This is a genomic window from Streptacidiphilus sp. MAP12-16, assembly GCF_041262165.1.
GTDB lineage: Bacteria > Actinomycetota > Actinomycetes > Streptomycetales > Streptomycetaceae > Streptacidiphilus.
The window spans coordinates 1-57,671 of sequence record NZ_JBGCBY010000014.1 but is presented as its reverse complement, the minus strand read 5'-3'; the positions used below and the strand labels follow the sequence as shown (position 1 = coordinate 57,671).

At 66.9% G+C, this 57,671-nt stretch carries 49 protein-coding genes; 20 read left to right on the top strand and 29 right to left on the bottom strand.

Annotated features, from left to right (window positions below):
* Positions 1-12 precede the first annotated feature (12 nt).
* Positions 13-672 (top strand): hypothetical protein, encoded by a 660-nt coding sequence (locus tag ABIA33_RS19955; RefSeq protein ID WP_370083572.1) that lies wholly within the window; start codon positions 13-15, stop codon positions 670-672.
* Between the two features lie 123 nt (positions 673-795).
* Here ABIA33_RS19955 and ABIA33_RS19950 read toward each other — a convergent pair whose 3' ends face one another.
* The 3 genes from ABIA33_RS19950 to ABIA33_RS19940 form a co-directional block, all read right to left on the bottom strand.
* A complete protein-coding gene (locus ABIA33_RS19950; protein ID WP_370083570.1) occupies positions 796-1,650 on the bottom strand; it encodes a class I SAM-dependent methyltransferase in 855 nt (284 codons plus the stop codon).
* A 135-nt stretch (positions 1,651-1,785) separates the two neighbouring features.
* Positions 1,786-2,958: a damage-control phosphatase ARMT1 family protein gene (locus ABIA33_RS19945; protein ID WP_370083568.1), complete on the bottom strand. Its 1,173-nt coding sequence runs from the start codon at positions 2,956-2,958 to the stop codon at positions 1,786-1,788.
* A 2-nt stretch (positions 2,959-2,960) separates the two neighbouring features.
* Positions 2,961-6,551, bottom strand: a complete 3,591-nt coding sequence (locus ABIA33_RS19940) for an NB-ARC domain-containing protein (RefSeq protein ID WP_370083566.1) — start codon at positions 6,549-6,551, stop codon at positions 2,961-2,963.
* Positions 6,552-6,805: 254 nt separating this feature from the next.
* Here ABIA33_RS19940 and ABIA33_RS19935 point away from each other — a divergent pair, with 254 nt between their 5' ends.
* The 13 genes from ABIA33_RS19935 (at position 6,806) to ABIA33_RS19875 (ending at position 23,128) form a co-directional block, all read left to right on the top strand.
* Positions 6,806-7,531: an HAD family hydrolase gene (locus ABIA33_RS19935; protein ID WP_370083564.1), complete on the top strand. Its 726-nt coding sequence runs from the start codon at positions 6,806-6,808 to the stop codon at positions 7,529-7,531.
* Positions 7,528-8,586: an alcohol dehydrogenase catalytic domain-containing protein gene (locus ABIA33_RS19930; RefSeq protein WP_370083562.1), complete on the top strand. Its 1,059-nt coding sequence runs from the start codon at positions 7,528-7,530 to the stop codon at positions 8,584-8,586. The genes ABIA33_RS19935 and ABIA33_RS19930 overlap by 4 nt, the downstream gene beginning before the upstream one ends.
* A gap of 26 nt (positions 8,587-8,612) precedes the next feature.
* On the top strand, positions 8,613-9,767 hold the full coding sequence (locus ABIA33_RS19925; RefSeq protein WP_370083560.1) for a hypothetical protein: 1,155 nt from the start codon (positions 8,613-8,615) through the stop codon (positions 9,765-9,767).
* The gene (locus ABIA33_RS19920) at positions 9,761-10,639 is read left to right on the top strand and encodes a radical SAM protein (protein ID WP_370083558.1); all 879 of its coding nucleotides are present in this window, start codon (positions 9,761-9,763) and stop codon (positions 10,637-10,639) included. The genes ABIA33_RS19925 and ABIA33_RS19920 overlap by 7 nt, the downstream gene beginning before the upstream one ends.
* Positions 10,640-10,683: 44 nt before the next feature.
* A complete protein-coding gene (locus ABIA33_RS19915) occupies positions 10,684-11,730 on the top strand; it encodes a hypothetical protein (RefSeq protein WP_370083556.1) in 1,047 nt (348 codons plus the stop codon).
* Between the two features lie 20 nt (positions 11,731-11,750).
* Positions 11,751-12,482: a methyltransferase domain-containing protein gene (locus ABIA33_RS19910; protein ID WP_370083554.1), complete on the top strand. Its 732-nt coding sequence runs from the start codon at positions 11,751-11,753 to the stop codon at positions 12,480-12,482.
* Entirely contained in the window at positions 12,479-13,612 is a 1,134-nt protein-coding gene (locus ABIA33_RS19905) for a hypothetical protein (RefSeq protein WP_370083552.1), read from the top strand. Before ABIA33_RS19910 ends, ABIA33_RS19905 begins: the two co-directional genes overlap by 4 nt.
* Positions 13,609-14,541 carry a glycosyltransferase family 2 protein gene (locus ABIA33_RS19900; RefSeq protein ID WP_370083550.1) on the top strand — a complete coding sequence of 311 codons (933 nt, stop codon included), beginning with the start codon at positions 13,609-13,611 and terminating at the stop codon, positions 14,539-14,541. The genes ABIA33_RS19905 and ABIA33_RS19900 overlap by 4 nt, the downstream gene beginning before the upstream one ends.
* An 86-nt stretch (positions 14,542-14,627) precedes the next feature.
* On the top strand, positions 14,628-16,034 hold the full coding sequence (tyrS, locus tag ABIA33_RS19895) for a tyrosine--tRNA ligase (protein ID WP_370083548.1): 1,407 nt from the start codon (positions 14,628-14,630) through the stop codon (positions 16,032-16,034).
* A 211-nt stretch (positions 16,035-16,245) separates the two neighbouring features.
* Positions 16,246-17,886 (top strand): N-6 DNA methylase, encoded by a 1,641-nt coding sequence (locus tag ABIA33_RS19890; RefSeq protein ID WP_370083546.1) that lies wholly within the window; start codon positions 16,246-16,248, stop codon positions 17,884-17,886.
* Between the two features lie 31 nt (positions 17,887-17,917).
* A complete protein-coding gene (locus tag ABIA33_RS19885) occupies positions 17,918-19,072 on the top strand; it encodes a restriction endonuclease subunit S (protein WP_370083805.1) in 1,155 nt (384 codons plus the stop codon).
* A 3-nt stretch (positions 19,073-19,075) separates the two neighbouring features.
* Positions 19,076-22,153 (top strand): type I restriction endonuclease subunit R, encoded by a 3,078-nt coding sequence (locus ABIA33_RS19880; RefSeq protein WP_370083544.1) that lies wholly within the window; start codon positions 19,076-19,078, stop codon positions 22,151-22,153.
* Positions 22,154-22,318: 165 nt separating this feature from the next.
* Positions 22,319-23,128, top strand: coding sequence for a hypothetical protein (locus ABIA33_RS19875; RefSeq protein ID WP_370083541.1), 810 nt, complete (start codon positions 22,319-22,321; stop codon positions 23,126-23,128).
* Between the two features lie 115 nt (positions 23,129-23,243).
* Here ABIA33_RS19875 and ABIA33_RS19870 read toward each other — a convergent pair whose 3' ends face one another.
* The 10 genes from ABIA33_RS19870 to ABIA33_RS19825 all read right to left on the bottom strand — a co-directional run bounded on the left by ABIA33_RS19870 (position 23,244) and on the right by ABIA33_RS19825 (position 38,361).
* Positions 23,244-26,096 (bottom strand): RNaseH domain-containing protein, encoded by a 2,853-nt coding sequence (locus tag ABIA33_RS19870; protein ID WP_370083539.1) that lies wholly within the window; start codon positions 26,094-26,096, stop codon positions 23,244-23,246.
* A gap of 24 nt (positions 26,097-26,120) precedes the next feature.
* Complete coding sequence (locus ABIA33_RS19865) at positions 26,121-29,450, bottom strand: hypothetical protein (RefSeq protein WP_370083537.1); 3,330 nt, start codon at positions 29,448-29,450, stop codon at positions 26,121-26,123.
* A complete protein-coding gene (locus ABIA33_RS19860; protein ID WP_370083534.1) occupies positions 29,447-30,691 on the bottom strand; it encodes a hypothetical protein in 1,245 nt (414 codons plus the stop codon). Before ABIA33_RS19860 ends, ABIA33_RS19865 begins: the two co-directional genes overlap by 4 nt.
* A gap of 60 nt (positions 30,692-30,751) precedes the next feature.
* Entirely contained in the window at positions 30,752-32,020 is a 1,269-nt protein-coding gene (locus ABIA33_RS19855) for a helix-turn-helix domain-containing protein (RefSeq protein WP_370083532.1), read from the bottom strand.
* Positions 32,021-32,249: 229 nt separating this feature from the next.
* Positions 32,250-32,432: a hypothetical protein gene (locus ABIA33_RS19850; protein WP_370083530.1), complete on the bottom strand. Its 183-nt coding sequence runs from the start codon at positions 32,430-32,432 to the stop codon at positions 32,250-32,252.
* A gap of 25 nt (positions 32,433-32,457) precedes the next feature.
* Positions 32,458-33,579 carry a hypothetical protein gene (locus ABIA33_RS19845; RefSeq protein WP_370083528.1) on the bottom strand — a complete coding sequence of 374 codons (1,122 nt, stop codon included), beginning with the start codon at positions 33,577-33,579 and terminating at the stop codon, positions 32,458-32,460.
* A gap of 424 nt (positions 33,580-34,003) precedes the next feature.
* Positions 34,004-35,170 (bottom strand): tyrosine-type recombinase/integrase, encoded by a 1,167-nt coding sequence (locus tag ABIA33_RS19840; RefSeq protein ID WP_370083526.1) that lies wholly within the window; start codon positions 35,168-35,170, stop codon positions 34,004-34,006.
* Complete coding sequence (locus ABIA33_RS19835; protein WP_370083524.1) at positions 35,170-35,388, bottom strand: excisionase family DNA-binding protein; 219 nt, start codon at positions 35,386-35,388, stop codon at positions 35,170-35,172. The genes ABIA33_RS19840 and ABIA33_RS19835 overlap by 1 nt, the downstream gene beginning before the upstream one ends.
* Positions 35,354-36,817 carry a replication initiator gene (locus ABIA33_RS19830; RefSeq protein ID WP_370083523.1) on the bottom strand — a complete coding sequence of 488 codons (1,464 nt, stop codon included), beginning with the start codon at positions 36,815-36,817 and terminating at the stop codon, positions 35,354-35,356. Before ABIA33_RS19830 ends, ABIA33_RS19835 begins: the two co-directional genes overlap by 35 nt.
* The gene (locus ABIA33_RS19825; RefSeq protein ID WP_370083519.1) at positions 36,814-38,361 is read right to left on the bottom strand and encodes a DNA cytosine methyltransferase; all 1,548 of its coding nucleotides are present in this window, start codon (positions 38,359-38,361) and stop codon (positions 36,814-36,816) included. The genes ABIA33_RS19830 and ABIA33_RS19825 overlap by 4 nt, the downstream gene beginning before the upstream one ends.
* 9 nt (positions 38,362-38,370) lie before the next feature.
* Here ABIA33_RS19825 and ABIA33_RS19820 point away from each other — a divergent pair, with 9 nt between their 5' ends.
* Positions 38,371-38,793 (top strand): hypothetical protein, encoded by a 423-nt coding sequence (locus ABIA33_RS19820; RefSeq protein WP_370083517.1) that lies wholly within the window; start codon positions 38,371-38,373, stop codon positions 38,791-38,793.
* Positions 38,794-38,828: 35 nt separating this feature from the next.
* Here the strand turns inward: ABIA33_RS19820 and ABIA33_RS19815 are convergent, their stop codons facing one another.
* Entirely contained in the window at positions 38,829-39,014 is a 186-nt protein-coding gene (locus ABIA33_RS19815) for a recombinase (protein ID WP_370083515.1), read from the bottom strand.
* Between the two features lie 78 nt (positions 39,015-39,092).
* Here ABIA33_RS19815 and ABIA33_RS19810 point away from each other — a divergent pair, with 78 nt between their 5' ends.
* A complete protein-coding gene (locus tag ABIA33_RS19810) occupies positions 39,093-39,467 on the top strand; it encodes a hypothetical protein (RefSeq protein WP_370083513.1) in 375 nt (124 codons plus the stop codon).
* Between the two features lie 14 nt (positions 39,468-39,481).
* Here ABIA33_RS19810 and ABIA33_RS19805 read toward each other — a convergent pair whose 3' ends face one another.
* From ABIA33_RS19805 to ABIA33_RS19755, 11 genes are all read right to left on the bottom strand, one after another.
* Entirely contained in the window at positions 39,482-41,896 is a 2,415-nt protein-coding gene (locus ABIA33_RS19805) for a tyrosine-type recombinase/integrase (protein WP_370083511.1), read from the bottom strand.
* Positions 41,889-43,256, bottom strand: a complete 1,368-nt coding sequence (locus ABIA33_RS19800; RefSeq protein ID WP_370083509.1) for a tyrosine-type recombinase/integrase — start codon at positions 43,254-43,256, stop codon at positions 41,889-41,891. The genes ABIA33_RS19805 and ABIA33_RS19800 overlap by 8 nt, the downstream gene beginning before the upstream one ends.
* A 20-nt stretch (positions 43,257-43,276) precedes the next feature.
* Positions 43,277-43,471: a hypothetical protein gene (locus ABIA33_RS19795; RefSeq protein WP_370083507.1), complete on the bottom strand. Its 195-nt coding sequence runs from the start codon at positions 43,469-43,471 to the stop codon at positions 43,277-43,279.
* Positions 43,468-43,659 carry a hypothetical protein gene (locus ABIA33_RS19790; RefSeq protein ID WP_370083505.1) on the bottom strand — a complete coding sequence of 64 codons (192 nt, stop codon included), beginning with the start codon at positions 43,657-43,659 and terminating at the stop codon, positions 43,468-43,470. Before ABIA33_RS19790 ends, ABIA33_RS19795 begins: the two co-directional genes overlap by 4 nt.
* Before the next feature lie 105 nt (positions 43,660-43,764).
* Positions 43,765-44,082: a SpdD protein gene (locus tag ABIA33_RS19785; RefSeq protein ID WP_370083503.1), complete on the bottom strand. Its 318-nt coding sequence runs from the start codon at positions 44,080-44,082 to the stop codon at positions 43,765-43,767.
* Positions 44,083-44,105: 23 nt separating this feature from the next.
* Complete coding sequence (locus ABIA33_RS19780; protein WP_370083501.1) at positions 44,106-44,300, bottom strand: hypothetical protein; 195 nt, start codon at positions 44,298-44,300, stop codon at positions 44,106-44,108.
* Positions 44,297-44,962 (bottom strand): DUF2637 domain-containing protein, encoded by a 666-nt coding sequence (locus ABIA33_RS19775; RefSeq protein ID WP_370083499.1) that lies wholly within the window; start codon positions 44,960-44,962, stop codon positions 44,297-44,299. Before ABIA33_RS19775 ends, ABIA33_RS19780 begins: the two co-directional genes overlap by 4 nt.
* Positions 44,963-45,250: 288 nt before the next feature.
* Complete coding sequence (locus tag ABIA33_RS19770) at positions 45,251-45,499, bottom strand: hypothetical protein (protein WP_370083497.1); 249 nt, start codon at positions 45,497-45,499, stop codon at positions 45,251-45,253.
* An 88-nt stretch (positions 45,500-45,587) separates the two neighbouring features.
* Positions 45,588-46,973 (bottom strand): FtsK/SpoIIIE domain-containing protein, encoded by a 1,386-nt coding sequence (locus tag ABIA33_RS19765; RefSeq protein ID WP_370083495.1) that lies wholly within the window; start codon positions 46,971-46,973, stop codon positions 45,588-45,590.
* 5 nt (positions 46,974-46,978) lie between these two features.
* A complete protein-coding gene (locus ABIA33_RS19760) occupies positions 46,979-47,323 on the bottom strand; it encodes a hypothetical protein (protein ID WP_370083493.1) in 345 nt (114 codons plus the stop codon).
* 135 nt (positions 47,324-47,458) lie between these two features.
* Positions 47,459-48,241, bottom strand: a complete 783-nt coding sequence (locus ABIA33_RS19755; RefSeq protein WP_370083491.1) for a GntR family transcriptional regulator — start codon at positions 48,239-48,241, stop codon at positions 47,459-47,461.
* Between the two features lie 30 nt (positions 48,242-48,271).
* Between ABIA33_RS19755 and ABIA33_RS19750 the strand changes: the two genes are divergently transcribed.
* Positions 48,272-48,721 (top strand): NUDIX hydrolase, encoded by a 450-nt coding sequence (locus tag ABIA33_RS19750; RefSeq protein ID WP_370083489.1) that lies wholly within the window; start codon positions 48,272-48,274, stop codon positions 48,719-48,721.
* On the opposite strand, the gene ABIA33_RS19745 is transcribed toward ABIA33_RS19750, so the two are convergent.
* On the bottom strand, positions 48,718-49,269 hold the full coding sequence (locus ABIA33_RS19745) for a nuclease-related domain-containing protein (RefSeq protein WP_370083804.1): 552 nt from the start codon (positions 49,267-49,269) through the stop codon (positions 48,718-48,720). The genes ABIA33_RS19750 and ABIA33_RS19745 overlap by 4 nt on opposite strands.
* A gap of 1,426 nt (positions 49,270-50,695) precedes the next feature.
* Between ABIA33_RS19745 and ABIA33_RS19740 the strand changes: the two genes are divergently transcribed.
* The gene (locus tag ABIA33_RS19740; protein ID WP_370083487.1) at positions 50,696-51,940 is read left to right on the top strand and encodes an HNH endonuclease; all 1,245 of its coding nucleotides are present in this window, start codon (positions 50,696-50,698) and stop codon (positions 51,938-51,940) included.
* 239 nt (positions 51,941-52,179) lie between these two features.
* Positions 52,180-52,941 carry a hypothetical protein gene (locus tag ABIA33_RS19735; RefSeq protein ID WP_370083484.1) on the top strand — a complete coding sequence of 254 codons (762 nt, stop codon included), beginning with the start codon at positions 52,180-52,182 and terminating at the stop codon, positions 52,939-52,941.
* A gap of 380 nt (positions 52,942-53,321) precedes the next feature.
* On the opposite strand, the gene ABIA33_RS19730 is transcribed toward ABIA33_RS19735, so the two are convergent.
* Positions 53,322-54,437 (bottom strand): helix-turn-helix domain-containing protein, encoded by a 1,116-nt coding sequence (locus ABIA33_RS19730; RefSeq protein ID WP_370083482.1) that lies wholly within the window; start codon positions 54,435-54,437, stop codon positions 53,322-53,324.
* On the bottom strand, positions 54,434-55,039 hold the full coding sequence (locus tag ABIA33_RS19725) for a hypothetical protein (RefSeq protein WP_370083480.1): 606 nt from the start codon (positions 55,037-55,039) through the stop codon (positions 54,434-54,436). Before ABIA33_RS19725 ends, ABIA33_RS19730 begins: the two co-directional genes overlap by 4 nt.
* A 396-nt stretch (positions 55,040-55,435) precedes the next feature.
* On the opposite strand from ABIA33_RS19725, the gene ABIA33_RS19720 reads away from it, so the two are divergent.
* The gene (locus ABIA33_RS19720; RefSeq protein ID WP_370083478.1) at positions 55,436-56,059 is read left to right on the top strand and encodes a hypothetical protein; all 624 of its coding nucleotides are present in this window, start codon (positions 55,436-55,438) and stop codon (positions 56,057-56,059) included.
* A 291-nt stretch (positions 56,060-56,350) separates the two neighbouring features.
* Here the strand turns inward: ABIA33_RS19720 and ABIA33_RS19715 are convergent, their stop codons facing one another.
* Positions 56,351-57,340, bottom strand: a complete 990-nt coding sequence (locus ABIA33_RS19715) for a hypothetical protein (protein WP_370083476.1) — start codon at positions 57,338-57,340, stop codon at positions 56,351-56,353.
* Between the last annotated feature and the right edge of the window lie 331 nt (positions 57,341-57,671).

Below are 57,671 nucleotides of genomic sequence, written 5' to 3'. Positions count from 1 at the left end.
TACCCTCACCCAATGCACCGTGTACGTAACGATAAAAGTGCAGGTCAGGCGGGGCTGCGGCCTTCTGCGAGCGAAGCCGACCTGCACGCGATCCTGCACGCCGGACGGATACGGCTGCACCAGCTCGCCCTCGCAGAGCAGGGCCTGGCCAAGCGGTTCTACGCCACTCTCGCCAGCCGCCGCGCGGATCTGGCCGCAGCCACGGCCCGCGCCATCGGGGCCAGCCGGGTCAGAGGGATCGCTGAACTTCAGGCCATGGGCTCCTCCCAGTACGGGACCGCACTCCATGCCTCGGACGTCGACCTCTACGCGCCGATCCCGCCGAACTGCCCAGACCTCGACTCACTGCGAGCCCTGCTGGACGGCCACGCCGAGTACCGCAAGACCAGGTCCGTGCCGACTGCGGGGCCCAGGTATCTGTTCGCCTTCCAGCAGGACGGCGTGGACGTGGACCTCAACCTCGTCGAGCGCGCCGACTACCGGCTGGCCGTCACCGTCGTCCAAGAGATCGCCGCCGCCCTGACCGTGCCGGACCGCATCGCCAACACGTGGATCAAGCACCTTCTCCAGCAACAGGGGCTGGCCGACGCCTACGACCGGTGGAAGGACGCCACGCGGCTGCATCACTCCCCGGTGCTGAGGCTGCTGAGGTCATCAGGGCACGCTGCCTGAAGCCGACTCCACATCCGCCGCAGATCCCGGCAGCGAGAGCCTTCCGGTGGCCACGCTCAGCCGAAGACGAGTTCGCGGAAGCCGTTGCGGAGCGTAGTCAGCGGCTCACGGTCGCTGGTGAGCTCAGTTCCGCGCGGCGAAGAGGATGTGCGTGCCACCGTCTCGGGCCCCGGGGGCGGAGCAGGCGGTGGCCTCGTGGTTGAGGAAGCGCTGCCAGAGCTTCTCGTCCTGCTCCAGGACGGCCAGTGTGTCGACGTGGTGGAGGCTGGCCCAGTTGCTGGCCGAGCCGTCGACGATCTGGCCGTCAACTGCGTGGACCAGGGCCTCGACTTCCTGCCAGGTGAACATCCGGCAGACGTGCTCCAGGCCCGGGACGTGGCGCAGGTCGCCCGTGGCCAGGACCATGTCGCCGACTCCTGTGCCGTGCTCGGCCTCCATGGAGAGGACGCTGCTGAGGCCAGCGCGCCAGGTGCCCCATAGCGACATCACCGAGGCGAGCACCACCCCGCCAGGCCGGACCACCCTGAGCATCCCCTGCATCGCCGTCCGCTCTGCCTCGAAGGCGTAGGAGAGCGGGCCTCCGTAGGCGAGGACGGCGTCGAAGGAGCCGTCGGGGAAGGCGGACAGGTCGCGGACGTCGAGTTCCTCGCGCCGTTCTACGGCGTGCTCTGCGCCGGCGGCGGCGACGAACTCCGCGTTCAGGGCCAGTTGCACAGGTGAGATGTCGGTGACGACGACGGTGGAGCCGAGGGCGGCAAGCTCGACGGTGAACCGGCCCGGGCCGGCGCCGATCTCCAGCACCCGCGACCCAGGGCTGAGGTGGCGGCGCAAGAAGCGACGGTGAACTTCGAACGAGACCCTGCCGGGGAGGTCCTTGACCAGCCGGTCCGCCTCACCGCTGGCGAGGCGGTCGTAGAAGGAGCGGATACCGTCCGCCGAGCCGTACTGGCCGTCCTGCTCCGGCGGGGTGGTCTGCACGCGTGGCTCCCGGCTCTCCTCGTACGAGGCTGCCCGCGGCAGCAGGAGCAGGATGGGCGTCCTGCTGCCGCGGGGGCGGGACCGCGTCGGCGACACCCCGGAAGGTTCACCGGAAAGGCGGCGGCGCAGCAGTCCTCAGTGCTGCGCCGGACTGCAGACCTGAATCAGCCCGTAGGTTCCGCTTGTGCGCCAGGACTCTCCGGTGGAGTCCAGCCGGGCAACCACGGCTGCGTCGAGGCCGACGGCGACGTCCGACTTCAGCGTGCGCAGTGCCGCCACCGGAGAGGGGAAGTGGCTGACCAGCCTGGCGAAAGGTTCGGTGGCGTCCCAGAGCTGGTCGCCGACGAGTCGTCGGTAGTTGAGGTCACCCTTGACGATGGTCAGGGTGGACCCGGCGAGTTCGCTCCTGAGGTCGCTGGGGATGTCGTGGAACGGCAGCGGGGCGAACAGAAACGGGTGCGTTCGGATCGTCAGGGTGCCCTTGGACATCGCGTTCCACAGGCGACGGCCGATCAGTTCAGCTTCCTGGCCCGGTCCAGCGACGAGCCTCTCCACGGTGGCGAGGACGTCGGCGGTGGTCGCGTCGGAGACGTAGTAGGGAGCGGGCTTGACGTAGAGGGCGACCTCAGCAGCCAGACCTGTGGTCAGGAAATGGTCGAGCAGGACGAGGTCGGGCAGCAGCTCTCGCCCGGCGTTGTCGGCGAGCAGGCTGACCTGCGGGCTGTCCGCCGTGGCGAGCATTGCCCGTAGGGCGGCGCTGTCGTCCACCAGCAGGGCGGAGGAGTGATCCCCGGCGGTGGATGCGGTGATCTGGAAGCTGAGGTCCGCCCGGTTTCCCCACAGCGCTGAGGAGAGCAGCGCCTCGAACCGCGCCTCTTCGGGCAGGAGCAGCAGCTCGTCCAGGGCGGCCAGTTCGCTGTCCACTGCGGCGCCGGCCAGCTCGGCGTTCTTGAACGGGGCGAAGGGATCGATGCCCTGCCAGGCGCCGGGGCGGAAGAAGCCGGTGGCCTCCAGCAGTCGACGGTAGAAGTAGCTCTCCGCCCACAGGAACGGAGCCTCGCCCCAGGGGCGTCCGTACAGTCCAGAGCCCCACGCCGCCCACTGCGCGTGATCGTGCGCACTCTCGTCCAGGGGCCGCAGCAGGCCGCTGGTGCTCTCGGCGAGCAGTTGCTCAGCCGCCTGCCGTTCGGCGGGTCCGTACGGCAGGGCGTCCAGTACCTGCTGGATGAGCTTCGGGTGTCGCTCATGGAAGACGTCCCTGGCGAAGGAGCCGGGTGTACCACTCAGGATCACGGGTGCGGTGGGCACGGTCAGGCTCGTCCTTCTCCTCGTCGGAATCCGCCGGAGCCTGCGGGCAGGGCGGCGTCGGCCTGGTCGGCTGCGGCGTCGCCGAGGACCAGGCGCAGTGCTGCCGATCCAGCTGCACTTCCGACCAGCACGCTGCCGACCGCGGAGCTGGCAGCGGCGCAGTTCAGCGACGCATCCACTCGGACCTCGGCGAGCTGGCGCTGGAGGCTGAGTGACCAGGCCCTGACGGTTCCGTCAGCTGCTGCCGACACTAGACGATCAGCATCGTCCGTGAACGCGAGCATGAGCACGCGGCCCGCGTGGCCTGTGAGGTGTCCGACGAACTGCTCTGTATGAACATCGCGGATGTGGACCTCCCCGGTGCCCGAACCCACGGCGATGCGGGAGCCTGCGGCATCGAGGGCGACCGCGCGGGCCCAGCCGCCGGGGTTCACGAAGCGGGTGAGGTGGCGGCCGGTCCTGCCGTCCCAGAGATGCACGGTGCCGTCCCCGCCGCTGGCCGCGAGCAGATCACCTGCGGCGTCGAAAGCCAGCGACCGGACTCGCCCGGCGTGCGCCTGCTGCTCCCAGAGGAGGTCTCCAGTCGGAAGGTCCCAGCAGCGGATACGTCCGTCGCCGGTGCTGGCTGCGAGGCGGGTGCCGGACTGAGGCAGAGCGACGCTCCAACTGCGATGAACATCGTCGTTGAGCAGTAGCGTCCAGCTCTCGTCGTCCAGCGCCCAGACGCGTACCGAGCCGTCGCCGCAGGCAGCTGCGAGGTACTGGCCTCCTGCGGTGGCTGACCAGACCCGGCCCACTCCGCACTGCAGTTCGCGGCGCGGCCCCGCGGTGGAGAGGTCGACCAGCTCCATGCGGCCGTCGCCGTATCCGACAGCGCCGAGCGTGCCGCCGTCGGCGATGTACGTGGACCAGACCGTGTTGGCGCCGTGGGCCAGCACCTGCAGCCCGTCGGGTTCGGACTTCGTCCAGGTTCTGACTGCTCCGTCCTCGCAGCCCGCGATGACTGTGCCGTCTGCGCCACAAGCCAGGGATCTGATCCAGTCGACGCCGGGGGGCATTCTGACCTCGCCGACCGGCCCGGTGGCGTCGAAGGCCCGGATGACGGCGTCCTCGGTGGCTGCCAGCAGAATGCCGGACTGGCTTTCGATGGCCACGGACCGGATCCGGGCGGGAAGGTCCTGTACGCGCCTGACCTGGTTGAGCCTGCCGGTGCTGGTGTCCCAGACCGCGAGCGAGCAGTCGCCGGATCCCGAGAGCAGCAGCGAGCCGGCGGGGGAGAAGGCAACGGAACGGATCCAGTCGCGGTGTCCGGGCTTCTCGTCAAGAAGCGCGCCGGTCGGAAGGTCGTACAGGCGAACGAACTCGTCCTCGCCCGCTGCAGCCACGACCCTGGCCGCGGCATCGACTGACACTGTCCACAGGGGTGTGCCGCAAGCCGCCATGCTGTGGCTGAGCATCAGCCGCTGGATGTCCCAGACGTGCACATGTCCGTCTTCGGCTGCCGAGAGCAGCCGCTGGCCGTCCGGGGTGAAGCACAGGGAGCGAACGCGCCGCTCGTGCCCGGTGAGGACGCCGAGGGCGTGGCCGGTGCGAGGCTGCCAGAGGCGGATCAGACCGTCTTCGCCAGCCGAGGCCAGCACAGAACCATCGGGGGACAGCGCGGTGGCGAACACCCAGCCGGTATGGCCGCGGAAGACATGCAGCGGCGTGCGGGACTTCGAGTCCCAGACCCGGACGGTGCCGTCCTCGCCGCCGGAGGCGACCAGTCCCGCTGCGGTCGCCACGGAGACGACCGCACCCACATGGCCGCTGCCTGCCTCGCCGGATTCGCTTTGCTGGGCCCAGGCCGGCTGGAAGCCAGTGGCGTGCTGGCTGTCACCCGAAGGACTGGCGGGTGCGTCGCCGCCGCGCATTAGGGCCAGCGCCAGTGTCGAAGCCATGTCCTGCGGGGTCTGCATACCGTGCAGCAGATACCCCGCTCCGGTCAGCCTGGTGGCCCTGAGCCAGTCCCCACGCCGTGGATGGCCTGCGGTTCCGTGGGCTCCAGCGGACGCGATGACGACGGCGTCGGCTGCCAGCGACTGGCTGCCGACGAGAGCGGCCTTGCCCGCCACGTAGGAGACGGAGGACAGCAGTTCGACCAGTTCGTCGTCGAGCCCGGCCTCGTGCAGGTGGTACGGAAGCTGCTGCCACATATACGCATGCCGGGGGTCGAGTTGGGGCCAGCCCTGGCCATCAGACCCCCGATACGAGTTGATCAGGGAACGGTGCAGTGCCGTCCACTGATCGCCGACCAGGTGCCGCAGGTAGGAGCGGAAGACGTCGTGGAGGACGACCGCCTGCTGGTCCGCCAGGTAGGCGCTGATCAATGACCGGTCGGCGAGAACGCGGCAGAACTGGCGGACCGCGCCAGCCGACCAGCCGTGGGCGGAGCCCCACCAGTGGTTGAGCACGCTCAACGGGACCGGCACTGTGGCGGGGAAGACCGCCAGCGAGAGGTAGCGCTCCCGGAGCGCGGAGCCACCGGTGATGCGCACCCCTTCGTCGAGGCTCTGCAGGCTGGCAGTGATCGCATGGCCGATCGCGTGGGAACGCTGGTCCGCATCCCATACGTCGAACGCCTGAGGCCCGTAGGCGTAGAGCGCATCCCCCGCCTCCTCGACAGCGGCCTCGACGGAGGCGCCAGCAGAGAGGTCCGAGGAGACGTTGGAGCCCACCACGGTTGCTAGCAGGGGCCATCCGCCGCAGAGGGCTGCCAACCGGTCGGCAGCCGGAGCGGCGAGCTGCGCCACCGCGCGTGTGAGCAGCTCGCTGATCTCCGTTCCTGTCATCGGCCCCAACCGGAGCACCCTGGTGGTGGAGGGGCAGGTGCGGAGGTTCCTGGTGGTCACCAGTCGGACGCAGGAGGGAGCGCCGAGGAGGAACGGCTCCAGGTCCGCGGCCGACCAGACGTTGTCGACAACCAGCAGCACGCGCCGCTCACCGAGGAGCCGTGCGAGGTGGAACCCGGCCTGCACAGGATCGCTGAGGGCGGGGCGACTACCGTCCAGGTGCACACAGAGGTCCGAGATCAGCTCGACGACTCGCGCGGGTGTGCACCCCTCGCCGGTCTCGACCCAGAGGATCTCGGGGAACAGCGCCCTGACTCCAGGATCCTCACAGACCTGGGTGACCAGCGTGGTCTTCCCGAAGCCACCAGGGCCGCACACGGCCAGGGGCGTACTGGCCCCGGCGCTGCCGTCCGTCTGGGCGAGCAAGGCTACGAGGCTGTCGAAGTCTTCTGATCGGTGGACCAAGCCGTGCTCCGGAGCTGGTGCGAGGACGTAACTACCTGAGGCGGGTGCCTGACGTCGGCCTGGTCCGTCAAGGAGCTCCCGGAAGCGCTCCACGACGTCCGGGTCCGCACGGTCGAGCACCGTGTCGAGCATCGCCTGGGAGTCGGGCATGGGAAACAGATGTTCCCCGCCGGCCTCCCATTTGGACACCGTCCGATCGCTGACGCCGAGGTGGGCTGCGAAGGCACGGACAGTCATCCGCAGCGCACCGCGCAGAGCCTTGGCCTCGCGGCCCGACCAGCGCTGTACAGATCCCACTCGAGCCCCCGCAATCGATGGCACTGACGCTAGCAGCGTATTGCGGACTGACCTGCGCCGTACGCCCAACGGTTCAGCGGGAGTTCAGCACGAGTACGACAAGGACTTGCCGGCATCGACGCCGCGATGCGCTGGTCCGATGCGATCCGGTTCGGTGCCGGTTCGACGGCAGTGCAGCACGCGGACCTTCGATTCAGAGCCGGTCGCCGGGCACGCTGTCATTCCATCCACCAGCCTGCAGCGGAAGGAACCTGATGGACAGTCCGCCCCAGTTCACCGCCCTGGTCCTAGACCTCTTCGGAACCCTGGTTCCGGCCCCGAGCACCCGCGAGCGAGCCCTGGCCGTGCACGAGATGGCCTCCGCCATTAAGGTTCCCGAGAACCTCGTCAAGGTCGCGCTCAAGGACAGTTGGCTGCCCCGCCATGACGGCACCCTGCGCACCACCGGCGAGGTGGCCGCCAGACTCACCGCTACCTGCGGCGCACCCAGAGGGCGCGCGCCTCACGTGGAGGCGGTACTGCGGAAGCTGGCGCCCGGAAGACTGCAGGCCGACGCCACGGTCCTGCAGTGCCTGGCAAAGCTGCGACGCTCCGGCCTCAAGCTGTGCCTTCTCAGCGACGCGGCCCCGGACATCGCCGAGGCATGGAGCCGGTCCGCGCTTTCCTCGCACTTCGACGTCGCGCTGTTCAGCTGCCGTGAGCAGGCGGTCAAGCCGTCGCGCCAGCTGTACGCCAAGGCCCTTGAGCGGCTCGACCGCGACCCGCGGTCGGTGCTGTACTGCGGCGACGGAGGCGGTGCAGAACTGGCCGGGGCGGCACACTGCGGACTGCGCGCGGTGCGGGTGGAGAGGCGCGGTGGGCCGACCGCGCTGGCCTTCGGCGCAGAGCCCTCCGCCTGGCGGGGCGTGACGCTGAAGTTGGTCGAGGAACTTCCTACCTGGCTGGCTGGCCTCCCTGTCGGTACCGGGAGCTTCCGGTGAGTGCCCGCAGCGATCTCGTCTGGGAAGCGCGCTCGCCCGGAGCCGGTGAGCCCCTACGTCTCACCGCCGTACGCAGAACCGTCGCGCCGCTGGTGGAGAGCTATACGGAGATCCGGATGCGGTTCTCTGGGCTCTGCGGTAGCGACCTCTGCAAGCTCGACGTCGGCTCTTGGGCCGGTTCGATTCCGCAGGGATGGGTGCCCGGCCACGAGGTCGTCGGCATCGACACCAGGACCGATCGGTGGGTGGCCGTCAACCCGCTGGTCAGCTGCGACCGATGCGCCGAGTGCGCGATCGGCCGCATCCACCTCTGCACCGGCCTCCAGCGCATCGGCTGGGACCTGCCCGGCGGCATGGCGGAGTCCCTTCACATCCCACCCCATAGTGCCGTCCCGCTACCCCCAGACACCCTGGACCCGGTGGTGTTCGTGCTGGCCGACCCGATGGCCGTCGCGCTGCACGGCATCCGCTGTGGGCTGCCCGGACCACCTGCCGACGGGACGCGCCGCCTCGGAGTAATAGGCGCGGGAACGCTCGGCATCTGCACCGCTGTCAGCGCCGTTCACGCTGGGTGGGAGGTATGCCTCGTCACCCGCACAGCCGACCAGGCAGGACGGCTGGGCGCCATCCTGGCCGGGACTGGGATCTCCGTGCTACCGGCAACCGACCTCGCATCCGGATCATGCGACGCCGTCGTCGACGCCGCGTCGGGCCGGTCGGACGCTCCGCTGCTCAGCGCCCTGAAAGCGGTCCGAGACGGCGGGACGGTCCTGATCCAGAACGCCTACGCGCCGCAGGTGGCGCTGTCCGTCCCACTACGGGAGGTGTTCCGGCGCTCGATCACCCTGCGCGGGTCCTACTCCCACTGCCGGGCAGCGGGAGGCGACGACTTCCGCGACGCGATCCGGCTCCTTCATGAGTGCGCAGGCTCTACGTGGGCCACCGCCCTGACGGCCACCCGCTACCCGCTCGCCTGGCTCCCCGACGCCCTGGCCACGCTCCACCCGAATGCCGCGAACCGCCCGATCAAGGTCCTGCTCGCCTCACGCCGCTGACCGCTTCACCGCACCGGAGGTCCATCATGCACGCCTACTCCCTTCCCTCCCTCGTCCACCGGATCAACTCCCCCGACGACCTCGACCCGCAGGAGGTGCACGACGGACTGCTGCACCTGCTCGCGCTCCCGGAGGGGCCGTCCCGTGATGTGATGCTCGGCAGTGTGCTGACAGGGTTACTCCTGCGCGGTCCACGCCCCAGTGAGGTGGAGGCGGCGATCCGGGCCGCCACCCAACTGGACCGCGCCTCCTGGGAGTACCTGGTCCCGCCGCCCGGCATGCACCTGGTCGGCTACACCGGCAGTGGGAAGAAGACCCACAAGACCATCAACATCAGCTCGGCTGCAGCGCTGGTCGCGGCGGCCGGGGGTGCGCACATCGCCAAGCTCGGTTCGCGTAGCGCTTCCTCCCGGACAGGATCACGGGACTTCGTGGACCTGGTGGGCGCCCACTGCACGGACATCCCGCCCCAGGCCATGGTGGACATTGCCGGGGAGTGCGGCTTCGGCTTCTTCTCGATCGAGCACCGGGTGCCCGGATTCGACCGGCGCTACGGGAACCGCTTCCAGGCAGTGCACGCGCTGAGCCTGGGTTTCCCCGCGGTGCTGAGCCCAGTGGCCTGCCAGGGCTTCGTCTACGGGCTCGCCCATCCGGCAGTGGAAGTCTCCGCACAGCTGCTCCACCGGCTCGGCCTCGGCGACATCACCGTTGTCAACTCGTCACCATACGAAGGCAGTCAGACCGACGAGATCATTCCAGGCGGCACGGTCCGAGTCTGCAGGTTGAAGTCCGGCAGCAGTGACGCGGACTTCCCCGGCGCCGTGCGCGAGGCGGCGGACAGCACGTCGTTGCACGGCCTGGGCTACCTCACCCAACGCGCCGACCCGCGGGCCAACGTCGCAGCGGTCGTGCAGCTCCTGGCCGGCCGCGCCCCGACGGCGGCGATGCACACCGTGGCGTTGAACGCGGCCCTGTTGCTGGTCACCTCCGGTGCGGCAGCCAGCCTGCCTGCCGCCCTGGACACGGCGCTCGCCGTGCTGAACGACGGCGCGGCCCTTACGACCCTGCGTAGCTTCGTCCAGCTGACCGGCGGTAGCCCGAGCACCGTGGACGAGCTGCTGACGCTCGCCGACGGCCCTGCCGCTCTCGTCCTCCCCGCCGAGGAGCTGACCGCATGCTGAGCCGTGACGAACTGGGCATCGTCCACCTGGTCCTCAACACCGACTGCAACGCCTGGGCTCTGCCCAAGACGGCTGATTCCCCCGGGGTCTGCCGCTTCTGCTATCGCGAGCGCAATCGGGTCCACACCGACGAGCCGACGGTTCGTCGCGTCATCGACCAGGTCCGTGCCGAATCGGACGCCACTCGGATCGTGTTCACCGGCGGGGACCCGGTGATGCCCTACGACAACCATCTGGAGCCCGCCCTGCGGCACGCCCGCGCTGCCGGCTTCGCCACTAACCTGCACACCAACGGCCTGCTGCTGGCCGAGCGCTATCCGGGACTGCACGAGCACGTGAGCCTCTACTCCCTCGCGATCGACGGCCCCGACGCACGCACTGCCGACTGGTTCCGGGGAGACGGCTACTTCTCCCGCTTCCAGGCCAACGTTGACCTGCTCATCGCCGACCGGCGGCGCCTCGCCTTCAACACCTTCACCAGCGCCGCATCTCTGCCCGAGTTGCCCGAACTCGCGAAGACCATCGCCGCGATCGCCACGCGCACGCCGGTGGAGTACTGGCTGATCTCCCAGTACCGGCCGATCGGCCGCGCTGACGACCGCAAGGCCGCCCTTTACGCCTACAGCCGCGAGGCATTCACCGAAGCCGTCGCAAGCGTCCGGGAGCAGCTGGCCGCCAGTGGAATCCAGGTCTACGACCAGCCGACCCGTGCCGCCACCGACCCCTATCCCTTCCGGGTCTGGGTCTTGGCCGACGGCACGGTCACAGCTGACCTCGGCAGCGTTGCCGCACCTCGGAACACAGTCCTCGGCAACCTCCTCTCCGACGGCTTCGAACCCCTGGTTCGCCGGGCCTTCGCAGCCCGCGCCTGACACCCGTCCTCTCCGTTCCATCCTGACAAAGGAGTGACTGCTCCATGAAGTTCGACTCCGCCTACTACGACGATGTGATCGCCCGCCACAGCTACGAGCGCATCGGCCCCGATGGCACCCCCGACGCGCCCGGCCTCGGTGCCATCGACTTCCCGCTCGCCGACATGAGCCCCAGCGACCTGCGCACCAAGTGGGTCTGCCACACCGGGGGCCGCGACTTCGCCGCCGCCGTCGCCGACGGCAGGCCCACCACCGTGACCACCGGGGTCGGCCTGGGCGGCCCGCCCCACGCCGGCACCGTCTTCCAGCTGCTGAGGGCCGTCGTGCTGCAGCAGCACGGAATGCACGTCCAGATCGTGCTGGGCGACCTCGACTCCTACAACGCCCGCCGTACGCCCCTGGTCGAGGTTCGCCGACTCGCGGACCAGTACGAGGAGTTCGTGCGTCGCATCGGCTTCGACGAGCAGCAGGGGGTCCTGCGCCGACAAGAGGGCTGCACCGACGTCCTGGCCACCGCGTTCCTGCTCTCGCGCCACCTGGACGACGCCGACTTCCAGTGGGCCGAGGAAGACCTCTCCGGCCTCTACCGGAACCACGGCGTCTTCGACCACCTCAGCTACGGCATGAAGCAGGCCACCCTGCTCATGGCCGCCGACTTCGTCCACCTGCTCGCCGAGGGTCGCCACGTGCTGGTCTCACTCGGTGTGGACGAGCACAAGTACGTGGCACTCGCCCGCCGCGGGGCTGAGCGCTGGGGACTGCCCGCCGACCACCTAGGCGGCATCTACACCAAGATGATCCCCGGCCTCGGAGGGCTGCCCAAGATGAGCAAGAGCATCCCCGGCTCCGGCATCACCGCCGCCCTGCCCCCGGACGACATCCGAGCACTGCTCGCCGCCGATCCCGACTCCGGCCCGGAGGACGACACTTCGGCCCTGCTGCAGATGATCGCCTGCCTCCCGGAGACCGACGGAGCCGCCTACGACCTGGCCTCCGAGGCGCGCCGCTCCGGCGGACGTCGGTGGCAGCAGCTCCGCGACGAGCTCACGGAACGGCTGATCGGCATCCTCGCCCTGTGGCCGCAGTCATGACGCGCATGCGGAGGTCCCCCATGGTCGGTACCCCCGAGCCGGCGGCTGCGGTAGCGCCGTACCCCGTTCTTTCGCATCAGCCGCTCGGCGCTGCGGACACGTACTTCATCAGGGCCGACTACCGCCATCGCAGCGCTGTGGAGTACTTCACCGACAGCGCCGACGACGGCGTCGTCTGGCAACCCGACGTCTACCCCTACACCGCCAGCCTCGTGCTCCGCCACTGCGCTGACGCCGTCATCGACCTCGGCTGCGGCCGGGCGGCCAAGCTCGCTGCCCTGGCCGCCGAGCAACCGAGCTGGAGCTACACCGGCGTCGACTTCGGCCCCAACCTGGCCTGGTGCAGCGCGAACCACCCCTTCGGCGAGTGGATCGACGCCGACCTGGAGAAGACCGAGCACCTGCAGATCGACCCCACTCTGCTGCGAAGCGCCATCATTGTCTGCTCCGACGTGATCGAACACCTCCTCGACCCGCTGCCGCTCCTCACCCTCACCAGAAGCCTCCTGACGGACGGCTGCCGCGCCGCGGTGTTCTCCACCCCCGCACGGGAGTTCCGCAGCGGCTACGACGCCCCTGGGCCACCCCGGAACACCAGCCACGTGCGCGAATGGGCCTGCGACGAATTCCAGGCCCTCCTCCGGCATCACGGATTCGAGATCCATTACGCCGGGCTGACCAGGAGCGACGACGCTTCCAACGGCATGTCCACCCAGCTCGTCACCGTCGGGCTGCCGGAGGTACGCAGATGAGCGCCGAGAGCGTTCCCAAGGGCAGCAGTCTGCGCGTGGTCCACCTGCCCGCACGCACCCCGTACGCCCGGAAACTGAACGGCGCAGGGATCCACGCGCTCAACGCCTACAGCGCCACCGAGCTGCCCGAGATCAGCCCGGGCGTCACCGTCCCCCCAGACGTCACCGCATCCTGGCTGCTCAGCCACACCCCGTTGGACTGGCTCGACGTCCTCCACCTCCACCACATCGACCTGGAGACCCCGGCCGAACTGGAACGCCTCCTCGACGCCTGCGCCCGTGCGGATGTCCGGGTGGTCTTCACCGCACACGACACCCAGCCCATGATCGACGGGATGGACTCCTTCGTCTGCCGACTCGGACTGCTCCTCGCCGCCGAGGTTCCCTGGATCTGCCTCACCGAAGGCTCACGAACCGACCTGGCCACCATCCTCGGCGCCAAACTCCCGGCCGCTGTCATCCCGCATGGCTACGTCGTCCCGCCCGAGACCCTGCGCCACCGCGCTCACCGTCCGGCCGGCGCAGGAGTGCGCTCGCTGCTCTACGGCGCCGTCCGTGCCAGCCGCGACCAGGTCTCGCCCGTCGTCAACTGGTCCCTCTCCAACAGCGACGCCAGCCGGGCCCTGCATCTGCTGCTCCGTGCTGCCAGCCCGGCCGACTTCACCAAGGGCGCCACCGGCAAGCTGCCGATGCTGCTCGACGCAGCCCGCAGCGACCCGCGCATCAGCATCACGCTGCGCCCCTACCCAACCGACGCCGAGCTCCTGGAGGCCGCGCTTGGCAGCGATCTCCTGCTGCTCCCCTACCTCTGGGGCACCCACTCCGGGCAGCTGGAGCTGGCCTTCGACCTCGGCCTCATCCCGGTTTGCTCCCGAGTCGGCCACCTCCCCGAGCAGTTCGAGCTGCACCGACAGCACGGCCAGGGCGTCCCGGAGCCGGAGTGGTTCGACTGGACGACCGGCCACCCCAACCTCTTCGGCGAGCGCTTCCTGGCAGCCCTGGAGACCGCGACCACCCGAGCAGCTGCCACCCGGCGCCGCATCGACCACAACTTCCTGGATTACCGCGTCCACGAGCACGAGCGGGTACTCGCCGCGCACCTTGCCCTCTACGAAGGCGGCACACCATGACGGGCGGCCAACCGTCTGTGCCGCGGATCTCGTGCGTCATCCTCTGCCACAACTACGGGCGCTACCTCGACCGCGCCATCACCAGCTGCCTGGACCAGGAGCCTGGCCCCTACCAACTCCACGAGATCATCGTCATCGACGACGGCTCCACCGACGAGACCCCGGAGATCTGCCGACGCCACCACGGCCGCATCCGCGTCGTCCGACGTCCACGCCAGGGATTCGGCCAGACACTCACCGACGCCGTGCTCCTCACCGAGGGCGACTGGATCGCACCGCTCGACGCCGACGACTGGTTCCACCCCGCCAAGCTCCGCACCTGCGCCGAAGCCATCACCCCCGGCTGCCTGCTCATCGACCACTGGGAAACCGTCGTCGACGCCGACGGCAACCCGCTGCTGCCCGAGCCCCACCCCGGCGGCAACACCAGCACCCTGCTGTTGCAGCGTGCCGCTGCTCTATCCCTGCTGCCCGTCACCAACGAGCTCTACTTCCACGCACTGCGTGATGCCGGACAGGGCCTCACCCTGACCGAGCCCCTGGTCAACTACCGGATACACCCAGCGAGCATGACCGACCGGGAGCGCAATGGCGCCTCTCAGTTCTACCGCGCCGACATCTGCACCGGGCTGGCCGACCGGCTCACCGCGCTCGCCGCCTCCGCACCGCTCTGGACCACCAGCACCGCGCTGCACCGCGCCACCCACAGCTACCGCGCCCGCGCCGCTGGCCACCTCGTCGAAGGCCACCTCCAGCAGCAACACCGCCTCCGTACGATCCGCCCTCTGGTCTCGCTGCTCCGCCACACCCTTCGCGGCCGGGCGCCCTTTGGTGCCTGCTGCCGCGCGATCGTCAGCGTCATACGCAACCAACCGCTGGTGCCATCCCCACCAGCAGCAAAACGGAACGTAACTATTCAAGTGCAGTGAGGTACAGCCCGGTGCTAGAGTCACCTGCCCTCCCAAGCCCTGCTGGCCACGCCAGCACACAGAGAACAAAGGAGCGTAGCGACGCCATGAGCCGTCTCAGCGAGTCCGTAGTCCGCGCCATGGGGATCCTCAAGGGATCGGACCTGGCGGCGGACTATACGGTCGCTCGGCTCCTGGAAGAGACGTATCGCCGCCGCTCCCTGGACTTGTCCGACCTCTCCCCGGCGGAGCAGGCCGCGCTGGTCGAGGGCCGCGCAATCAACGTCATCCCGTCCGCCTCGACGCTCGCGGACCGGATCAGCGCCGCCCAGGCGGAGGGGCGACCACTGGTGATCAAGTACGGCATTGACCCGACGTCGCCCGACGTGCACCTGGGCCACTCGGTGCCGATCATCATCGCGTCCCGGTTCCAGCGGATGGGCCACCACGTCGTCTTCATCATCGGCGACGTCACCGCGAAGATCGGCGACCCCTCCGGCCGCTCCTCGGAACGGCCGCCGCTCACCGACGCGGACATCGCCCACAACCTGAGTGGCTACCAGCAGCAGGTCACCCCGTTCATCGACTTCGCCCGCGCAGACCTGCGCTTCAACGGCGAGTGGCTGAACAAGGTCAGCCTGCCCGAGCTGGTCGGCATCCTGGCCCGCGTCCCGGTTTCGATGACCCTCCAGCGCGAAGACTTCCGCAGCCGCCTGGCCGCCGGCGACGGCCTCTCGGTCGCGGAGTTCGTCTACTCCGTCGTGATGGCCCTGGACTCTGTGGCCATCACCGCGGACGTCGAGCTCGGCGGTGTTGACCAGCTCCTCAACCTGCAGATGTGCCGCAGGGTCATGGAGATCCGGGAGCAGACCCCGGAGGTCATCATCACCACCCCGCTCATCGAGGGCACCGATGGCACCGGCGCCAAGATGAGCAAGTCCAAGGGCAACTACGTCGGCCTCTCCGCCTCCCCGGACGACATCTACGGGCGCCTAATGTCCATCCCCGACCACCTCGTCGTGCCCTACCTAAAGCAGCTCACCGAGTGGACCGACGACGAGATCGCCACCATCAGCGCCCGCCTGGCTGATGACACGGCGCATCCCATGGCCGTCAAGCGCATCCTCGCCGGCGAGGTCACCGCTGCCCTCCACGGCCTGGAGTCCGCGGAGGCCGCCCGCGCCGAGTTCACGGCCCGCTTCTCCAAGCGGGCCTTCGGCGATACCCAGAACCTCCCGTCGTTCTCCCTCAAGGAGCACGCCGGCACGGCTCTGGTAACCCTGCTTACTGAGGTCCTGGCCTTCGCTCCGAGCAACTCCGCCGCGCGCCGCGTCGCCGCCCAGAATGGCCTCCGCCTGATCGCCGAGACCGCAGAGGGCGATCAGGAGACCACCGCCCTGGACGAAGACGCCATCCACCAGCCGCTCGCCGCCCTGATTCCCCAGGCGAGCGCCTCAGTCGAGGCCACCCTCTATCTCAAGGCTGGCCGAAAGGTCGCCCGTATCGAGGCATGACCGCAGGCGGGGCTGTGGTTGGGCTGTAGGGCCCGTCACAGCCCCGCCTCTGTCGAGAGCCGCGGACACCGCTTGCTTTGATCGATTGCTGCAGAGCTTGTCAGTGGGGACGGATATCGTTGGCAAGTCGCCCGTGTAGGGATCACTACAGCGACCGGTGGACAGCAGGATTCGCATGGTGGCATGTCGATGCGAATGAGTTGAAGGCCGAGTGACCAGCAGGAAGAGCGCGGCCCTCGGGCCGCCGCCCTTTAACGAGCAAGGACACCCCCAACTGATGGCAGTGACTCAGCAGGAGATCCAGAACCGGCTGTGGGCCGCCGCCGACGAGCTGCGCGCGGCGATGCCTGAAGCGCAGTACTCCTCGGTCGTCTTCCCGCTGATGTTCTGGAAGTACCTTTCGGACACCTGGGAGCACAACCACCAACAGTTCCTGGCCGCGTATAAGGACCTGGGGAGCCTCTCCGTCGAGGAAGCCCGCGAGATCGAGTACCGCGACCACCAGTCGTTTGAGATCCCGTACATCAACTCCGGAACAGTCCACGAGCGTCGCGCTTCCTGGTCTTCCATCCTCGCTACCGTCACCCAGCCCGGCCTCGGCCACCGGATCCGTTCCTCCCTGCAAGCCATTGAGACCGCCAACCCTGACAAGTTCTCGCGCTTGTTCGGGTCCATGACCTGGACCTCCGAATCGGTGCTGTCGGGTGACGTCCTGGCGGCGGTCATGCGGGAGATGGACCGCACCCCCAAGATGCACGAGGGCAACATGTCCTACGACGTGCTCGGCGGGGCGTACGAGTACCTGCTGAAGCGGTTCTCCGACGGGTCCGGCACCCGGGCCGGACAGTTCTTCACCCCACGGGAAGTCGTCCAGCTGATCGTCGAACTCCTCAACCCCAAGCAGTACGAGTCGGTATACGACCCCACCTGCGGGTCGGGCGGGATGCTCATCGCCGCCGTCTCATTGCTGAAAGCTCGCCACGAGCGCGCCTACTCGCTCAGGTTGTACGGCCAGGAGGCGGTGCCGGATACGGCGGGTGTGGCCCGCATGAACCTCTTCATGCACAACCTGACGGACTTCAAGGTCGAGGTGGCCGACACCTTGAAGGACCCGCGCTTCAAGAAGCCGGACGGGTCCATCGCGCAGTTCGACGTGATCGTCGCCAACCCGCCATACAGCCTGAAGTGGAAGCCCTGGAGCAAGGACCCCCGCGCCCTCGGAGGGATCGCCCCGCAGTCGACAGCGGACTGGGCGTTCGTGCAGCACATGATCGCCAGCATGGATCCGAAGAAGGGGCGCGCTGGCGTCGTGCTGCCGCACGGGGTCCTCTTCCGCGGCAGCCAGGAGGCAGCCATCCGCCAGCGGGTTCTGGATGACGGCCTACTGGAAGCCGTGATCGGCTTGCCAGCGAACCTCTTCTACTCGACTTCTATCCCGACTTGCATCCTTGTCTTCCGTGCCCCCGGCACTAGGGCCGAGGGACGCCGGGATGGCGTGATTTTCATTGACGCCTCCAGGCGATTCACGAAGGGCAAGAACCGCAACGTCCTGGATGCGGCAGACATCGCCGACGTGGTGAGCGCCTACGGCTCGGGCGTCGATGCGGACAACAACCTGGTGCCCCCTGACGGAGACAGCGGACTGGCGGCACGATTCGTCCCCATCGCGGAGATCGTGTCGAATGGATATGACCTCAATCTTGGTCGGTACATCAAGCAGTCCGCCGCCGAGCAGGAAGACCTCGGCACGCTCATCGATGCGTACAACCTCGCCAGGGCAGAACGTCAGAAAGCCGAGGAGCACATGCTCGCTGTGCTGGCGAAGGCCGGGATCGAGGGCTTCGATGAGTGACGGTTACCCGCTCCGTCCGCTCGGAGACGTGATGCGTCTCGACATTCAGCGCACACCGATGCTGCCCGCAACCTCCTACCGTCTGGCCGGGGTCCTGAACGCGGGACAGGGGCTTGTCGCCAAAGGAGAACTCGACGGCGGGGATACAGAGTACGCGGCAATGAACGTGCTGCGCGTCGACCAGGTCGTGATGCGGAAACTGACGGCGTGGGAAGGCCCGATCACCGTAGTACCTGCAGAGTTCGATGGATTCGTCGCCAGCAGCGAGTTCCCGACATTTACGCTTGGTCCGGAACTGGTGCCCGATTGGATGCGGTACGTCTGCAGCTCACCGCGACTGTGGGCAGAGATGAAGAACCGGGTGAGCGGGACAGTTCAACGGCGTAAGCGCCTAAACCCAGAGCAGCTCTTGCGGATCGAATTCCCGATCCCACCTCGCGAAGTACAGGCAGGGATCGTCGAGATCCTTGACGTAGTTGATGCCCAAATTTCTGCACTCGAGACTGAATCCGAAGCCCTGGAGAGGATTCTGGCATCCGTTCGCTCAGACTTGCCAGAGATGGATCATCAGCCCGTCGGCGACGTACTGCTGGGGATCGACAGTGGCAAGAGCGTCGAGGCTGAGGGTGAGGCCTCCACTGAGGACAAGTATCGAATCCTAAAGCTCAGTGCAGTGCAGCGTGGTTGGTTCAAGCCGGGTGAGGCCAAGGCGCTGACAGATGACACTTCTTTTTCGCCGAGTCATGTGGTGAAAAATGGGGACCTGCTCATCACGCGCGGCAATACGCCGGAGCGGGTTGGCTTTGTCGCCGTCGCGAGAAACGTGTCCCCAGGTACGTTCATGCCTGACCTCATCTGGCGGCTTCGCGTGGACGAATCTCGCGTCTCCACAGATTACCTTGAACATGCTTTGTCGTCACACGAACTTCGGACGCGCATCTCTGGTACTGCTGGTGGGACGAGCAGGTCGATGGTCAAAATCAACAAGCGCGGTTTCGTCACTCTTCAGCTGCCTATCCCGCCGCTTCCTGAGCAGGGTGAGTACGTCCGACGGTGCAACGCTCTAGCCAAGGGGATCACGGCGATCCGTGCTGAGGAGGCCCGTCTTCGGAAGCTCCGAGAGGGACTGCTCTCGGGCCTCTTGGATCGCACGATCGACATCGAGTCTGCCGAGTTGGGGGTCTGAGCTGTGGCCAAGGGCATTCGTGAGCGTGAGTTCCAGAATCTGATGATCCAGTGGTCTCTCCCGATGGGCTGGGGCTTCACCGCGGGCAGGTCGCTGCCGCGTACGACGACACAGACCGTGCTCACCAGCCACCTTCGGGACGCCATCATCCGGCTCAACCCCGGGGTAATCGGCACCTTCGACGTCGACACGGTGGTCGAGCAGATCGTCGCTGAGGTCAACAGCGTCGAAGGCGGACTGGTACGGGCGAACGAGCAAGTGCTCCACCTGCTCCGTGGGCGCAAGGAGTACCGAGACGCTGACGGCGCCTGGCACGCCCTGAAGGTCATCGACTTCGACCACCCGACGACCGGGAACACCCTCGTCGTCTCCGACGAGGTGACCATCACCGTCCCCGGCAAGACTTCCCGCCGCTTCGACCTCGTCTACTGGGTCAACGGCCTGCCCTTGGTCGTGGTCGAGGTGAAGTCCCCGACGGCGAAGTCCGAGTGGGCGGACGCCGCCCGCGAGATCAACGACGTCTACGCTGCCGAGTACCCATGGTTCTTCACTCCCAACGTCTTCGCCGTCGCCTCCGACGGGGTGAAGATGCGCTTCGGTGCCGCCGGCGCTCCCATCAACCTGTGGCAGCCGTTCCGCTCCACTGCCGACGACGAGAACCTCTCCGGTGAAGCCGACCTGCGCCGCTCCGCCGAACTGCTGTTCAACCCCGCCACGATCCTGGACATGCTGGAGAACTTCGCCCTCTTCGACACCTCGGGCGGCGGCCCAGACACGAAGTACCTCCCGCGTTACCCGCAGATGGAGGCCGCGCACCTGATCCACGAGCGGTTCCTGCAAGGCGGAAGCAAGGGCCTGATCTGGCATCACCAGGGTTCCGGGAAAACCCTGCTGATGGTTTTCGCCGCCTCGCTGCTGCTCGCCGACACCCGCACCGACTCGCCCACGATCATCCTGCTCTCGGACCGGACCCAGCTCGTCCGGCAGACCTCCGGGGTGTTCACCTCCGCGATGGGTGACGCCTACTTCCACCAGCCCGCCACCAGCCAGGCACTGCGATCCCTGCTGGCCGACGACGTGCGCGGCGTCATCTCCACCACCGTCCACAAGTTCGCCGACGCCGGCAAGGACCTGTCGACCCGAGACAACATCATCGTGCTCGTCGACGAAGCGCACCGCACCCAGTCCGACAAGAAGAAGTCCCTGGCCGGGCAGATGCGCGCAGCGCTGCCGAACGCGAGGTTCTTCGGCATGACCGGCACACCCATCAGGAACCTGGCCACCGACACCTTTGCCCTCTTCGGTGAGGAGGCCGACCCCGGCCGGGTGCTGCATCGGTACTCGGTGTCCCGGTCCCTGCTCGACGAGGCGACCGTCCCCGTAATGCTGGACTCGCGCCCGGTCGATTTCGAGATGAACGACCAGGAACTCCAAGCCGAGTTCGACGAGTTCGCCGACAACTTCGACCTCGACGACCCCGACCGTGAGGCACTGTCCCGCAAGTTCGGCCGCCTCACTTCGGTGTTCGCCAACCCCGAGCGCATCGAGGCCGTCTGCCAGGACATCGTTGACCACTACTTGGCCGGGGCCTACCGCAACGGCCTCAAGGCCCAGGTCGTCGCCTACAACCGCGAGCTGGCCGTGGCATACACGGACAAGATCAACGAGCTGCTGGCCGGCTTCGAGGCGAAGCTCGTCCTCGACAAGTTTGCCAAGCACGAGCGGATCACCGCTGAGGTCAACATCTCCGTCTCGGACGCCAAGAGCGAGGTAGCCGCCATGCGGCAATACCAGCTCTCCGAGACAGAGGAAGAAGAGCAGAAGCGGCGATTCCTCGCCCCGGACGACCCGCTGTGCTTCCTGGTGGTGACCGCGAAGCTGATGACCGGCTTCGACGCGCCCAACGAGGGCGTCCTCTACCTGGACAAGCCGCTGAAGGCGCACAACCTGTTCCAGACGATCACCCGCCCGAACCGCACCTGGGTGTCCCCGACCGGATTCGTGAAAACGTCCGGAGTCGTCGTCGACTACATCAGCCTGGCTGAAGAGGTCCAGCGTGCCGTCGCCGACCCCACCGCGGAGGGGGCCCGCAAGGGCGGCGGGTTCGTCACCGACGTGACGGAGCTGGTCGCAGAGTTCCGTACCACCTTCGCCCGCATAGAGGACCTACTCGTGGACGTGGACGGGCTGGACCTCACAGTCCACGGCTACGAGTCCGTGCGAGCCATCAACGCCTTCCTCGATGGTGACCCTGCCGCCGCCGAGGCGTTCGCCAAGGACTACCGGCTCTTGGCCCGCCTCTACCCGCTCATCACCACAGACAAGCGGGTCACCAAGTACCGGGACGGCTTCGGACTGTTCGGGTCCGTTTACACGACCCTGTTCAAGAAGTCCTCCGACGAGGAACGCAAGGAACGGCTCAACGAGCTGGGCCCCATGGTCCTGGAGATCATCAACGCCCACGTCCATTCCTTCTCCGTAGCCGCCTCCCAAGAGGAAAGGCTTGTCCTGGACGCCCAGGGCATCGCCCTCCTCAAGGAACTGCTGGCCCTCGTCCGCCCCAAGCCCGACAAGGACACCGACGAGGACACTCCGCCAACCGCGGCAGAGATCCTGGACCGCATCAAGGCCGCCCTCGACAAGGGCGTCGAACCCGGGTCCGCGAAATACACCGCCCTGGCAGAGCGGATACGACAACTGCGGGACCGCATCATCCAGAACGCCCAGGACGCCCTCCAGTTCCTGGCCGAAGCACTCCAGGTCGCCCGGGCCGTCGTCGACGCGGAGAAGCACCCCGACCAAGCCGTCGTCGTGCTGGACGACGATCGAGTAGGCGTCCTGTCACGGATCATCCACGACCACGCGCCGCCTGGTCTCACCGTCACGGAGAGGAACCTGGCCGAGGAGATCGATCAGGTAGTCACCCACACGCTCACCCGCTCCTGGGACAACGCCGACGCCCGCAATCGAGGTGCCCGCCGCGCCACCGCCGCCGTCTTCCGCCGCTACACGCTGAAACCGGTGGGTGAGCCGTACGACTCCACCGTCGCCTACATCGAAGCCCACTACCTCGTCGACTGAGCCGGGAGCGGAAGTCCGGCAGCGTGTGGCGTCTTCCGGACCTCGCTCCACTGCTCGGCCTTGCCGCTACGAAGGTCGGTTGACGGCACAGGTCAGACGCATGGCGGCAGGCACATGAACCGAATGCTCAATCGATCCTGACATCGCACATACGGAGGGGAAACCGTGGGGGATCTGGCCAAGGCAGTTGCCGAACTGGAGCTGCAGCTTGAGGAGGCGCGAGAGCTGGGAGCTATCGCCGAGCGCCTCGACACCGAGATCGCAGCAAACCTCGATGAGATCGATAGCGTCGGGAGTGCCGTCCGCGAAGCGCACTACGAGTTGGACAATCAGATCGCTGAGCATAACTACGCGGCTGTTGAGGAGTCGGTCAACTCAGTGGTGGGCCTCATCGACCCACGAACGATCCTGCCTGCGGTGGATGCAGTACTGCTGCTGACCGCCATCCGGGACGACAGGGCGCTCCCCTCCCGCGCTTGGCCTCATGCATTCGACCAGGAAGCGGAGGCGGACAACTCGCCGCTCCTGACTCAAGAGCAGCTTGATGCGCAGCAGGCCACCGAGTTGGCCAATGCGGCCGAGGACTGGGAGGCGCACTGGGGCGACACGGACTGGGACGAAAGCCAGCGGGACGATCAGTGGGCTACGGATCGTGCCGAGCATGAGAACGACGCCCTGCGCAACGTCGTACGCACCGCGGCGGGCAACATCGAGAAGATCATCGAAGGGATCGGCGAAACCGTCTGGCCGGACCTGGAGAAGGCACTGGGTGCCGGCGACCGAGACGGCGCGATCCAGCATCTACTGGAGGCCCTAAAGGCGGCCCAGCAGCTGCCCACCGCATATCAGTTGTACGAGGTCAACTTGTCTCGGCTGTACACATCGTCTCCCGGCTCGCTGGGAGCAATGGGTGAACACCTCATGGGCGTCGAGACATGGCTGACCATCCGGGGGCAGAACGGCAGCGACAGTTGACATCGCGCTCAACCGTGAACTCCTAGCGGGACGACGAGGGCCGCAGCGGCCCGGCAACCTCTGGCGGTTGCCGGGCCCGGGGGCACGACGGTCGGCCCCAGATGCAGCTGCGTCCCTACGGTTCCTCACCGATGGGCTCGTCCCCGGCGGTCTCCTCGACACCGGGCTCCGCATTCAGGGCCTCTTCGGGAGCGGCAGTACGTCGATACTGCGGGTGGTCAAGGTCCATCTGCTTCGCAGCGTGCAGGGGGAGGGGGAAGCGCGAGCGGCCGTCCCAGAACTGGGTCTGGTGGCAGAGCTTCGCCGTGGTGATGGCAAGGGCCTCCTCGGAAACTCCGGCAGCGCAGGCGAGCGGGTAGATCTCGCTGGCGGTCATGGAGTACCAGTTCTGCGGCATCTCCCCCTTGCGCCGGTCCTCCTTCTTGTCGGACATGACGGAGACCTGGGCATCCCAGCGCGTGTACTTCGAGCCCAGCCGGCCTACTCCGTTCCCGTCGAAGGCTCGTGGGACATTGCAGAGGATCCACGCCGGGGTGCCGAAGTCGGTGGTGACCTGGTAGAGCGTGGTCGCGGTGTCCTGCTCCACCGGCTCGCTGCTCTTGGCCTTGGCGAGACGGGTGGTGCTCACGGGCTGCGGTACTTCTTCGCCGTCGATGTTGATGCGGATGACGGCCTGCGGCCTTTCGTCCCGGCTCAGTGTGGTGCCGGGGAGCCAGTAGCGGCTGGTTCCGTCGCCGGGCGAGCCTCCCTGTCGCATGTTCTGCAGCCCGTCCCACATCCGTCGGGATGCCTGCTCGTCCACGGTGACCACGTACGGGGTGCCGTCGAGTTCATCGGCGAGGTCGGCGAGAGCGCGTTCGACGGTCTCGGCCGCGTCGTCCCAGCGCTGCCGGTAGGTCTTCCTGTCGCCTGTTCCCTCCGGATAGGCGCTGGCGTGGAAGGCAGGTTGGGCGAAGTTGTATAGCTGCCATTCGGGCCGGGTAGAGCTCCACCCGAGCATGGTCCAGGTGCCACCCGCTGCCTGCGGGGGCACGAGGGCAGACGCGGTGATGACGACCTTGGGCTGGCTGAACTCCCCCTTACGCCGGTTCTGCTGCCGGATGTGGATGCCGACATGGGCGATGCGGTCGACCGGGTATCCGGCCTTCTCGGGTCGCAGCGCGTCCGCGATGCGGTCATCGACGATGCCGAGCGACCGGTATAGGTCGAGAAGGGCCATCTCGGCGGGGTGGTCCTTGGCCTTGGGCTTGAAGACGACCCCCTTCTCGTCCTTGCCGCGGAGGTACTGGGTGGGGACGCCGAGGTCTCCGAGGAGGTTCCTGGTCTGGGGCTTGGCATCGAGATCGTCCAAGCTGATGCCCGCATGCTCCTCACCCACGGCCGAGGTAGGGATCTCAGTCTCGCACCACGCTGCGACCAGCACTCCGTCCTGGGAGCGGACCGGTGCGCTGGTGGCGGCCAGTGCTTCCCTGCGCCCGCCAGAGGGGCCGGGCTTGAGGAAGTCGGCGGCCTCGTAGAACTCCGCGACGATCTGGTCGCCATGCAGTTGGAGCTCCTGGCCGTTCTTCGGGTTGAGCCCTGCGGGGTTGAGGTCGAAGCTCTTGCAGAAGGTGTCGAGCATCCGCAGCCGGGCGTCGTCCTCGTACCAGAGGCAGAGGATGCGCAGCTTCTTGAAGCCGGCGGCCTCGACGGAGGCGAAGATGGACTCCGAGGTGGGAAACAGGGTGCCGCGCTTGCGGATCGGACCGAGGGTCTTGGGCTCCGGATGTGCCTTGCGCTCGGCCTTGCGGCGCCGCTCTTCCTCCTTGGAGATGTTCTCGGGGTCCGTCGGCCGGTGCGGCAGGCTCATCCGCACCTCACGCGCTTCCAATGGCACCGCGTCGGCGTCGAAGACCTTGGTGAAGTGCTGGTGCAGGAGGCGCAGGTGTTCCATGCCGGGACCTGTGCCGATGGGGAAGGAGAAGTTCTTCGGCAGGATGGGCCAGACCTGGCCGGGGTGCTCTCTCGGGAAACGGGGCGGCTCCTTCCCCTCCGCCTTCGCCTTCGCCACCTCGGCGAGGAGCTTCTGCTCCGCCTGCGACCGCTTGTCGATGGTACGCAGGACGGAGTAGTCCATCTCCAGGCGGCCGAGGGCCTGCAGCGCCAGGCGGTTGATGGTGCGGGCGCCGCCGCGGCCATTGAGGGCGACCTCCAGAAGCGGGTGGTTCTCGCCGGGTTGCTCGGCGAGGGCGGTGGTGGAGAAGACCAGGGAGGAGGAGATCCGGGTCACCCGGGATGTCAGCAGCAGGACGGGGTTGGCGACGTTGGGCAGCGTCTTCAACGTGAGAGCCGTCCGGGAGAGGGCGTAGCGACCGCCCTGCTCGTTCGTCCAGGGGTCGTCGAGGGCCACCAGGCCGCCGGTGGTGTCGGGCCGCAGCTTGACGGTCCGGCTGTCGGAGATGGCCCAGGGCTCGGCGGCGAGCTGCTGGGCGAGCTGCCAGTTGACCGTGCGGTAGAGCCAGTTGGGAGCCGTGGGTTGAGCGTTCTTCGTGGTCTGGAGGTAGGCGGCCAGCGAGTACTTGTGTTCGGGGGTATCAGCGAACCGCTTGGCGAGTTCGGGGGGAGCGGTGAGGTCGATGGTGCTGACGTCCTGGCCCAGGGCGAGGTGGTAGGTGAGGGTGAGTACGCGGCGGAGCTGCTTGTCGTCCAGAGGATTGAGCGAGGCGAGGAACGGGGCGCGGCGGTCGGGGTCGAAGTAGACGTAGCCGCCGCTGGTCATGTTGAGGACGGTGGTGGCGATGGAGTAGGGGGCCTGGGCCGAGTCGTTCCTGAACTTCTTCTTGCAGAGCCGGTCGAAGTCGTCCCAGAGCTTCCAGGTCGCCTCGTCGAAGTGGCGCACGTGGACTGCGGCGTCGCCGACCAGTTCCGGGGTGCAGCGGAAGGCGAGGGTGTTCAGGTACTTGCCGGGTTCACGGTCCTGCTGGGTCACGTGTTCTCTTCCGTCTCTGCTCGCTCAGTTGCCGGGGTGGCCCGGGTCGTGGGGTTCGATGCCGGCGTAGGAGAGGAAGGCGTTGAGTGCCTCCCCGTACAGGTCGTTCATGCGCTGCCGTACCTGCGGCGTCCATTGGGAGTGGATGCGTTTGAGGACGGTTTCCAGGTCGGCGCTCCAGGTGTCCTCGTGGAAGGCGTAGTCGACCATGTGCAGAACGGCTTCGGTGCCGCCGCGGCGGGCGCGGCCGGCAAGCTGGATGAGGTCGACAATCATGCCAGCGACGACCTCCTCCTGGAGGGATTTGTGCATTGCCGTGAATTGAGGAGCGGTACGCAGTAGAAGCGCGAGACGGTCCCAGGCCGCGCCCCTGGCCTCGGTCAGGGCCTGCGATGGGAACGGGCTGCCACCCGCTGGCAGGGCTCGCAGTCCGGCGGCGTTGATGCTGCCGTACATCTCGGCGGGGTCGTTGAGCAGGGCGAGGGGGCGCACGCACAGGTAGACGGAGCGGACTGCTGAGCGCGTGCCCTTGACGATATTGAGTCCTCGGGCGATCAGCGACAACGGCACGACCAGGATCTTCCCGTGCCGGGGGAAGTCTTCGAACTCCTCGGCGGTCAGCCGTACCGCCACGTTCTCCCGGGGCAGCTCGGGGTTGGGGCTGTGCAGGTCTTCGGCTCTCACCGCCAGACAGAGCCCTCCGTCGTAGCGCCCGGCCCGGGCGATGCCGCGGGCGAGCCAGGCGCACTGTTCGTAGGAGTTGGCGACGACCAGGACGTGTGCCCGGTCGGGGTCCTTAGCGGCGGTGCGTTCGAGCTCGCGGTGGATGTACTGGTCGTACAGATTGCTGCCCAGCTCGATGAGTGCGTCCTTCTTACGGCTGGGGTGGGTGCCGGAAACCTTGATGGCTTCGCCGAAGAGAGGGTGGCCCTCGCCGTAGTCGATGCGGTGCTTCCGGGCCCGGATGGACTTGGCCTGGGCGTCGGTCATCCACCAGCGCACCGGGGCGTGCAGGTGCTCCCGAACCGCCTGGGGGAAGTACGCGGTGGCGGACAGCCCCATCACCGGCCGCTCGACGCCGGCCAGGATGAGCGAGACGATGCCGCCCAGCTCGGCGGTGAAGGTGTGCGGGTCGCCGGCGATGGTCTGGGCGACCAGGGCGGCGTTCTTCTCCTTGTCGTCGAGGCCGGTGACCCGGTAGCCGGTGATCGCCCGGCCCAGCATCCCGAGGGGCAGGACGGAGGCGACGGCGCCGGACTGCAGGTCTTTCGAGATCTTCTGGGCTGAGCGCAGACCGGAGGAGCGATAGTCGTGGGCCTTCTCCTGGAGAGCCGAGAGGGCTTCGTCCAGCTCGATCATGGCGGTCCGGGTGACCAGTAGGTTGATCGCCTGCGTCCGCTGGTGGGGGTCCTTGACCGAGTCCGCGAGGAGGCGGTGGAGTTCGAGCTTGACCGCATCGAGCAGGTGTTCGCCACGGGGCGCCACCAGCGCGCTGAGCTCGCTCCTGACCTCGTGCCAGTCGGGTTCGAGCAGGCTCGGTTGTCCGCTGAGCGGGTCGGGGCGCTGGTAGCGGGCCGGCATCAGCGCGTTGAGCCGCTGGAAGTACTCGACGGGGATGTCCGCCCCGTCCGCCGCCGCGGTTTCGGGCCAGAGCAACCGGAGCAGGGTGCGGTCCCGTCCGCGGGCCAGGTGCCAGCGGGTGCTGGTCTGGTCGGGGATGCGCGCCTGGGCCCGGTCGTCCTCCGTGGCGTGCAGGCTGAGAGCGTTCTTGCAGATGCTCAGCAACAGGAACTCGGCCATGAGACGGACATGGCTGACAGCGGGCAGCAGGCTGTGCTCGTCGTCGATACGCAGCCGCTTGGCGTCGGTGTCCATCTCCTGGGGCGCAGCCGACCAGTGCCGGCGGGAGTGAAGGATGATCTCGCTGGCGCACTGGTCGACGGCTCGGGACTGGAACTGGTCGACCTCGTCGATCACCACGGCGTGGCAGGTCCGCAGCGCGAACTCGGCGACGGTCATGCTGCGTACGGGGCGGCCGTCCAGGTTGACGCCGATCTTCAGGTTGCTCTTCATGAACGCGTAGTGGTTCATGATGACGACATTGGCGCTGGCCGCCTCGTAGACGGGGGTGAACTTCCCGCAGGTGGGGATCCATGGGCAGGCTGCCGATCCGACGCCCTGGCGGTACAGGGACAGGCACGGTTCGCGTCCGGGCGGGTAGTCGCCGGTGGATTCGAGGAACGTCCTCTGGGCGCATCCGTAGGCCAGGGGATCGATGTCTCGTTGGGCGCGTTCGCCCCACTCGCCCGGTGCGTCCACTGACTCCTTGATCAGCGAGGCGAGCTTGAGGGCGCGTTCGTGCATCCCGGAGGACGACATCAGGTGCGCGCACGTGCGCTTCTGCTCGATGATCCCGGAACGGTGCAGGTGGGCCAGGTCCTCGCGCACATTCCAGGTCATGGCCAGACATGCCTTGATGTCAGGCAGGACGATGGCGATGCGCAGGTCGTTGGCAGCGAACCAGGCAGCCATCACGCGGACCAGGACGCTCTTGCCGGTACCGGTGGGTGCGTTGAAGATCTCCATGCCGCCGGCGGTCAGCGACAGGGCCTCCTCGGGAGACACCGTGTCCGAGGTCTTCAGGACCTTGAAGAGCTGCCCGAGGGTGCTGTGCAGGTAGCGCTTGTCCTCCGGGAAGCGCATGTCGATCTCTCTCGCCAAGCGCAGTAGTTCCGGCGTGGGGATGCGCTGGTCGGGCTGGTACGGCACGGTCGAGACGCTGGGCAGGCTGTCGTGTCCGGATGCTTCTGTGAACTGTGGGTAGGTGGGGATCTGGAGGCGTCCATGGATCTGGCCTACGTTCTTGACGAAGATCTCGCGGGTGAGCCAGGTGCCCGGCCCGGCGAATTCCGCAGGCTTGGGGCGGGCGCTGGGGCGCCGGAATCGGCTGGTCAGACGGTCGACGTAGCCCAGCGGATCACCGCCGAGCCTGGGGAACGCGGAATCCGCAGTGAAGGGGTCAGTGCCCACAAGCTCGAAGGGGCCCATCACCGGGGTGCTGCTGGTTCCGTCCGCGGTGAGCGGTGACAGCAGGGTGCGTGCCGCCACGGAGAATGTGCGGACGTCGGCGAGTTCGCCGGGGGCGATGGAGCAGACCATGGCGATGCGCTGCTTCTCGTCGTGAGGCAGTTCCTTCCACCGGTCCCAAGCCCGGTACTTCCCCGAGACCAGGGACGCCGCCTCGGCGAACGGGGCCGCAGTGCGGATGTCCCCGTCGACTGTCTTGGGAAAGTAGTGGGCCGCAAGGGCCAGCGCCGAGTACACGGCGGTCTCTGCGATCGGCACATCACTCATGTCCAGCTCACCCCAGCCTTCGCGCAGACCAATTCGCCGAACTCGGAGGCAGCAGCCACCCGCATGCCGTACTTCTCGCACACCCCCGACAACAGCGGGACCTGGCGGGCCCGGTAGTCCGGTACCACCAGCCACTCGGCGCCGCCGCGGTCGCCTTCCTGGGCATGGATCAGCTTCGCCAGCGTCGCAGCCGAGGTGTAGTCCTTCACGTCGACCCTGAACGGCACCTTTTTGCCCCGCTTGGGCCCGGCCTCGACCAGCAGGTCGTAGGAATCGAGCCCTGGCCACAGCTTCACCTTGAGGCCGCGCTCGACCAGCCGGTCGTACAGGGACAGCTCAGGAAGCCCGGGAACGGTGGTGTACCGCCAGATCCCCCGACTAATGGCCTTGTGCCCGGCAACGGGCACAGCCAGCGGAATGTCCCCGACGTCCGGATACAGCACCGCCTCACGGCCCACCGGTCGGGCCGGCGACGGTTCAGGCAGCAACTCGGGGGCGCTGGGATTCGTGGTCGGCCGGAACAGGTAGGAGGCACCCATGTCCGCGTGCGGAGCGTGCCAGCAACGGACCGCTCCAACCAGAGCGCCGCTGTTCTTCCGAAGGACGATCCGCATCGGCCACCGGCAGACCGGGCACGGGAACCACCAGCCCTGGAACTGCGAGTTGTAGGGGATCTCTCGGTAGAAGTCCGCGACCAACGGGGGAAGCCGCAACTCGCAGAGGTCGTCGACCGCACCGGCGGGGAAGCGGATCAGGTCCGACCGCCCGGCCTCGTAGACGGACTGGTCACCCTGCTTGTGCAGAAGCGTGAATGCGGTCTCCTGGTCGATCTCCGACTGAAGTTCTCTGTCGCTCACCACCCCCGCGGTCTTGTCGAGCTTCCGCAGCGTGTGTAGCAGCATCCGCTGCTCAAGATCGAGATCGAAGGCGTCCTCCGTCACCTGCCCATCCCGGTCGACGACCAGCATCCCGTCCAAGTCCAGCGGATCCACGCCGTCGGGTAGCAGGGCAGCGAGATTCTCTCCGAGCGCGCGGCGGAACTCCCCGAACGGCAGAGGAATGCCGGGGCCGCGCGCCGCATGGAGAGTGCCATGGCACTCCATCAGCGTCGCCAACCTCTGCTGCGGCTCAAGTCCGGGTTCGGTCACAGCCTTTGCGGCGCGCAGAGCGGCCCGAGTCACCAGGTAGCGAACCCGGACATCGCCGAGCCCTTGCGTGCCGTTCTCCGTTGAACTTGTCACAGTCATGGAGCGTAAGCGGCACCTCTGACAATCGGGCCGCCCAGGGAGAAAAGGCACGAACTACGGCGCGTCGCCCGCCAATGCTTCGAGTCCCGTGGTATTAACGCTCGGATAGAGCTCCCGGTAGACGTCCAGGTACTCCGCGACGTGGCGCCGACCGAGCTGGGTCAGCCGCCAGCGGTATTCCGAGACGTACGTCCCCTCCGGTGCCATAACCGGGACAGAGTCCACAAATCCACGGCTCGGCTGTGCCCCGGACCTGCCCCGGTAGCCCACACCGATGAAGAACAAGGACCGGCCGGCGAGTTGGTCATCCTCCAGCCCAACAGGTTCCGCGGACGCGACGCGGGCAACGACTCCCCATAGCCACTCCGAAAGCAGGTGCGGCGCAGGATCCGGCTCACGCGGCTCACCGAGCCCGGCCCGCGCAGCAGCGCGACCACGCCTGGTGATCTCCACCATGACCCGGCCCACCTCACCGACGGCCGGATGTTCAACCGAATCCTCGCTGACCACCAGCAACCCCCGACGCTCCAACGCGTGGACTGTCGAGCCGGCGCCGGGGTCATGAACTCCACGTTGGCGAAGCCGCTCCTGCAACCGGGTGTAGCCGACAGCCGACGGAGCAGCCCTCAACGCTAGAGGCAGCCTGCGCCACTCAGCGGCCCTGGGCACCGGCAGCCGCTGGAGTCGCCGCATCCACATCTCGGTCTCGGTCATCCGGTCATCTCGCATGACCTCCCCCAGGTAGATCTGCTGACGCTCATTCAACGAATCCCATGTCGCCAGGGCAGCTCTCGAGGGTGCTTGCTTCTCCTTGGCCGACAGCACGGGAGCAGGATCGTCCGGTCTGGTGCGCAGCCATGCGTCGAGAACCATGCGCACAGGAACGCCGTACGCCTTAGCCAGGGGGCCGAGAAGTCGCCCCGTCACCTCGGGGTCCTGCCAGTGCCGACCCTTGACCTCCCCTCCGTGCTCCAGCGCGGACACCTTCGGAGCGGACACACACAGCTCCCTCCCCGCAGGCGAGGTCTTGAGAAGTTCGGTGACACGCTCCAGCGTCAGCCCTGCGGCATACCTGAGATCGACCAGCGTCTCCTGACCACGCGCTGCGCCCATGAGCGCGTCGACCCTGCAGCCGAGCGCGGTCGCCAACTGCTGTAGGCGCAGGGGAGTCGGGGTGTGACGTCCTTCCTCGTAGAAGAAGATCATCCGAGGTGAAACGCCAGCTCGGGTGGCCAGTTCCGCGCGGGAGAGTCCGAGCTCGACGCGGCGAGCCACCAGATGTCTCGGATCGATCGAGCGCAACGGAGAGGGCATGACCTCCATAGAAGTCGCATGAAGACTTCATGGCAACAGTGCCGCACCGACTGCCCGGGCCTATGTCTCAATGCGCGATTAGTGGTCCCCGGACTGTCGCCGCCAGCACGGGCTCCCGGCTCCACCGTCAGGTGAAAGACCCGCCGAAGGGATCTCTCAGTTGAATCCCGACGCCCTGGCAGGTGGCATCGGAGCAGCGGCCGGATCACCCGCCGTCGGTCGCCAGGGGCCCAGAACGCTACGACATCGCCAGTCCACCGAAGACCCTGGCAGCCAGTGGCGCCACTGCGAGCAGCATGAACAGCGGCGGGTACCTGCCAGCAGCCGCTGCCAATCCGCGCTCGACGCCGAGGGCTACCTCGCCGCCCAGGCCGACGACCTTCTCGCAGCAGCACTCGCGTAAGTCGCCCTGATGAGCCAAGCCGGTCTGCTTACAAATCGGCTGCTTATGGCGCTTCGTCTTCGTAGAGGGCGAACGGGTGGACGTGCCGGTCTTTGTTGAAGGGCGTAAACCAGTTCTTGAGGCCCATGGGTGCGATGCCGAGGTGGGCGGCGGCGGGGTCCTGGTCAATGCCGTCCATGGAAGGGTCGTACAGCCACTCGTGGTCCATGTCCTCATAGACGCCCTCCGCGAAGCACTCCCAGGCGGTGGCTACGTCCTGGTTCATGAGGCCGTACAGCTCCAGCGTGACCTCGGCCGTTTGGAGGAGGAGCCGGAGCAGGAGTTCCTCGGCAACACAGTTGAGGTTCTCGAACCCGGGCTGGGTCATGCGTCCGGTGAGGGTGACGGCGGTGACCACGAGGTGGCGGGCGAAGCGCTCGTCGTACTGGAGGGAGAACTGGCTCGGCAAGCTGTGGAGCTGCGTCATCGGGCCGTCGCACTGGGCCGCGTTGGAGCTCTCCTCCGTCAGTACCGCCAAGTCCATGAACAGCTCATCCAGGAAGATGTCCATGGAGTAGGCCAGTGCGCCGGCCGCGAGCTCGGCAACCTCATGTGACACCAGGGGTTCGCCTGGTGCTTCATCGTCTTCCTCGTCGGGCTCGGTGAAGTGGCCGAAGGAGGCCACACCGAATGCGGCGAGGACGGGGGCCAGGGCACAGATCCTGGCCCGAAGGGCCTCCCGCTCCTCCTCGGAGAGCCCACTGGGAGTGGTGCCGTCTGCAGGGTGTGCGGTCAGACCGGAGGGGCTGGCGGAAGAGATACCGGGTCCGTCGGCCTCGTCCAGGCTTTCCTCGGCGAGGTCCGGATGCAGTTCGACCTCGCACTTCGAGACCACCCATTCGCCGAGCAGGTCGGAGCCCTCCAGGATCTCGTCAGTGACCGCGCGAACAGCCTCCTCGGCTTCCTCCAGCGATGGAGCATCGACGACGACCTTCAACAGGGCGCCCGTGGGGTGGACCGCCAAGAACGATTCGAGCAGTTCGACCTCGGAGCCATCCTCGCCTTCGATGGTCTCAACCGCGTCGAGCCCACGGCGAAGCAGGTAGATGACGCCGGCGCGTTGCAGGGCATCCAGCTCGGGGGAGTCTGCGGGCGGCTCGGTGTCCACGCTCACGGTGTACTTCACGCTCCCCAGACTGCCCGAGTACGGGGCGAACGCGTGTGGGAACGGATGACTCGGCTCGCGGGCCCTGTCGGGTTCGGCCAAACGGACACGGCCAGTCAGCTGGGGGTGGGAGACTGCGGGCGTCCTACACCATGCCGGGTGTGGCAGGATGGAGAGAGGCCGAGAGGCTGGGAGCGGCCACTGTGAGGCCATGATCAGACCGCGTGCCAGATCCGTGCCAGATACCCCGGTGAACAGGGGTCAGCAGGGGACAAAGAGACCGCGCCGAGCGGGCAGCCTTTTCCACTTCGCAGCAGGTCAGAGGCCCTACGCCAGCCAAGCTGGCGAGCTTCCCAAGCTCAGAGCGCGAGTTCGATTCTCGTCACCCGCTCCATGGAAAATCCCCAGGCCAGAGGCTTGGGGGTTGTTTGTTGTCCAGACCAATTCAGGCGTCGCGCACCAGATTCGCACCAGATGCAGAATCGGCCCGATCGGACGACGCCGGACGGCGGATCCTCTTCACCGCGTCGTCGATCCCCGCCGCGATCTTCTGGTCCCGCTCCGCCGTGGCGTGCTGGTAGATCATCGCGGCCCTCACCGAGGACTGACCCATGCGCGCCATCAGCTCCTTAAGGCTCGCCCCGGTCGCCGCAGCCAAGGTGTTGCCCGTGTGGCGAAGATCATAGAAGCGGAAGCCGGGCAGCCCCGCCGTGTCCCGAGCCTTGCGCCAGATCCGGCCGAAGGACGAACGCCGGAACGCGCCCCCTTCAGGCCCGACGAAGAGCAGACCGTCCGGTCCCTTCTCCGCGAACCATTCCAGGTGACGCCGCAGGTCCGTCAGCATCACCTCGGGAATCGTCACCGAACGCCGCCCGGCATCCGACTTCGGATCACCCAGCACACGCCGGCCTGTCGTCAGCTCGGGCGCGGCCTGACGAACACTCACCGTCCCGGCAACCAGGTCGATGTCCTTGCGGCGCAGCTCCGCCAGCTCCTCCGGCCGAAGTGTGGTGAACGCCGCCATCAGCACCAAGGCACGCCAGCGCGGGCCGACCAGCTCCGCCAGCTCGTACACCTGGTCAATGCTGGCGGTCGTGCGCTCGGGTGACTTCTCCAGACCAGCACCCTTGATCCGGCAGGGGTTCCGACGGATCAGCTCATCGTCGGCGGCGGTCGCCAGCACAGAACTCAGCAACCGGTACGCCTTGGCCGCAGTGATGCGCTTGCCCGAGGCCACCAGCTCCGCACGCCACGTGCGTATCCGAGGCGGGGTGATCTCCAGCAGCGTCCACTCACCGAAGAACGGTGCCAGATGCAGCCGCAGCAGGCGGCGGTACAGCTCCTGCGTGGTCGGGCGAACGTCCCGCTCGGCGATCCACGTTTCGGCGTACTCCAGGAAGTTGACGTTCCCCGCGTCCGGGTCGCGCCAATCCCCCCGCGAAAGGTCAGCCTCCATCTGCGACAGCCAGACCTCAGCCTCCTTCTTCGTTGCGAAGGTCTCAGGAGAACGCCGCTCAAGACCGTCCGGACCGAGATAGCTCGCGGTCCACCGACCAGACCGGTACTGCCGAGTCGAGCCGAAGCGGCGACGGAAGCCCTTGGCGTTCCCCATCAGGCAATCCTCCTCACTCGACCACGGCGAACCGCCGGTTTCACGGTGTTGGCTGCGATGTATTCGCGTACGGCGGATTCACGGATGCGGACGTGTCGGCCGACGTGGACGAACTCGATGCGCCGTTCGGCGATCAGCCGCCGGGGGAAGCGCTCCCCCGAGTCCTCCTTGGTTCCCAGCAGCTCAGCTACCTGAGCCACCGTCAGAAGTCGATCCATGTGCGCCCTCCCTCTCTTTGGCTTGCAGTTCGCGCTTCATGTCGTGGTTGAAGGTGAGTTCTTCGGCGATGCCTGCGGCGAGCAGGGATTCGCCGGGGGTGAGTCCGGAGCCGGCGAAGGCCCAGTGGGTGAGGACGAGGGTTTCGGCTTCGGGTAGGTCGTCCAGGTCGGGCAGTCCTTCGGCGAGTAGCCGTTGGCGTAGGTCTTCGTGGGCTTGTTCGGCGCGGAAGTCGGCGCGGATCTGGCGTAGGGCGCCGAGGGTGGTGGAGTAGGCGGGGGATTTGCTGGAGAAGTGGCCGCGGAATCCGAGCATGTGGGACCAGTGCGCGAGCAGGCGTTCGGGGTAGTGGTCGTCCAGGTCCCAGCAGGTTTCGATCAGTCGGCGGGTGTGGTCGGGCAGGTCGTGGCGTGCGATTTCGTGGCGTTCGCCGATTCGGCGGTCAATGCTCTCGGTCGCCTCAGCCGATTTGGTGGCGTACTTGGCAACGTAGGAGGCCACGGCTTGTTCGGTGATGACGGAGCCGTCGCCGAACGCCTTGATCGGGCGGACGTCGAGCTGTGTGCCCCAGCGCAGGATCCGGGAGGGGTACCCGGTCCGGTCGGGCAGTTCTGCGGAGGCGTCGAGGGGGACGAAGGTGCGCAGGGCAGCCGAGCGGATCGAGCGGTCGAGCAGGGCGACCGTGGCCCAGGGCGGGGGTGGGGTGTCGGCTCCGTCTGGTCCGTCGATGCGGATCACTGCGTGGAAGTGCACGGCCCCGCGGCGCTGGTACTCCGCGACCTTGCCGAAGGAGATCCGGGCGTGGTCGGCGAACTCTTTGCGGGTCAGGCCGGCGGCGGAGGCGAGTTCGCGGCGCAGGTAGATGGTGAAGCGGCGCCACAGTTCGGGGGCGTGGTTGTTCCACAGCACGGCGTGCGCGTAGTCGTAGCGCTCCACGTCCAGCGGTGTGCCGACCAGCGGATCAGCGGGTCCGTGCTGTCGTCCGCAGCGGCAGCTCCCGTGGTCGGGCCGGTTGTGGACCGCGCCGAAGGACGGGGCGGTCAGGGTGGCGAATACCCGGGGGTGCGAGCGGACTGAGGCGGGGATGCCTTTGGTGTCGTCGCCGACCAGCCCCGCGCGGATCAGGTGGTAGGTGTCGGCGGCGTAGGTGCGGGCGCAGGAGGGGCAGCGGGAGGCGCGTCGGTTGCCGCAGGCCACCCTCAGCCGGTTCCCGGGCTCACCTTCGGTGCTGTAGTGGTGCAGGGTCTGGCGGGTGGGTGCGTGCAGCAGGGTGCGGAAGCCTTGCAGGTGGATCGGGTTGGCGCAGCCGCCTGTGCGGCGCAGTTGGTGGATGAGTTGGGGCAGGTCGCCGCGCGCGCACAGGCGGCCCAGGTCCAGCGTGGCGGCGTACTGCCGCTCAGCAGCGGCTGCGGTGAGGGTGGGTGTGGTCATGGCGTGGTCCGGGGTAGCTCGGTGCCGGTGACGGTTTCGACCAGGGCGGAGATGAGGATTTCGGCGGCGGGCGGGGTGACGGCGTTGCCGTACTGGCGCACGCGTTCGCGCTTGTTGCCCAGCACGGTGTAGGTGGTGGGGAAGGACATCGCCCGGCCGATCTCGTACGGCTCGAGCATCCGGAACAGCACCTCGTCCAGGTCGCCGGTGCTGCCTGAGGTCAGCGCGTATCGGTCGCGGGTGGGCAGGGTGCCGACCGGTTGGGTGGTCGGGCGGGCGCGGGCGGTGCCGTAGTAGGGGATCAGCAGGTCGGCCCAGCCGGCCGCTGGTTCGGTGGAGGTGACCAGGCCGTGGTGGTTTCCCGACGCGGTCACGGTGGCCAGGGCGTCGGTGACCGGGCGGGCGTCGGAGTGGCCGCCGCGCAGTTCGGCGATGAACGGGCACCAGGCCAACCCGGTCTCGTTGCGCGCGGTCTGGGTGCGCAGCGGCTCACCCGCCGACGTGGCGACCTTGCCGTCCCTGCCCTCGACCGGCACGAGCAGTGGTGGGATGGCCAGGGCGTCGTTTTCGCGGGTGGTGCGGGTGGCCATGGGGGCGGTCACCGGGGCCGCGTCGGCGCGCCAGGTGCCACCGGCGGGGACCACTAGGGGGTGGGCGTAGCGGGCCAGTCCGGCGCAGATGCGGGCCAGGGTCTTGTCCGCCAGGACGCGTTGCCGGTCCCCGATCCTGCGCCCGGGGAGCGTCCAGTCGATCGCGGCGGCGGCGGGCAGGACGTTGGGTTCGATCACGGCGTTGCGGCAGGTCACGTGGGGGCAACGGTAGGCGTACTGCTGGCGGTAGCGGCCCATGTCGGCGGCAGGGCGCTTGAATGCCTGCACCGCGTTGACGTGCTGCTGGCAGGTCGGGCACCACGCGGTGGGGCGCAGCCACTTGTCCCAGGCCGGGGTGCGCCCGAGGTCGGTGCGCCAGTAGGCCAGGTAGAGGCGGTCGCGGGACTGCGGGCAGGGGTCGGTGAGTTCGGGTCGGGCGTGCATGGAGTTCAAGGCCACCAGGCGGGTGCGGTAGCCCAGGGTGCGGATGTCGCCCACCCAGCGCTGCCAGTCGGTCCAGGCGCGTACGTCGACCACGTTCTCCACCACGCCGGCGGCGACCGGTCGGCCGCGGTCGGCCATGGCTTGCAGGTAGCGGGGGACGTCCCACATCAGTGCGCGGGAGCGGTCGGTGGCGGGGTCGGGCAGGGTGTCGCCGAACAGGTCGGGCTGGCGGTCGAAGTCGCGGCGTACCCCGCGTGCGTTGGACCACTTGGGGCACTCGGGCGAGGCCCAGAACAGGTCTGCAGCCGGGAAGCGGGCGACGTCCGCGTCGTGCAGGTCGCCGATGAAGTGCTCGGCGCCGGGGTGGTTGGCGGCGTGGGAGGCGATCGCTTCTCTGCACTTTGCAAGTCGGGGTCGCCTGCGGCGTCGCTCTAGCAGCTGTGCGACGATCGCCAGATGTTGCGCAGCCTTGAGATCACTGCGGTTCTGTCCGGGCTTGAGAAGGTTCACCGTGATCGGTTGTTCTGGAAACCCAGGATTCAGCTGAACCTGGATTGCTTTGTCTGCGAGCGGGTCGGCCGGACCAACGCGCTGGAGCGGGGGGCCGAGCGGGCCATCTGCTGGAGCGGCAGGGACGAGCATCACTTCGCCGCTGCTCGGATCGCTGCGTTCGACGTGACAAGCCAGGAAGACCGTCTGGCGTTGCGGACTGTGGTGGACTTCTGGTGGGCGCCGTTCAAGGATGCCAAGCGGGGCACGGACGCAACGCCGTTGAGCAATTGGGTCCGCCTGCACTACGGCAACTACTGCCCCCACGAGGAGACGTCCAGCGAAGGCTCGATCCAGACGAACGTGCGACGCCCCACGAGTGTGTGCTGCGGAGGCTGCAAGACGGAGATCGCGATCGACGCGGATGTTCCGACGATTCGGCTGCTGGTGTGATTCCAGAGCGGGACAGTGCTTCATGTCCATGACGCTCATTTCGTCCTCCCTGTGCGGGCAGGCATGCCGAGGTCGACCTGGGTCTTGGCAGCGAGACGGGTGAGCTCGATTCCCTCGACTTCACCGAGCCAGCCCTCGGTTTCGGCGCGCTCGCGGCGGCCGAGGAGGTCGGACTCGATCCCGGTCGGCCGGCCGAGCATCTTCGGGGCGACGTAGAGCATGGAGCAGCGGATGCTGGCTTCTCCGCACTTTGCAAATCGGCGTGCCGAGGAGGTCCTGGACCTGCGTAGGCTGTCTTCATGATCGTCCGCTGCATCCAGATCATCAGTCCGGCGACCGGGGCCGTTGTCAGTGATCACCCGGCCATGCGCATCGGTGCGGAGTACCCAGTCCTGGAGGTTCTCGCCGGTAATGATCGCGTGCTGTTCCGGATTCCCGACCAGGCCGGCAGCAGGGAGTACTACGACTCGCCGGGGCTGTGGAACGCGGCCATGTTCGCGGTTGTGAGCGAGCGGCTGCCGACCTGCTGGGTTGCTGAGCTGAAGAACGGCAACCTGTCGTTGGCTCCTCGTGAGTGGCAGCGAGCTGGCTTTTGGGAAGACTATTTCGACCATGTGCCCGCTGCCGTGGCTGAGTACGAACGCTTGAAGGCCGCGATCCTTACTGAGTCCTGATCGGCGGGCCCGGGTCATCGGTCACGCTCCCGAGGGGCGGGCATCCCGAGATCGACGGCCGTGGCGCGGCTGAGTCGGAGGGCTTCCGCACGCTTGCTCTTGAGGAAGCTGAGCGTGAGGTCGACGCCTTCGATCTCGCCGAGCCAGCCCTCGGATTCTGCGCGCTCTCGCCGGGTGAGCAGATCTGTTTCGATCTCGGCCAGCCGGTCGAGCATCTTCGGGTCGACGTGGAGCATGGGGCAGCGGATGCAGGCGTGCTCGTGGCTGCAGGGGGTTGCGTAGGGGCGGCCGCAGTTGCCGAGTTCGAGCTTTCGCTTGTCGAAGTGCTCCTCGAACTCCTGCCACTCGGTGTCGGTGACCGGGCGGTATTCTTCCTGCGGTCGCATCGTGCGCCGGCGGGCCAGGTGGGTCTGGTAGTGGCGGACCACGTCTTCTTCGAACACCGCGACGTAGCCACGCGTGGTCTCCAAATTCAGGTGGCCGAGCAGGGCGGCACCGATGTGGATCGGCAGGCCGTTGTTGACGAGATCGGTGGCGAAGAGCCTGCGGAAGTCGTGCGGGGCGAACTTCAGGTCACCGAACCGCGGGTCCTCGTCGGCCAGGCGACCGCAGACCCGGCGGAGCATCTCGCGGACCGCGCCGGTGGTCATCACTTCGTTGCGCTGTCCGATGCGCCGTTGGAACAAGAACGGCTGGGGCTCGCTGGTGACCCGCTCGTGCTCGTCGTAGCGCGTGGCCAGGGGGACCGAGGATCGCCCGTTGGTCAGCCGTCGGATGATGCAGGCCAGCACGTGGAAGAGCTCGGCGGACACCGGGATGACGCGTTCCCGGTCGGTCTTCGACGGGGCGATGACGAGCAGGGCAACAACCTCGCCGTTGGGACGCTGGTACTGACGGATGCTCAGCTGGGAGAGCTCCAGCAGTTCCTCGATGCGTACTCCGGTGTGTCGCAGGGCCTCGACGATCGCCCACTGCCAGAACGCGGTGTCCTCGGCCAGGGTCACGTTGATGGCCTTGTCTGCTTCTTCGTCTTGGAAGCGGACGTTGGCCACGCCGTGCAGGGAGGCCCGGCGCCGGTCGGCCGCGGTAAACAGCCTTCGGTAGATACGCGAGTCGATGGCGACGACGTCATCCGGTCCGGTGCCGTCGGCCAGCAGCGCGGCCATGGTGCGGTGTTTGTCCTCGACATACCGGACCAGGGCGGGTAGCAGCGGCTGGAGCTGGCGGGTTTGGTCGGCCATCCGTTCGCGTGTGCGCCGTCGGCGTTTGGCTCCGGCCCGGATCTCGCGGTGCGGGATCGGGCAGGGGACCGCCCAGTTGGCCCACCGCTCGGGCTCGTAACCGGCCCATGCCTGGATGTCGTAGTAGAAGGCGCGCACGGTCGTGAACACCGCGTCCTCGGTGCGGCGCGGCTTGCCGTTGTCCAGGGTCCGGATCGCTTCGCGCCAGTGCTGGTAGGTGTCCTCCGACAGTTGCAGGCTGGCTTGGTCGGGGTTGACGGTTTCGACGGTCTTCCAGAAGGTTCGGCCAAGCGCGTAGGACAGGCTGGTCAGTGAGCTGTAGTCGAGGTCGTGGCTGCGGCGTTCCAGGTACTGGATGAGCAGGTCACGGACTGCCGCGTTGTTGATGCCGTGCTGGGCGACGAGCTCCTGGCAGGTCAGCTTCGGGGCTCGTAGTGCGGCCCGCAGCGTGCTCGGTGCCGAGTTCGGGAAGTGGCCGGTCTCGTGCATGACCTGCCAGGCCAGGTGCCCGACGTAGGTGGCGTAGCTGTAGGCCGACAGGGCGGCGTCGCGGGTGGTGCGCGCGTAGTGGAGGAAGGCTTCCGGCGTCAGGTCGGCGAAGGCGATGCCCTGGGTGGTCAGTGCCGTGCAGACGTCGAAGACGGCGCGGCGCTTCCAGTGCCGGGAGGTTCCGGTCGCCTCGACGGCGGTGAAGAATGCCTCCAGGGCGGGGTCCTGCTGGGCGGTGTGGAACGCCTTCGGGTACTCGGTGAACTGGTTGGACCGGAACGCCTCCAGGGTCGGTTGGATGATCCGCAGGCAGAACAGGGCTTCGAGTCCCTGGGTCATCCAGGCCCGGGGCCCGTCACCTTCGGCAAGGTCACGGACAGGGCGTCCTCGTGTGTTCAAGCCGCTGGTCTGCCACCGCTCCTGCCAGGTCGTGCCGGGGAAGCTGGCCAGGTGGTCGAGCAGGGTGCGGAGCCCGCTGTCGCGGCTGCGGGTGCGGCTGGGCGCGTCGGTGGGCCCGAATGCGGACTTCGCGACCGCGCGGATCTGCTCGGCGTCGGCGCAGTCGAGCACTCCGCAGGGGCGCGGCGGGATCTCGGGGGCTGGGGCGGGTGCGGCGTCGATCGCATTGCGGTCGAACTTGGACTTCGGGACCTCGGGTTGCGCTGGCCTGAGCTTGGGCCGTGTCAGTGTCCTAGCCACCGAACACCGCCTGCACGTCGGCGGGGTCGTAGCCGGCCGGGAAGCTCCGTGTCGGGGCGGGGCGGGCGTAGTGCTCGGCGAGCTTGTCGAACAGTTCCTCGGTGCGCGGCTGCAGGTACCTCTCTGTTGTGGACAGCTGACGGTGTCGAAGGACCGTCTGAACCTCCACCAGTGACATCCGCGGGTCGGAGGCCATCCGTGCGGCGGCGGTGTGCCGCAGGTCATGCAGGGTCCAGTTCGTTCCCAGCCGTTCGTCGGCGCGCTGGATGACGCGGCGCATCGCCCAGTAGGTGAGCGGTCGATCCGGGCCGCGCAGCACTCGCCAGACCGGCTCGTCCGGGGCGACGGTGCCGTGCTCGTCGAAGTACCAGCTCAGGTAGCGGAACGCCTGCGGCGAGGCCGGCAGCGGGTCCAGGGTCCGGCTGCCTTTGGAGGTCACCCAGATTCGCTGTCCTGCCCAGTCCACGTGCTTGCCGAGCAGGCCGAGCAGCTCGCTGGCGCGAGCGCCGCTGGAGACATAGCAGGCCAGCAGGGCCCGATCGCGGTGGCAGCCCATCGCAGTGAACAGCTCGTCCCACAGCGGGTCCGGAATCGACCGCGGCACCCGATCCGCTGTCTTCTGCCGCAGCGGGGCCCGGCGGACGAAAGCCTTCGGCTCCAGCGGGCTTCGATGGGCCAGCAACATCCGCCGCTCTGCAGCCTCTGGCACCGGGTTGACGAGCGGGCCACGGCCGAAGTGCAGGTGGAAGGCGTAGAACGCCGACAACGTCGAAAGCGCATGGTTGATCGTCGCCGGGGCGTATCCAGCCCGCGGCGAGGGCTTGCCGGTGCGCAGGTTCACAGACCCTGCCGGCGCCGTATCCGGTCGTGTCCGCCGGCGCTGCGGGTTCGGGGCTGATCGCAGCCAGCCCACCAGCAGCTCGACCTCGGTTCGCGTCGCTTTGTCCCACGCCAGCTCGACCAGAGTCAGTACCCGCCACCAGCGCAGGAGGTCGTAGCCGTAGGAGCGGCACGTCAGCGGGCTCGCGTCACCCAGCGTCAACTCCCGCAGGAAGTCGCTGAAGTACCCGATGGGCTGACCGGTTGCGTCAACCACGACGAACGGCAGCAGGGCATCCTCGGTGGCCCGAACTTCCCCGGCATCGGACAGCTTGGCCCGGCCTTCCAGCAGCGACTTTCGAATGTCCACCAGCACTACCTCCACACGGAGGGCCCACCAGATCGGGGCCTGAGATAGTGCAGTCAACAGGTCGCGGTCCCAGTGGTTGGCGGCCAGGACCGGCACCACGCCGGGCACGGCGGCGGCCCCGGTGCTGGAGCCGCCCGCACCGCAGAAGAAGTCGATCAGGGTCAGTGTCATGGCAGTTGTCTCCTTTCGGGTCAGTTCCGGCGGCGCTTTGCCGCGGTCTGGTCGGGGGTGGTGCGGGTGTCGTTCCAGTCCTCTGCGCAGACCTTGTGGACGGGCTTGCCGCGCTCGGAGCGCAGGTGGGTCGGGGTGTCGCAGAGCACGCAGGGCTTGGGTGTCTCGCTCCAGTGCTTGGAGTCGCGCCAGTCCATGAGGCTCACCGCGGTCACCGGCCGATCAGGGCCAGGACGGGGCGCACGGGGGCGGGGCGGGTGCCGACGCCGTGGCAGTCCGGGCAGGTCACCGGCAGTGTGGGCAGGGTGCCGTCGGTGCGGCGGGGGCCGATGGCCACGGCCACGACGGGGAAGCCGTCGCAGGTCGGGCACACGCGCAGGGCAGGGCGAAGCTGGGGCATCATGAACGGGTCTCCTTCTCGGATTCGGTGTCAGAGCTGGACTGGGCAGGGGCGGGGCCGTCCGGGGCGGTGGATGCTTGGCGGTATCGAGACCGCCCCGGAGGGCCGTCAGCGGTGCGGGCGCTGGTCCGGGGTGTTGAGCAGGGCGCGGAGCACCAGGGCGACCACCGCGATGGACAGGGCGCCGATGGCGAAGGCGAGCAGCAGGCCGACCAGGACCACGCCGACCACCGCCACACCTCCGACCGCGCCCACGCCTGCGGCGACGTAGGGGGCGATCGAGCGCCGGGGCGCGGGAGCGGGCGGGTAGGCGTAGGGCGGTCCGTACGGAGCCGGTGCGTGAGCGGCGTAGTGGTCCAGGGCGGGGCCGGGGGCGGGGGCGTAGTACGGGGTGACGGGCTCGGGGAGTTTGGGACGCAGCAGCATGGCGATTCCTTTCTGAGGGTTGGTCAGTGGCCGGGGTGGTTGACGATGGTGGTTGCGGTGCGGGTGCCGGAGTCGATGAGCGGGGCGAGGAAGGTGTGGGCGAGGTAGAAGCCGAAGAGGATCAGCACCACCCAGGCCCAGGCGGGCAGGCGCATGGAGCGCACGATCAGCCAGGCGAGCAGGGCCAGGACGAAGACCAGGGGCAGGGTCACGGTCATGCGGGGACTCCTTGCAGTTCGGCGGCGATCGCATCCGCTAGGTCGGTGGGGACGCCGAGGCGGGTGCGCAGCAGGTCGGCGGGTATGGGTTGGCCGGTGCGGGTGTGGTGGTCGTCGGCGAGCTTGCGGGCGTAGGCCACCAGCGCGGGCGGGGCAGCAGGACCGGGGACGGGCACCGGCTCGGCTGCGGGTTCGAGGGCGGGGACCGGGTCCGAAGCGGGTTCGGTGCGGTCCAGGTAGACCGGGTCCGGCGTGGGTTCGGGTTCCAGGTCGGGCACGGTCTGGGGTTCGGGTGCGTTCGGGGTGTGGGTGTGGGCGAGGAGGGTTCCGCCCAGGAACGCAGCGGCGGGCCAGCCGGCGACGAGCATCCGCAGCCAATCTGGGGCATGGCCGAGGTCGAGGAATCCGGCGGTGGCCACGTTCGCTCCCAGGGATGCGGTCAGCGAGACCAGGAACCAGGCCCAGGCCAGGCGCACCGCGGTGCCCGAGCGCAATCGGCGCCAGGAGGCGACCAGCAGCAGGTCAACCGAGACCGGGTAGGCCCAGGCCTTCCAGCCGTTCTGTCCGGCAGCCGAGGCGATGTCATGCAGGTGCGCGAAGGACAGCGAGGCAGCGATCAAGGCTTGGATCAGGACCGGGTCCAACCGGGGCAGGTGACGCATCAGCCGACCTCTCATTGACGGGAGTTGGGACCGGTACCGGGCGGGGCGTGGAGCACCTGCCGCCCGATACCGGTGGATCGAGGGTTCAGGTGGGATCAGGTGTGGGAGCTTCGCCGGTTCCCCAGCAGGCCAGGCAGGCGCCTTGCTGGTCACCGACGTTGCGCTGCTGGCGACCCACTCGGATCGGCCGGTCGACCAATCCGGTGCCCTGGCACGATTCGCAAGGAACGGGATCCGGGCCGGGCGTGGGCTTGGTGGTGGCGCGTTTGCGGGCGGTGGCCATCCGGCTCAACCCGCCTTCGCGGAAGCGGTGTGGGCGGCGGCGTAGATTTCCAGGGCGGCCATGTACTCGGTGATCGCGTCGACCAGGGACCGGGCGAAGGTCAGGTGGTCGGACAGTGGGACCTTGTCGAACGCGGAGATCATCAGCGAGTGGCCGGGGCCGTCCAGAGCGAGGATCGGCGGGGTGTCGGTGCCGTAGGTGTGGCAGGTCACGCGGGACTCGGCGTCGGCGTGGAAGCTCATGGAGGCGGACATCAGGTGGTCCTCTCGGGGCGGGTTCAGGCATGGCGGGGGTAGGGACATGGCGCGAAAGGGGCGCCGACCAGGGGCGGGCGAGGGGTGGCTAGTCGGTCGCCGGGAGCGGCTTGACCAGCACGGAGGCGTCTACCGGCGCCGGTTCGGGGACCAGGGGCCGGAACGGAGCCAGAGCGGGCAGGTCCGGGACCATGTGCGCGAACCGGGCGCAGTACGCCGACGCCTCGGTCAGGGAGCGGTACGGGGTGCGGATGCGGGACCAGCGGCCGGCCGCGTCCCCGGCAATCGCGGTGCCCGGCTGGTCGGCGGAGATCAGCGTCGAGGCGTGCATGCCCTCTTCGGTGATGTCACCCAAGCCCATGCGGGCGGTCTCCAGGTCATTCACGCGGTGCACGATCCGGTGCGAGAGCTGGGCGCGGAGCATGGTGGCGCCCTTGCCCAGTTCCGAGCCGAAGCGCTGGCCCATGACCTCCAGGTACATCCCCGCGGCGCGGGAGAGTTGGGCGTGGCGCACCATGAGGGTGACCAGCTCGTTGCGGCGCTTCTCCTCAGCGGAGCTGGCGAACAGGAACAGTTCCGCGATCTCGTCGATCACCGTCACGATCGGTGCGGGGCGCAGGTGCGCGGGCAGCGACCAGATGTCGGTGGCGATCTCCTCGTCCGGCACGCGGGAGGGGATGCCCCACTGGGAGCGGATCAGGTCGAACCGGGTCTCCATCTCCGCGATCAGGACACGGAGCAGGTCCAGGGACGAATCCGGGTCCACCGCCAGGGCGGAGAGCCGGGCGGAGAAGGGGGTGTGTTCCACGCCGCGTTTGCAGTCGATGCCGACGATGGCCACCGGTTGCGGTGCGAGACCGGTGAACAGGTTGCGGCCGAACATCGACTTGCCCGAGAGCAGGGCGCCCAGGGTCAGGCCGTTGGGCATGGTGCGGTAGTCGCGGACGAACACCGTCCCGTTCTCCCGCAGGGCCACCGGTATCCGCAGGAGCTGGGTCTGCTTGGCCACGGTGCGGGAGGGCAGGACGACGCGGCGCAGGACGTCGAAGCCCAGGATGTGCAGGTCAACGGTGCCGGGGCGAACCTCGGAGACGTAGACCGCCTGGACCTTCCAGGCGTGCCGCAGGGCATCGGCCGCGCGCTGCACGTCCTCGGTGCACTGGCCGCGCGCCAGCCGCAGCCGGATCCGCAGACCGATTGTCGAGGGACGGATCCCCCTGAACCTGGGCGGAACCGCATGGGGAACCTCCCCCTCACCGCGACGGGCAGTCAAGACCTGCCACATGGACGGTTCAACTGTCAGGCCGCACGCCTCCATGGTGTCGGCCCAGTGGTGGACGATCCGCGCCATCGCGGCCGGCAGACCGACGGTGGACCAGTAGGTGCGCGGGGTGCGCTGGCGGGCGTACATCGCACCGCCCGTGACCGCGGCTAACGGTGCTCCTGTCTCCAGGAGCGTCACCAGCTCCGACACGGCGCTCAGCCCTTCCCGTTGGGCGCGAGCGAGGTGATCGCCACCGCGCGGAACGCAATGCCGTGCCGCTTCTCGCCGTTGGACACGTTCTCCCAGTCCCGGGCCCGCAGCCCGGTCACCGCGACCGGCATGCCGAGACCCAGGTCGGCCGGGATGCCCGACTCGGGGATCGCCACCGTGAGCAGGTCGGCGGTGCCCTCGTCGGTGACTGTGAGCCCCACGTTGTACAGCGGCAGCTCGGTCGCGATGTCGATGGCCATCTCACCGGTCTTCTTGTTCTTCATCTTCGGCGTGGGCGGAACCGCCACGAACACGAAGGCGGACGAAAGATCAATCTTGAAGGAAGGCATCTGCCTACTCCTCTAGAAGAGACGATCTCCTGCACTCATGTACAGGAGTGATGACTAGAGAGTGCCCCACTCCTGTACATAAGTAAACCCGCCACGGAAAGAATCTTGTGGCGGGCCAGGCGATCTGACTGTCGATCAATCTCCGGCTGGGAACCGGTAGTCGAGAACGAACTGGTCAGCAGACATGAGCGTGTCGCAGACCTCCACCACGCGACCGGAAACGGTCCGAGCATCCCGAACGAGGTGGATCACCGGCGCGCCAGGACTCAATGCCAGCGAGACCGACTCCGCCTTGGTAGCCAGACGTGCCCGCACGGTCTCGGTGAAGTCGGAGAGGGTGTACCCATGCTCCTCGAGTCGGGCGTAGATCCCGCCTCCGCCGGGGTTCTCCTCGAACATCTCTGGGATGTCCTTGACTACGTCCCAAGGCAGGTAGGAAGTGGCTTCTTCGGTCGGCGTACCGTCCAGGAAGTAGCGCCGACGGCGAGCCAGCACCTTCGTGCCGACCGGGACGTCGAGTCGTTCAGCGATCTCTTTGGGGGCTGGTGTCGCGCCGACGAGGAGCACGACGACGGACGGCTCGCCGCCGGACTGCTCTACCTCTGCCAAGTACGCTGCCTTGCCTGCCAGTCGATGCGAGCGCCGGAAGCGATCCGAGGATTTGCGTTGCACCGGCGGCCGGCGGCGGACGTACGAGCCCTTGCCATGGTGGGTTTCAATCAACTGCATGACCCGCAGTTCTGCCACGGCCTTGCGGACGGTTCCCGATGCGGCGCCATAGAGCTCCATCAGATCTGCCTCGCTTGGTACGGCGTCCCCGGGGGCCAATGTCCCCAATCGGATCTTCGCCGCCAAGTCGTCTGCGATCTGTAGATACTTCGGTGCTGCCGCCGAGGATGACGCGTCAGTGCTCCCCATAGTCCTTCCCTGTCCCGTACTCTCCTGTACATGAGTACCACGCCGCAGCACTCCGTGTCCGTGGCCGGAGTGGTAGTCCGCGATGACGGGCGCATTCTGGCGATCCAACGCGCCGACAACGGCACCTGGGAGCCCCCGGGCGGAGTGCTGGAACTGACCGAAGCCCTGGAAGACGGGGTACGACGCGAGGTCTACGAGGAGACGGGGATCAAAGTCTCCGTGGACCGGCTGACCGGCGTGTACAAGAACATCAGCAGGGGCATCGTCGCTCTCGTCTTTCGATGCAGTCCCGACGGCGGTCACGAACAAGTCTCCGAGGAGTCAACGGCAGTCGACTGGCTGACACCGAGCCAGGTCACCGCCAACATGGCGGAGGTCTACGCCGTCCGGATCCAAGACGCGCTGCGAGGTGACCTTGTGCCCGCGATCCGCACCCATGATGGTCGAGTGATCCTTGAGTCGGACCGACCGGCAGGCTAGCCAGCCCTGCGAGGAGCCGACTGCCAGACGCTTCGTCGCCGGGCGACTTCGTAGACGGACTTGAACCGGCTCGCCGATAGATGTCCCGCCTGCGCGATCAGGTGCTTGTCGATCTCCGTTCCGTTAACCACCAGGGAACGAGGGCGTGCACCGCTCGTGGCGAATGCAATGTCCCGAGCTCCCACGATGGCAATCACTGGGTGCACAGGGACATCCCAGCCGCACCAATGGCGTAGGACGCGCGCCACTCGGTCTGCCTCAGCGATGCTGTTTCGTAGATGATCGGTGCTGCTGTTGTTCACCCGGAGCATCTTCTCCCCGACCCAAACGCGCGCTCCGGCATGGTGCTTAGTGTTGATCGCGAAGACTCCGGGCGGACCGATCACGAGATGGTCCGTGTCCGCGCCACTGGGCCAGGGGATGCTGTGCAGGATGAACCATCCTTGACCAGCAAGCGGTCTGAGTGACGCGCCTACGACACGCTCGCCAACTAGGCCAGTCCGCCAGTCGCCTGCTCCAAGATCGGCACGAATCAGATGGGCGAGCACCCGGACAACAGGACTGCGCTTCCCTTCAATTCTGTCGACTTGCTCGCGCACGGACTGGCCAGGTTGATTGGTCGAAAGATCGTCAGCTCGAGTGAAGGGAGGGAGCGCCGGAATCCACGCAGCGGCTCGGTTGGGAAGCGGGGGAGGAGCGGGCGCAACCGGATGCCGCGTGATCGAGCACTGTTGTCATGCAGCCACTGTGTGATGAGAGCCCGGGATGCTGATTCAAGCTTCGCGTTCTTGATGCAGGTCTCGCCGGTTCTCAGGTCGTACCAGGCCACTTCTTGACCCTTGCTGCGGCGACCGGACAGATCAACATAGAGCCGATCCTGCCCGCCATAACGCCAACGATGGATCTCTAGGCCGTCCACGCACCACCCCCGAAGCGAGCGCATCAGTCTCTACTCAACATCAACATGGCCAGGACTGAGGAGGCAAGACGTCAACCGGCCATGGACAGCCCCGCGCCCCACGCTGGGCGATCCAAAAACTCATGCCTGCGTGGTGATGACTTTCCCTACTGGATCAAGACGCTCGCTCCGCTCGCTTCGCAGCCCGGTCCGCACCGCCGGATAGGTGAAGGTCCGGGCAGGGACAGAGGAAGCCGACAGAAGGCACATCGAGCGGACGAGGCCGCGACGATTCCCGGATCTCTCATGGGCTGAATCAGTCTTCAACGTGGAGTCGAAAGGTGCCGCGCACAGCGCGGCGGCGCCGGCCGGACGCCGGCGCTCGCCCCACCCCCCATGTCTTCGCCGGGAGCGGGGCGGCGCCCGCGCCCGTCCGCGCCCACAAGGGGCGGAAAACACAGACCGGGGCAACGGGTGAACACCCCAACGGCACCACCCACCTCCGCTAGGACGGGTCGAAGAAGCAGGACATCAGGACGGTAGAGACGAAGAGGACCCCGGTGCCTCCGGCGGGGGCGCTCCGGCTCCGGGATGGCCGCAGTTCGGCGGGCGGGCACCCGTTGTTCGTGGCTGGGCGGGGGCTGCCATCCCGTCTGCCGTCATCCCAGGCAGAGCCGAGCAGCCTTGCCCCCTGGTGTCCAGGTCGTTCGTCCAGTTGGGCGCTCCACCTGGACACCAGGGGGCAAGGCTGCTCCACCGAGGTGTGGGACGACGGCAGACGGGATGGCAGCAGGGACCGCTGTGGTATCGGAGAGGCGCCAGCCGTGCCCGAGTTGCCAACGTCTCAGCGTCGCGAACACGGTTGCCCTCGATCTTGGCAGACCAAGCCTCCGCGTTCGTCTTCGCAGGCCGACTGTGCTCGGGGCGAACGTACCTGATGGGTTGCGTCCTTGGCGTTGTCTTCAACTACTGGTGCTGATGCGGGACCATGTCAGCGTGGTGCGAGAACACGAGCTCTCGGATGTAGGCGTGGGTCTGTGGCTGTTCTGGCCGTCCAAGCGCATGGACGAGACCTTATGAACGGCCCCGAGGAGGGAATCACATACGACGAGAGGCGAGAGATCGCGCGGAAGCGGTGGGAATTCCTGCGGCAGCTCAACGGCACGGAGGAGAAGGGTGTCGGCGTCGTAGTCCACAGCACGATGTACTTTGACGCCCTGGTCACTCTTCACTTGGGATGCTATCCGCAGGTCAGTCTCCGGATGCGTCGGATCGTCTCCGACGCGGAGCTGGTGTGGGTGATGCATGATCTGGTGAAAGGTGGAGTCGCCGAGGACAGCGACCTGCGGATCGACTCGGCCGGCCGTGCCTTCCACATCACCCGGCGCATGCCCGTGCAGTGGCTTCCGTCCCCCACAAGGCGAATGCACGGGAAGGCGAAGCCAACTCGGGACCGACGTCGCGTGTCGGAGGATGAGGCGTCGGGCTGGGTCCACACGGTAACGCGGCGGCTTGTCGCCCTGATAGGCACTTCGCTGAAGACACACGATCTCGCGGTCCGAAGCGGGCTGGATCGGGGACCACAACTGGATGCGCTCCTCGAGGCCAGGAAGCCGAAGCAGGTGGGTGCCAAGTCCCCGGACCACTGGGTGGGTTACCCGCCGAAGCTGCGCCCCCCGATACCCCTGTCACGAGCTGCGCCGCTCCCTGGCCAACTGGAAATCATGAAGGCCAGAGGGAAGGAGAAGGGGAAGCCGGTCCGGCCCGACGGGCCCCCGCAAGGCGGCATCGCGGTCATTCGACCCATGCCTGCGGAGCCCGTCGCGGTTCCGAGGATGTGTCCGATCTGTGGGAAGCAGGTGCTTTCTCATGGGCTGGTGCGGCACAAGCAGTGCGAAGGTCGTCAGGTGCCGGCCGCAGGCCCCAGCGGGATTACCAGGACTGCGCAGACCGAGTATCAGCGCCTAGTGGCACGGGTAGAGGCAGCCGAGCCGGGGCGTCACGGGGCACGCGCGGTCCGGCTCAATGCAGATCCGGTGCGGTCTCAGGCGGCGCGGAAGGCTGTGCTGCTGCGGGCCGGGGGGCGGTGTGAGAACCCGGCGTGCGCAGGGATGCCGGACGATGTCACCGACAGCGGGGAGGCGATCCTTGAAGTGGATCACGTTATGGAGATCGCTGCGGGTGGCAGGGATCACCCGGTGCAGATGGTGGCTCTTTGCCCGAACTGTCACGCCTTAAAGACCCGAGGCCGGAAGCGGTCCGTCTTGCGTGGGGTGCTGTTGGAGCTGGCTGGCCGTCAGCACGCGCTGTGGCAGAGCTGAAAACGGCTCGCTCCAGGTCATGCACGCCACTGGCGGCCAGATCACTGGGGTGCTGGAGGATCCGAGCTGGATCCAAGACGTCCCCCTTCATAGACGACGCACCAGAGATCCCCGCTTGGGCCGAAGGAGCGCCGTTCACGCTGGAGACACCTTCCTGGCATTGCAGATCACCTACAGCCTGACGGCCCAACTGGCCTCGCGGTTGGTAGTTGAGGTCTGCGGACGCCACGATGTCCGGCATGACGCACACCGACTGGATCAACGCCGTGGTTACGTTCGTTGCAGCCCTCGCGGGTGGCATCGGCGGCAGCTTCATCGTCTGGTGGACCGCCAGGAGCGCCAATGCGAACGCCAGAGAAATCGCGGCTGAAGATCAGAGGGTGCACGCGGTGTCGCTGGACAAGCAGCTTCAGGAACAGAGCAAGCAGGCAAGAGCAGATAGGCGTGCCCAGGCGCTCCTAGCCGCTGATGAGCGAGCGAATCGCCTGGTGCAGGCTGGGCGCGAGCGGGAGCTCGATCGGGAGGAGCAGAGGGACGCAATCGCCCGGCGGGCTGCGGCGGACCTTCTCGGACGGATCGGCGACCTGGATTCAGTACTCTCAGAGCTGCCTGCTCTCCGGGCTGGCAGCACCTTTGAGGGAAGCCTCAACTACACATCCTCCGTCGCAGCGCAGGTCGTTCGCGGTCCCTTCCTCAGCTTCAAGCGCGGCCTGCGCACTGAACTGCTGCTTATCAACAACCCCGAGCTCGTGAGCCGTTATCGGACGTTGGCCCGCCTCGCGGATGAGCTGGCTACCTCGGACCTGGGCAACGACATCGTGACCAACCGGGCCATCGTCGACGTCACCAACTACTGCAAGTTCGTCCTCATCAGCCTCCGGCAGTTCATCGACGGAGAGGAACTGGTGGGTCAGACCGCAGCCCCGGTTCTTCGGCGCAATCTGAACGATGGGGCCAACTGGCAACCGATCGAGATCCCCACCGATTGGGACCAGATCTAGGCAGGTAGAGGGGCTGTAGCCGTGGCGCCCGGACGCCGAGGAGCCAAGTCGAGGCACATTCGTTGCCGTGATCAAGTACCGCCACAACTGCCCGTACCCGCTGTGGTTCTGCTGACCGATTGGAGTTGGCAGGCATGGCCCAACTACCCGCTGATAACCAGACACCTGATGTTGGCCCAGCAACTGGCTATAACAATGGGCATCCGGAGGATCTGCGTGCTGCGATGACGGCGATTGAGAAAAAGGACCCCGTGATCAGACCGAATCTACCCAGATAGGTTCCCGCGTGCCTCTCTTCCGGGCTGCTCGGTCTGCCAGGTCTGCCCAGTGACTCACCACGATAGTCGAAAGCAAGCCAACTTGCAGCGTCACTAGCCGAGTTACCCGGAGGTTCCCGTGGCTACCCTGCTGCGCAACTGGATCACATTATCCCCCGACTTCGATGTCGAGCGAACGGGCGCATGGGGCAATTCATCGACAGTCGCATGCTGCTCAAGAATCTGAAAAGCCAACTCTTCTGACCAGTCGGCGTCTTTTGCTAGGGCGGAAATGTTCAGACCACTCCCATAGCGGATCTCCATGAGCTTCCGAAGCGCTCGCGGTTTCTCGTGGGGGACATGGCCAGGCTCTTGCTTGTTCCATCCCCGCGCACTTATCTGCTTGTATAGGCTGATGGCTCGCTCTTGGTCGATCACTCCAACTTCCCTGGCTGCTCGCACAAGGCTCTTAATAGAAACTCCCCATTGCGTCTTAAGCATCGCAAGGGTACTTAGCGTTGGATGGGACGGGAAAACTTGTTTCATTGCATCGCGAGGAGTCAGAAGCTCGGCCGCAAACTGGTCAGCTTCGATCTCAACCGCGTTGCCTGTCTGGCCAGGACGGTGAAGAATCAAATGGCCGAGTTCATGGGCAATGGTGAAACGAACCCGATCGCCCGGCACATCAGAGAGCATAGCCACCACTGGCTCGTCACCACGCCATGCCGAAAACCCATCCAGGGTCTCGTTTTCGAATGGGATCCCGAGAACGGTTACTCCTGCGCGCTCTATGGCTAGCACCAAATATGGAAGTGGTTCATGGGGAGTAAAACCGAAGATCTCCCTGGCTGCCGCTGCTGCCTCGGCGGGGGAGGAGCCATGCATTTGATTGATTGATGGCGGAATAACGCGAGCCCCGGCGCGCAGCTCTGAATACTCCTCATAAACCAATCGCGCCCACTGCATGGCTGCCGATTTGCTCCGCTGAGTAAGCCGGCTTCGAGCTCTCAATTGCGGCGAAAGGGCAGTGAGACTGGCGGATGGTTCGCGGTGAAAGAATTCGACGGAAACGCCAAAGGTCGCTGCGAGAAGAGCTTCCGCTTCCTCGCTTGGCTGCGCAAGCTCTTTCTCGATACGCGATAGCTGGTACTGCGTCAGGCCAGGGACGGCACGGGCGAGCTCAGACTGCGTCATCTGGTGCATCTCCCGCACCTGCTTGACGCGCTCGCCGTAGATCATGTGCCCGAGTCTCCTAGCTGACGGTAGTCCTGGTCCGGCTCAAGTTCATCGAGGTCGGCAGCACGAAGGGTAGCCATGCCTTGGTTCAGCTTGCCAACCCAGTCCACGCTGAGGCTGTTCTTGCGGTGGTTGCCTCCGGTGGGGCGGACGAGTGTCATGGGGTCAACGAGCACACCGTTCTTGTCCTCCCAGAGCAGCAGGATGTTGTCAGTCTCAAGCCCGGGGAGTGCCGATGACGGTTGCTGGCTCCAAAAGCCCTGTCGAGCCTTCGAACGACCGGGGATTGGGATGGTCACGCCCTGACTGCGTACGTCCCTGCTCGGACGGAGGATGCGCACGGCCATGCCGCGGTAGAAAAGAAGCAGGCCAGACATGGCGTACATCGGTCGACCCCTCTCGTTCTCCGCCTGCAAGCCTTGGCTTCGGAGGAGGTCGATCGCGATTCGTCGCGCAGTGTGCGCATAGTGCCACGGATCGTCACTCCGTTTGAGCTTCCGAGCCACGTGGTGCTCGTTTGCGCCTTCAAGTCCGGCTTCCAGGGCGGTGAACACGGGCTTGATGACGGGCTGGAGCTGACGCACCGTCTCTGCATACGTTGCCATGTGCATAAGATGCCACGCGAGTTCACACCCTGTCGAGCGCACGAGGGGAGATTGCCCACCCGCGCTTTGCGAGGGAATCGCAATCGAATCGATGTTCGACTCTAGCGCAGGAGCGTGCCCCTCGTGCTCTCAATCGAGGCGCGGGTCGGGACGGGAAGCCGAGCTCTGCCGGTCTCCGACGAGTAGAGGAGTGTGCGCCAGTTGCGCGCCAGATTGGCCGGTGCGCCTCGGTCGCTCAGGGATGCTGACGGGGGGATCAGCCGGTATCCGGCATGACCGGGAGCGTCCCAGGTCAAGCCGCGTGATCACTGGCATTCTTGTAAAGCGGTGATCTGAGGGCAGCGTTGCGTGGCGCTCTGCTGTAGTGTCCGGGCACCAGAACGAGGGGGACTTCCGATGTGGGAGCAGTCGGTCAGACGCTACGCGTGGGCAGACCTGGGCGAGGCTGACGAGCTGCAAGCTCTCACCGTTTCGGTCGTTGGCGGCCGTACGGAAGACGATGTGATCAGGGCCTTTGGCGGAGACCCCGTAGCTGCCCTTCGCATGACCACTGCCGAGGCGCTCGAAGTGGCGTGCCAGCACTATCCGTCGGACTACGCCCTGCTTCAGACCATGCACACGGGCGACCGCATCGTCGCTCTGGAGAGCGGTTCCCGCGGGAGAGTCGCGGAGGTGGCTCGTCGCGCATCTTCGTTCAGCGGCGAGTTCTTCAGCATCCACTGGGATGTGGAGGGATACCTCCAGGTCATGCACGCCGCCGGCGGCCAGATCACTGGCGTGCTGGAGGACCCGAGCTGGATCGAAGACGCCTCCTTCATGGACGACGCACCGGAGATCCCCGTTTGGGCCGAAGGAGCCCCGTTCACGCTGGAGACAGCGCATTCAGTATCGTTCGCGCTGATGGAGAGGCTCACGGGCGTGGCCTTCGACCCCGCGTGGTTCAACATCCCTCTCCGCACCGTGCACCTGGCGCCGTCGGAGTCTCTTTTTCCTGATCTTGACGCGGCCTTCCGCTACTGATGCCCACGTCACTCGTCGGCCCCTAGTGCTGTGACCGGGAAGGTTCACCGGATTTGACGCTGGTGTGCCTCGGACGGGCTGGATACCGCCAGACATTCAAGGCGGAGGTGCGAAGCACGGTGGCAGTGCCGGTCAGGGTCCGAAGGCTCGCGAATCAAGAAGGCTAGCAGTTACAGTGCGCCGGGGCAGCACGAAATCCTGCTTGCGTCGGCCGACGGGCAGGGATGCGCCTTGCACTAAAGGTCCTGTTTTCTGAGACAGAATTGGCGCCGGCAGGCGCCTCACGCGACCTTACATTATTCTCTTACGTCCTGGCTTATCAAGAAATAGCAGCCCTTGGGCCGAAGTAATGGCATGATTGAAAGCCCCATCCTGCCTTACCTTGGCAGCCTCAGTTCGCATAGCAGCAACGGCCACACCATCCCATATGTACTCGATCGGCAAGTTAAAGTCATACGACAGAGACTTAATTGCGAAATCGGTAATAACCCAGTCGCCTTCGACTGTTCCTCTCACGCGCTCCAGCGGTGTGGAGACCTGATTTCCGCGAATGCCAAAAGCAATCCGCATGGTCTGCATCAAGCTATGCCAGACTTCGTCCGCGATCAGGCGATTCCCGGCGTCTGGGAAGCCTTTCAGGCGCAGGTTATCCTTTATGATTGCCATTGCATTTGAAAAATTTACTCCGCGCCGCCTGAAAAATCGCCGTCCCGAGCGCCAATCAAGGCTTGATGGCGCAGGCATGGGAATTCCAAACGTGGCACGTAGCCCGTCACTGGACCTAGCTTCGAGGCTTATTCTAACTACAGATCCGTTCTTGCTTTCAAACTGGAGGCCCAGGTCATGATCCAGGTCTACGCTGATCCCACGGCGGGACACGTAGCCTTTGCGTTGCGCTTCATCTAGTAGAGAAGCCAGTGCATCCGCTTTGGGATTCTGTTCTAGACGATCGAATCGCGCCCTCTCGTGAGCATGCCACTGACCAATTATCTTTCCGGTTTGCTTGTTGAGCCGACGCGGTGGCGCAGGCAATCCCGCCGCCGCATATTTCAAATCTTCCAGCACTTCCTCAATGCGGCGTGAATCAGCTTCAACATCGGCGATTCGCCTCTCAAGATACTTCGCCACCAACGACACGCCAACAATGACCAGGATGCCCGTGCCAAGATTTATCAAGACCGTTGCCCTAAACAGGTGGTGCTGCCATAGGCGTCCACTCAAGACAACTAGACCCGCTCCAACAATCGTGAGAGCTGTTAGAACTACCCACCTGACGCTCATGTCGACTCCCCACCGCTGGGTTGTGAAAGCATCAATCCGGCCTCAGCAGGATATGCCTGGTCTACACGGTGTCGTCGTCCGCCTGGGCCAGACGGGCGATCGCCGGCACCCACGGTCAGTCTCCGAAGGTTGACCGGCTCCGCCGCCACGCCTCCCCGCGCCGAATCGGATCTCCCCACGCCCAACCGGTTCAGGTGGCACCACCGCCAAACCGGCGAACGTTGCCGGTCACAGCACTAGCTACTTGCCCCTGAAGAAGTCCGGGGCTTTGGTGGGAGTGACCTGGTCGGAGGGCTGGTGTGGGCTTCTGGTTGCCGCCACAGTGTGAAGT

Bases quoted from the DNA above. Each gene is read 5' to 3' on its own strand.
- ABIA33_RS19835 (WP_370083524.1), bottom strand. From the start codon at position 35,388: ATGGATCGACTTCTGACGGTGGCTCAGGTAGCTGAGCTGCTGGGAACC.
- ABIA33_RS19915 (WP_370083556.1), top strand. From the start codon at position 10,684: ATGAAGTTCGACTCCGCCTACTACGACGATGTGATCGCCCGCCACAGC.
- ABIA33_RS19780 (WP_370083501.1), bottom strand. From the start codon at position 44,300: ATGACCGTGACCCTGCCCCTGGTCTTCGTCCTGGCCCTGCTCGCCTGG.
- ABIA33_RS19740 (WP_370083487.1), top strand. From the start codon at position 50,696: ATGAACGGCCCCGAGGAGGGAATCACATACGACGAGAGGCGAGAGATC.
- ABIA33_RS19830 (WP_370083523.1), bottom strand. From the start codon at position 36,817: ATGACCACACCCACCCTCACCGCAGCCGCTGCTGAGCGGCAGTACGCC.
- ABIA33_RS19775 (WP_370083499.1), bottom strand. From the start codon at position 44,962: ATGCGTCACCTGCCCCGGTTGGACCCGGTCCTGATCCAAGCCTTGATC.
- ABIA33_RS19760 (WP_370083493.1), bottom strand. From the start codon at position 47,323: ATGCCTTCCTTCAAGATTGATCTTTCGTCCGCCTTCGTGTTCGTGGCG.
- ABIA33_RS19735 (WP_370083484.1), top strand. From the start codon at position 52,180: ATGACGCACACCGACTGGATCAACGCCGTGGTTACGTTCGTTGCAGCC.
- ABIA33_RS19865 (WP_370083537.1), bottom strand. From the start codon at position 29,450: ATGAGTGATGTGCCGATCGCAGAGACCGCCGTGTACTCGGCGCTGGCC.
- ABIA33_RS19755 (WP_370083491.1), bottom strand. From the start codon at position 48,241: ATGGGGAGCACTGACGCGTCATCCTCGGCGGCAGCACCGAAGTATCTA.
- ABIA33_RS19785 (WP_370083503.1), bottom strand. From the start codon at position 44,082: ATGCTGCTGCGTCCCAAACTCCCCGAGCCCGTCACCCCGTACTACGCC.
- ABIA33_RS19730 (WP_370083482.1), bottom strand. From the start codon at position 54,437: ATGATCTACGGCGAGCGCGTCAAGCAGGTGCGGGAGATGCACCAGATG.
- ABIA33_RS19910 (WP_370083554.1), top strand. From the start codon at position 11,751: ATGGTCGGTACCCCCGAGCCGGCGGCTGCGGTAGCGCCGTACCCCGTT.
- ABIA33_RS19790 (WP_370083505.1), bottom strand. From the start codon at position 43,659: ATGATGCCCCAGCTTCGCCCTGCCCTGCGCGTGTGCCCGACCTGCGAC.
- ABIA33_RS19750 (WP_370083489.1), top strand. From the start codon at position 48,272: ATGAGTACCACGCCGCAGCACTCCGTGTCCGTGGCCGGAGTGGTAGTC.
- ABIA33_RS19885 (WP_370083805.1), top strand. From the start codon at position 17,918: ATGCGTCTCGACATTCAGCGCACACCGATGCTGCCCGCAACCTCCTAC.
- ABIA33_RS19715 (WP_370083476.1), bottom strand. From the start codon at position 57,340: ATGAGCGTCAGGTGGGTAGTTCTAACAGCTCTCACGATTGTTGGAGCG.
- ABIA33_RS19720 (WP_370083478.1), top strand. From the start codon at position 55,436: ATGTGGGAGCAGTCGGTCAGACGCTACGCGTGGGCAGACCTGGGCGAG.
- ABIA33_RS19920 (WP_370083558.1), top strand. From the start codon at position 9,761: ATGCTGAGCCGTGACGAACTGGGCATCGTCCACCTGGTCCTCAACACC.
- ABIA33_RS19810 (WP_370083513.1), top strand. From the start codon at position 39,093: ATGATCGTCCGCTGCATCCAGATCATCAGTCCGGCGACCGGGGCCGTT.
- ABIA33_RS19935 (WP_370083564.1), top strand. From the start codon at position 6,806: ATGGACAGTCCGCCCCAGTTCACCGCCCTGGTCCTAGACCTCTTCGGA.
- tyrS (WP_370083548.1), top strand. From the start codon at position 14,628: ATGAGCCGTCTCAGCGAGTCCGTAGTCCGCGCCATGGGGATCCTCAAG.
- ABIA33_RS19815 (WP_370083515.1), bottom strand. From the start codon at position 39,014: ATGCTCTACGTCGCCCCGAAGATGCTCGGCCGGCCGACCGGGATCGAG.
- ABIA33_RS19800 (WP_370083509.1), bottom strand. From the start codon at position 43,256: ATGACACTGACCCTGATCGACTTCTTCTGCGGTGCGGGCGGCTCCAGC.
- ABIA33_RS19725 (WP_370083480.1), bottom strand. From the start codon at position 55,039: ATGGCAACGTATGCAGAGACGGTGCGTCAGCTCCAGCCCGTCATCAAG.
- ABIA33_RS19840 (WP_370083526.1), bottom strand. From the start codon at position 35,170: ATGGGGAACGCCAAGGGCTTCCGTCGCCGCTTCGGCTCGACTCGGCAG.
- ABIA33_RS19855 (WP_370083532.1), bottom strand. From the start codon at position 32,020: ATGGAGGTCATGCCCTCTCCGTTGCGCTCGATCGATCCGAGACATCTG.
- ABIA33_RS19955 (WP_370083572.1), top strand. From the start codon at position 13: ATGCACCGTGTACGTAACGATAAAAGTGCAGGTCAGGCGGGGCTGCGG.
- ABIA33_RS19770 (WP_370083497.1), bottom strand. From the start codon at position 45,499: ATGTCCGCCTCCATGAGCTTCCACGCCGACGCCGAGTCCCGCGTGACC.
- ABIA33_RS19925 (WP_370083560.1), top strand. From the start codon at position 8,613: ATGCACGCCTACTCCCTTCCCTCCCTCGTCCACCGGATCAACTCCCCC.
- ABIA33_RS19905 (WP_370083552.1), top strand. From the start codon at position 12,479: ATGAGCGCCGAGAGCGTTCCCAAGGGCAGCAGTCTGCGCGTGGTCCAC.
- ABIA33_RS19900 (WP_370083550.1), top strand. From the start codon at position 13,609: ATGACGGGCGGCCAACCGTCTGTGCCGCGGATCTCGTGCGTCATCCTC.